The sequence below is a fragment of the Verrucomicrobiia bacterium genome (genome assembly GCA_035577545.1).
Lineage (GTDB): Bacteria > Verrucomicrobiota > Verrucomicrobiia > Palsa-1439 > Palsa-1439 > Palsa-1439.
Window position 1 is genome coordinate 1 of sequence record DATLVI010000021.1, and the last position, 47,276, is coordinate 47,276.

Here is a 47,276-nt window from a genome sequence, read left to right on the forward strand (position 1 = left end):
GGTTATCAAGCTGGTCAACCTCATGCTCGTCCAGGCCATCAAAGACCGCGCCAGCGATATTCACATCGAGCCGTTCGAGAAACAACTACGGCTCCGCTACCGCGTGGACGGAGTGCTCTACGACTCGGCCGCGCCGCCCAAGGGCCTGCAGCCGGCCATCTCCTCGCGCATCAAGATCATGGCGAACCTCGATATCGCCGAACGCCGCCTGCCCCAAGACGGTCGCTTTCGTATCAAACTCGCCGGCCGCGAAGTCGACCTGCGTGTTTCGATCCTGCCGACGATTCATGGCGAAAAGATCGTCATGCGTGTGCTCGACAAGGGCAACCTGAACATGAACCTCGAAAGTTTGGGACTTGCGCCCGACGAATTGCAGAAGTTCAAAAACGCCATCGATGCGCCGCATGGAATGATCTTGATGACGGGCCCGACGGGTTCGGGCAAAACGTCCACACTCTATGCCGTGCTCACGCAATTGAACACGAGTGATGTGAACATCGTGACCGTTGAGGACCCTGTCGAATACCAGATGCTCGGCGTCAACCAGGTGCAAGTGAAAACCGAGGTCGGGCTGACGTTTGCGGGCGGCTTGCGCTCGATCCTGCGTCAGGACCCCGATATCGTCATGGTCGGCGAAATCCGCGACTCTGAAACCGCGGACATCGCAGTGAAAGCCGCATTGACGGGTCACTTGGTACTCTCTACGCTGCATACCAACGACGCGCCCGGCGCGATCGCCCGTATGGTGGACATGGGCATCGAGCCATTCCTCGTCAGCTCATCCGTGTTGATGGTGTGCGCGCAACGTCTCCTCCGCAAGATCTGCCCCCACTGCAAGGAGGCGTTCAAGGTCCCGGCGGACGTGATCACGCGACTCAGCTTGAGCCAGGAAGAGGCCTCGGCCAACACGTACTACCGCGGCCGGGGCTGCTCGCGCTGCAAAGACACGGGGTTTCTCGGGCGCATGGCGATCCTGGAAGTGCTGGGTGTCACCAACGCGATTCGCGAGCTAATCCTGCACAACACCAGCGCCAAAGCCCTCAAAGAACTGGCATTGAAGGAAGGCCTGAAAACCCTGCGCATGTCAGGCCTTGAAAAGGCCAAGGCCGGCCTCACCTCCCTCGACGAGGTACTGCGTGTTTCGGGCAGTGAACTCTAAAGTCTTCAACGAGCCTCCGGCTGCCCACTTCCAACTCGCAAACCTGAGATTTTGACTCTTGTGATAACGGCTTTGTCTTATTCTACCGTACGGACTTGTTCGTGGCATACCGGCTGCTCAATAGCTCCTCGCAAATCGTTTGGAAAACACTGAGGGAAGAAAAAACATGAGATTGCCGTTTTTTCGCAGTTCTAGGGTCGAGCCGACCAAAGCCGTCGCTGTTCCACCGTCCCCAACGGCACGTCCGAACCTGCATTTGGCTGAGACGCAGTTAATTACATCTGCCGATGCCGAGCCCACATCTGGATCGTCGGGGGATAATCGTCTGGGCCGTGAGTCACGCACGCCGGCGTCAAACGGGCAGACGATTCCGGTTGCTCTTCATACGATTTCCCAACAGTTGCCCGCGGGCTTCCTCTCCCCGTCGGCGTCAGAATCCCAGGCACGTATCACGATCAACATTCCCGTGGATTGGGTGCTCCCCCAGCTGGCGACCGGCAGGGTCACGATCGCGCTGGCGGACTTGCTGACCCTGTTACCGGACAACGCTGTGCGACGCCCGCTTCCCAACGGGAACAGTCAATACGCAGTCGTACTACCGCTCGCGGAAGTGGTGAGTGCGTTGCCTGCCGACTTGCTACAGCACCAGGAACAAACGGCGCTCGATATCGACGCACCGGAGTTTACGCAATTCCCGAAACTTTTTGATGATTCGGATAAAGACATCATTCCCCAAGAGACTGCCAAGATGCAAGAAACCGTTGCGGTCGTACAACCGAAAGCACCGGAACCAGTCCCTGTGCCGAGGTCATTCGAAACCAGTTTCCCCGAGCCGGCCAAAGAAATGGCGCCGCCCTCTCGTCCCCTGGCGGCAGTCATGGCAAAACCCATTCCTTCGGTGAATGAACCTCGGCCCGAAGTTGCCGCGCCTTCGGCGCCGTCCAGCGACAATCAGATCACCGTCAGTCTGCGAAGCCTGGTCGCCGTCATGCCGGATCAGTTTTTCATCTGTCCGCGCACCGACCTGTGGCGGCGCATCGATCTGGATTCGCGGATTGCGCTGCCATCCGACCTGGTGTTGCCGCAACTGAAGATTGCGCGCGTCCGCCTGCCTCTCGGCGTTGCCGTGGGCCTGATGCCACGCGGCATTCTGGCTTCACCGTTGCCCCAAATCTCCGATGAGACGATCCCGATCGCGCTGCAGGAGATCGTCGCGCAATTGCCCCCCAATCTTTTCGTCAGTCAGTCAAACTCGTCGGAGTTGGAGGAGATCGATTTCAGCGACAGCGAGATCCCCACTCCTTTTGCAGAAAAATCCTTTACGTCCGCACCCGTCGAAGTCCGTGCTCCCGAGCCGGTACAACCGGAGTCCGAGCCCGCGACGAGCGCGACGGAACCCACAACCGAACCAATCGAGATCCCCTCCGACACGCTTGTGGAAGAGGAAGTGTCGATCTTTGCGGAGAAATCCGCCGTCACTGAGCCAATACAATCTGCGCCCGTGAGCGCCCCAGGCGTTCCGGAGCCGACATCCGAATCAATCGAGATCCCGTCCAGTACCTTTGCCGACGAGGAGCTTTCCATCTTTGCGGAGAAATCCGCCGTCACAGAGCCAACAGCCGTCGAACCCGCGTTCCAGTCGGAACCGGATATCGAGACGCCGGTTGCGCCAGTGGAAGCCGCGGCCGAAGTACCCGCACCTGTGGAACAACAGCCTTTCGAGTCAATCGCGGAAGACGCACCAGTGTTCACGGAACAACCCTCGGCTATCGTCGCAACACCCGAGCCGACGGAGCCAATTGCCGCGTCGACCGAACCGGTGAGCATTACCCCGGTCGCGGAGACAGTTGCTCCAGTTGTCAGCCCGTCCCCCATATTTGCGGAGACGTCGGAACCTGTTACCGAGACTCCCGCGCCTGTTGCGGAAGCGCCGACCCCCGTTGTCGAGACGACGGCGCCAGCAACGCCCGAAATCGTGCACGAGGTACAGGCAGCAGAGCCAACCGCACCGGCACCGAGCGCAGCTCCGGCCCCGAATTCATTCCTGGCACACCTCAATTCCCGCACCGTGGAAGAATTGGCCCGGATCGAAGGCGTTGGTCCTGTCGTTGCACAGCGAATTGTCGAATCCCGCAATGCGCGCGGCGGGTTCCAATCATTGGAAGATTTGCATGGAATTCCCGGCGTCACCCGCAAGGTATTTGGCATCCTGGCCGGCACCGCGCGGCGCGGGCTCAACCGTCTGCTGGGAGTCGAGCACAACGAAGAGCTCACGCTGCAGGAAGTGGTTCGGCTCACGAGCCAGCTTGAAGGTGTCGCGGGTTGCATTCTTGCGATGTCGGATGGTGTGTTTGTAACAGGCCAATTGCCGCCGCACCTGGACCAGGAAACCATCAGCGTTTTTGCCCCGGAATTGTTCAACAAGGTGGGTACGTACACGAAAGAATTGCGCGTGGGAGAGGTTACCCGTCTGTCCGTATTCACCGACCAGCAACCGCTCAGTATTTTCCGCGCGGGCGATATTTTCCTCGTAATTCTCCACGATAACCGTCACTTCAGCAAAGCGCTGTTGCGCCGTTGTGAGCGCATCAGCCAGGAACTTGCCCCGCTGTGTCGTCAGCGGGCCGCTGTGTAAGGAGCCCCCAGACATGTCGATCATCAATTACGTTAACAAAGAAATCCAATTCAAGATCGTCTACTACGGTCCCGCGTTGTGCGGCAAGACAACCAACCTGACCTATATCCACAGCCAGGTGGCCGAAGCGCACAAAGGCGAGCTCGTTTCGCTGGCGACCGCGGCGGACCGCACGCTATTCTTCGATTTCCTGCCGCTCAACGCCGTCGTCGTCAAGGGCTTCAAGACCAAATTCCAGCTCTACACGGTGCCGGGCCAGGTGATCTACAACGCCACGCGCCAGCTCGTCCTGCGCAGCGTCGATGGCGTCGTGTTCGTCGCGGATTCACAATGGGACAAGATGGAAGAGAACATCGAGAGCTTCAAAAACCTCGAAGAGAACCTCGTGCGCCAGGGCACGAGCCTCGACCAAGTCCCTTACGTGGTCCAATATAACAAGCGCGACGTCGGGAGCCCCGCGCCGGTGCATTACCTCGATTTCGTTCTCAACAACCGCAAGGTTCGCGTGCCGAGTTTCGTCGGTATTGCAACCTCCGGTCAGGGCGTGTTCGCCACGCTCAACGCCATCTCGCGGCTTCTGTTGCAGAAGTTCGCGCGCGAGAATGAGACGGCCGCGAACAAACAACAACAGCGCAGCGCAACGCCGGCGACGACGGCCCTTTCGGGAATCGCCGCCGCGGCGGCCCGCCGCTGATCCAACGACAAACAACCGGGTGATCGCTAGCGACTGATATGCACGCAATGCCAATCCTGACGATTGAATCGGCGGAGAGCCTGCTGAAGGCGCTGGAAGACTTTCTCGACAAATCCGACGCATCGTTCGCGCTAATCATTGAAAGAGGCGGTTCCATCCTCAGCCAGCACGGAAAAATCCCCCCGACCGTCGACCCGACGATTCTCTCGGCGCTGGCTGCGGGCAGTTTCGCGGCAACGCGCGAAGTGGCACTGCGTGTCGGGGAGACCGAGTTCTCCGCGTTGCACCAACAAGGCCGGCAATCGCACGTCCTCATGTCCGCGATCAATGACGACGCGATGCTGATGACGGTCTTCGGCCCGAAGACGACGCTCGGCCTGGTGCGCTTCTACTCCGTCAGCGCAGTCAAGCAAATCGCCGCTGTGTTGCGCCAGGCCTGCGAGCAACCGCAAATCCCCATCGATCTCGGCAGCGAAGCGACAGACGATTCGCGCGACGTTTTCGAAGAACCCTCGCGACATGCCTAAGGCCCTCGACTGCCACTGGCTGACACATCCAGACATCTCGAACCGTTCCGCATCCTGCTAAGAGTCAGGCCTCGATCCCTTTCAATGTTTTCATGAGCCGGAACCGACGAGACACCGTCGCCGTCTGCGGTAAACGAACCCGTTTCTCGATGAAAACGACCCTACAGACCCCCTTAAAATGGGTTCGTTCTGGAAAACGAACCCATTTGCAAACGCCGCTGCAAACAACGTAAGCTTCTGCAAATCAAACAGAACCATTGAATTTGACCTCCAAATAAAATGGGTTCGTTTCGCAGAAACACGTATGGCCCCTCTCCTTTCCCCTCGGAACGTGGGAGCGACGTTACCATCGCGGCGCCTGTTACTGCTCTTTGGCTCGTCTTCAGGCTTTGGCAACGAAGGCTATCTTCCTGGTGAACTTCCGTTCCATTCAATGATTCTCAAAGAACACACCAAATCCTACCATTATCGGAATACGATGTCCAGAAGAAAGCCCGGTGTAGCTGCCGCCGTCCCGGCGGCGGTCTGGCATCCCCCGGTTGTGCGACTGTCTCCTGACCGCGCACACCGCCCGACCGAAGGTCTCCACAAGCCGGCCCGGTAAGCCGCACCGCCCGTTTACCCCAAAGTATTTCAGTGCTTCCCGCCCTTCAAATTATCCTGTAATCTCCCTGGCCATGGCGCGACGGATACGAATTAACGTGGCGATTGGCGCTCTCGTTTGGCTCTCTCTTCTGTCGCCAGTATTTCTTGGATGTAGCCCTCCGTCCAAGCCCGAGTTTATCCCTATTACAAATGGATTCGGTTATATTCACTACAAGGGTGGGATTGACTTAGCACCTTCTGCCGATCTGGCCTACAAATGTTCTGACGGCAAAGTGATCATTCTGTGCTGGTTAAGAGAGACCCCGTTTATCAAGGGTGACATGGCGATACTCATCGGCGCTGAGAAGCAGGCGGACAGGAGCGAGCGAAGCCACGTTGGGAGCCTCATCGCCGTGAAAGCGCCAGGACCGGCGGTCGACGTCACTGAAGATGTTGTGAGAATGGGGGCCAAGCAGCAGAATAAAGACGCCGACAAATTGCTGCAAAGTTACGGGTTCCCAAAACTGGTTCAGAGAGGTAGTGACGCTGACAAGCTGATAGAAGGATACCGATTGCCGCCGTTGCCTAAGACGGGAGACGAATTCGTAGTTGTCATCGGTGTGGTTGATCCAGGGAACAGGAATACGATCGTCATTCCACTGAATTGGACCCAAATTGCAAATCTCATCAACGCACACCTTCATAAATGACGTAGTTGACGAGGGAAGAGGCATCGGAAGAATCTAGTGAACGTGGCATGGGCATTTCAAACTTACTTGCGAAGAAATATCCGCGCTGCTGCCGAAGTAGGAGATTGCTACCTGAAGGAATCCGAGGTCACCTTTTGGAACTGGCAATCAGAGATTACTTAACGAGTCGCGACGGAGGGATGAAACCAAGGAAACTGTTCAGGATTCCAAATATAATCGGGCTGGCGATGAACAGCAGGATTGGGAACATCAAATATGGTGTGATGTCCAGGTGTTTCGGGGTCGATGGGAAGCAGACTGTGAAATAATAGGCGATGGAAAGCACAAGGATGATCAACGAGGTGACCCGAATGGAAGCAAGACGCGCCACCGATGACTGCGAGCGTCGCATGAGCTTGCAGGCCACAGCCAATCCCCGTAGGGCGAAACAACCCAAGCCATCAATATGAAGAAGAAAACACAAATGGATTGGGGTCAGGTCTCATTATCAAACAATTCGGTCTCGAGGTTATCAACCACACGCCGCCTGCCCGGAAAGGGGGCAGTCCTGCATAATCACATTTTTCCAGTCATCGTTCCTTGCGCAGGCAGGTCGCGACCGAGGCGACCACTAGCGCTTTTGCCATCGGCTGCGATAGACTTCCCTCCCAGCCGCCACAAACTTCCGTTCAAAGTCAGTCGACGCCTCCTCTGGCAATGACGCTGGCTGGCTTTGAATGAACCCGCCGTCCTTCTCAAACTCGCGTTGGATCCACTCGAAGTACTCCTGATGGTCCGTGGCACAGTTAACGGCGCCGCCGACTGCCAGCGTGCGGCGTACATCCGCAAGGAATGGCGCGCAAATAAGTCGGCGTCCGTGATGCCTCCGCTTCGGCCATGGATCGGGAAACAAAACATGATACGTCGAAACCGAATGATCGGGGATGAGCTTTGAAATCAGGTAGGTTGATTCAATGCGCAGGAGGCGCAGGTTCTGCAAGCCGGCGCACACCGCTTTGCGGTCCACCCGCCGCAAGCGCCGCAGTAACCGATCCACACCCACAAAATTCCGCTGCGGCTGCGTGCACGCCGCCCAAAACAAAAACGCTCCTTTGCCGCAGCCCAAGTCGATCTCGACGGGCAGTTCCGCGGCAAACACCCTTCTCCAATCCAACGGCTCAAACCAATTGGCAGGGGTGTGAATCACGGATGAGTCCGCAGAGGACATCGGTCTTTCTGCGCCGCAGGTTAATTCAGTAGATGGCATCGTTCACCCAGTGTATGGGTCGAATTCGCTTGTGGCAAGAGGCTGCTTCAGGCCGGGTGCGATTCGCTCATCAACCGAGCCCGTTCTCAATAATCGGGTAGGCCACCGCGGTCAGATGGGAATTGATCGCCTTCAGGTTGGTCAGCACATCAAGATGGACGGCACTCGTCTCGAATGACTCCTTCAGGCCCTCGTGCAAGCGATGGAAATGGCGATTACGCAGGTCGCGTTCCAGTTCATTAATATGATGCTTGTGCCGCAACAACTGGACAGCCAGCACCTTGTCCTGGCTGGCGAACGCCGAGATCGCGATCTCAAAATTCTCCAGCACCTTCTGGAAATACCCTTCCAACTCCACCCGCCCCTCCGTGGAGAAGTCCACGTGCAGCGTGATCTTCTTCTCCGCCAACTCGACCAGGTTCTTGTCGATGATGTCGCCGATGTTTTCCAGTTCCGTCGCAAACGTCAGCAACGCAATTTCCCGCCGTGACTCCGCAGTGTTGAGGGCTTGTTCCGACAGCCGCGTGATGTAGGCTTTGATCGCGTTGTTGAGAAGATCAACCTTGTCGTCTTCCTTCCGAACCTCCTCGCACAACGTTTCGTTCCCCTCCTGGAAGCAGCGATGCACGTTCCGCAACATCTCGCGCACGATGTCCGCCATACGCAGGATTTCACGCGTCGCCTGCCCCAACGCCAGCGCCGGACTTTCCAGCGATGACTCGTCAAGATACCGAGGCCCAAATTCTCCTGTGGCTTCGGCGCGTGCGGGCACCAGTTTTTCCAGGAGCGGGGCGACGGCGGGCACGAGCGGCAGAAAGGCGAGCGCAAGGGCCACGTTGAATAACGTATGTGCATTCGCCACAAGTTGGGTGTCGCCTGACGGACTTAATGGCTGTAGCACGCGAATCAACCATGGCAGCAACGGCAGGCATATCGCCACGCCGGCCAGCTTGAACAGCAAATTGCCGATCGCCATGCGCCGGGTCTCGGTACGGGCATAACCCGCAATCAGCGCGGTCACCGCAATCCCGATGTTCGCGCCGAGGACCATCACCACGGCCGCGTCCAAGGGAAGTACCTGCTGCGCACACAAGGCGATCGCGATGCCAATGACCGTGGTTGAACTTTGCAGCCCGACTTGCAGCGCGAGCGCGAACGCCATCAACCCCAGTGGATGATTCTCCAGCACTCGGAGCATTTCGCGTATCTCCGCGCTGTCCTTCCAGGGAGCGACCGCCAGGGACAACATCTCGATCGCCAACAGCAGGAACCCGATTCCCAGAAGCGCCTGACCCGCGCCGCGGGCGGTTTGACGATGGCTAAAGAGATAAAGCGACGCACCCACCGCGATGAAGACGGAGTTGTAGATGTAGAACTTAAAAGCCAGCAGTTGGACGGTGATCGTGAAGCCGATATTGGCTCCCAACATCAACGCCAGCATTTGCTGTAGCGCCACATAACCCGCATTGACGGCTTCCACCGCCAGCAATGCTACCGCCGTACTACTCGGTGCCAGGATCGACACCAGAAATCCCGCCAGCACCGCGCGGACCCTTCCCTGCGTGGCGCCTCGCAGCAGTTCCCGAAACTTCGCGCCGAACACCCGGTCAGAACCTGTCCGCAAACTGCGGATGCCAAGAAGCATCAACGCGATTCCTGCGAGAAAATTGAAGAAGCTCAGCAAGTTCGATGGCCTCCTTCGTGGCCGCACATCAAAAAAAACTGGTGGCTAGGGTCAGAATCGAACTGACGACACCTGCATTTTCAGTGCAGTGCTCTACCAGCTGAGCTACCTAGCCACCTGTTGAAACTGAGGAACTTCCAACGATACACCCGAATCAGCAAAAGGCACTGTCGTAAGATTTGCAGTCACTTCGGCGTCCAATCTGGCCACCGCCCGCTGCTTATGCTCAGGCCCTAGGTGTGCGTATCGCATCGTCATTGTGATTGTCCTGTGTCCTGCCAATTCTTGCACGGTGCGAATGTCCACGCCAGCCATAACTAATCGGCTGATATACGTGTGCCGCAGGGAGTGAAATACAACGTCCTTGCCCAGTCCCGCAAGTTTTTTCGCACTTTCAAACGACTTGCGCCACTGTTGCGGGCCGAACACTAGCCCGTCCGCCCTGTTTTCCGCCCCGTCCTTGTACTCCCGCAATGCCTGCGCCAGCCGCTTAGTCATCGGATTGCATCGCGGGTCCCCGTTCTTGGTGTAGTAACTGGCAACCGAAAGCGTGCCGCGTCCAAAGTCTACGGCCTGCCAGCGCAATGAGCGTAGCTCACCCGCCCGAAAGCCGGTGTCCACGCCTGCCAGCACCAGAGTCTTCAATCGCCGGTCGCAGTGCCTCAGCAACTCGGTCTCTTCTTCGCGCGTCAACCACCGCACCCGAGCGTTATTCTCGCGGTAAAACCGCACCTGCCGCACCGGATTGTCCACCGTCCAATCCCATTTGATTGCCATGTTGAAAAGGTTTTTTAGGCACGCCAATTCGCGGTTTGTCGTTGCGTCCGCATAACCCGCCGCCTTGCGCTGCGCCTTGTATTGCTCAACGCCAAAGGGACTGATCTCGTCAAGCCGCTTTGAGCCGAACACGCCACACAACGCTTGCAACGCATACGTCATCCGCTCCGCCGACCGCACCTTGTGATTCTGCCGGTAGTAGTTGCGGTACTCCTCGACAGCATCGGTGAACTGCCCCTTCTCCGCGTCGTAACGTCCGAACAAGGGCGCTTTGATTGGCCGCTCTACCAATCTACCCTCCAGCGCCTCAACCCGTTTCTTTTCGGCAACTTCGCGCGCAATCGCCTTGCTCACGTCGCCAATGCTGCCCTGAAACCGTTTGCCCTTCACCGTAAATTGGTAATACCAACTGTCGCCGCGTTTGTAGATATGTTTCATGCCTCGCCTCGCTTTAGTTATGGCTGGACGGTCCGATCTTGCACGCCTTCACCCGCTCCGACAGTACGCACAACAACCGCACAGTCTGCGGACCAGGCGGGCGGACATTTTGTTCCAAGTGGCTGACGTGCATTTTGGTCACGCCCAACCAGTCAGCCAATTGCGCTTGCGTCAGTCCCGCCGCCTCGCGCACGCGCTTAATCTTCTGTGCTGTCCAACCTTTCATTGGAGAGAAGTATATCACAGACATATCTCGTGTCAATCCTCAATTCGCCTGCGTGTTCACCGTGCCATTGTGCAATCGTCTCGCCACCGCTTCATTCACGTCCACGCCTTCCAGCCCGTGCATATAAGCATCCAACTCCACCGCGTCAAACACCAACTTGCGCCCCAGCCGTCGAAATGGAATCTGACGCCGCGCCACTGCCGCATAGACCGCCCCCTCTGTCATGCAGAGATAGGCTGCCGCGCCTCTCACGTCCAAGTAGCGCCTCTCGGTGGTTGTGGCGGTCGCTTGCATCATGCTGGTGCGAAGGTTTTCTCGTGAATCACGGGAGCGAGATTAGCACGCGAAAAGCTGGAATCGCGGAGCCAGCGGAAAGCACCTATTGCAGGAAACGTCTCCGTTTTTCCGCGTTTGGCTTTGATTGCGAAAACTTTCTGATTTTGTGCTGGACACGTTTTCGGATGTTTCCCCGCGTCACCTGTCGGCAGCGATCTTCCCCAGCGTGAAGCCCTACGAGCTTGCCACTGGCGGAGCGCGTGCGGTGCAACGTGGAGCGCAGCCCGCGAGCAAGACGTTGACGGCACGCAGCGAGCCGTACAATGGCACAGCGGCACACGCACCGTGGTTGACCAACGGTGTTCCATCGGTTGACCAACGGTATGCCATCGGAAACTCAGCGGAAATTTGTTGGCAATTCCGGCGCATATTTCTGCGCGATCCAGCGCACAACAATCTAAGCCCGGCTTAGAGGTCGGGCGTCGCTTGTAAAATGCGCCAAGTAAGGCGCACGCCCAGTGCAGTAGATGACGGTGCCATTCCACTGCCAGGCTTGGCGCGAAATATACAGCGGGTAGCGAAATGGGGTTCCGTTTCATGTGCGCACCCCGGCAAATTCGCGAAGGCGATCCCACCGCGCGCTTGTCTCTCTGCAATTCCATCCTGTTACACTCGTAACGCTCCTGGAGAGCCAAATACTCTGTTACACTTGGAACAACCCTTGAGCGCCAAGCCATTGCACGGCTAAAAACCGCGTTATTACAAACTTCACAAAGCTTACGTTGCATTACACTTTTTCCATCAAGAGCCCGTTTTCGCATTGCCGGGTTGGATGATCTAGCTAGTTTGTCGGTCTCAAAATGCTGTTTTTCAGCGTCCGCCTTTTCCAATGGTTTAAGAGAATGGTTCACCCTCAACATCGCTTTCCGGTCGTTGCGGGTATCACACAAAATCGTGATGGGTTTGGAAGTCATAGTTCTAACTCGTGAAAGTGTCCGTGAAGATCAGTACACAACCACTCCCGCACAGAGAGACGGACCTTCACGGGCATATAGAAATATGCCCCGTGAAAGTGTCTCTCTTGTTCTCTGGCCGAAGAGACTTTCACCCCCCCGTTTTTGCCGTGAAAGTGTCCGTGAAAGTGTCTCATGGCCTACATTCAGGTTGCGGTCGTTGGCTGTACGATTTGGCTGAATTGGTGCCCGGTCGCGGGGTCAGCCACTCAAACACCCTGCCGTCCTCGCGAAGTTCCGCCAACAGGTTGCGGCAGCGATTCTGGCCGATACCCTTATCACCCGCGAGATTCAGCAGCTTTGCCATGCCAATGCTGCTGTCATCGGGGATCAACTTCAGGAGGTCGTCTTTACCCGGTCGCGGCGTCTTGCCCTGTGTCGTCAAATCATCTTCGCTCGCCAGTTCCCAGCAGATACCGGGCGAGCCGTGTTTGACGTGGAATGAGTAGCGGGGTTCACCTTTGTGATCCATCAGACCGGCCCGTTTGCCACGTTTGGGGAGCACGATCTGAAAGACATCATGCGAGCCTATGCTGCGGATGACTACTACAGCCCGCGCCCAGTTCGCCAATTCCGCCGTGCCGGAACCGAGGTATGCATAGTCACCAGCTTGCCAGTCGGGTTTTTCTCTCCCCGTCTTGGGCTTGTTCGTGTGGTGTACCAGAATCAGGCCGCATCCGTTCGCTTGTAGAATGGGGTTTAGACCATTCCGCAAAAACTGAGACATGCGCTCTTGGTCAGAGACATTGCACCCGCAATAAGCGAAAAGCGGGTCAATGATAACGAGGTCGGGTTTGCACTTGGCAACGAGCCCGGTAAGCAAAACGATAAACTCCTGACCAGTGGCGACGGACTCACAGACAACTAGAATTGCCTTGCACACGGCAACCCGATATTCCTCACCAAGATTCAGCCCTCGAAAAATCCCGTCGCGCATTTCGGCCATATCACCGTCGTCGTTCTCAGCCTGGATGATTAACACCTGCAAATTGCCGACTGGGTTAATATCAAAGAACGGACGGCCTAGCGCCCATTCGATTGCCGCCTGCATCACTGAAGAAGATTTCCCGATTCCGGTAGGCCCGCACCACAACACTGAACCGCCACGGCACAACCAACGCTTTCCCGCGAGGGTTTTGGAAGCTTCGCCTTCGTTGGCGGTGAACTGGTCTAGAGTACGGACTGTGACTTCGTGCTGCCCCCCTGACCATTCCGCATCAATACAATACTCTGGCTCGTAGTGTTTGCGAAAATCCCGCCAGCCCCGGCCTTCGCATCCATTGTGCTTACACTGAAAGCCAAGCTTGCCGCCCAGCGACTCAAAAACGGCAACTTCGCCGTGGTCGCCGTGGTTTTCATCAAATGGACATTGCGCGAGCAAGTGCGCTGTCCTGCCATCCGCGAGCGGCTTCTTTCCGCTGACGGCAATGCTGTGTTTCGTCAAGAAATCCGCCAAGCTGAATTGACCGTTGCGCCCCGGCGATGTTGGTGTGCTTGCGGCTGGGGTGCTGGTGACAGGGTGACTTGCAACAAATGCGTCCAGTTGCGACTGGCTGACAGTCGTTATAGGTACCGGGATACTTCTGATACGCGATAGCCGATGTGGACGGTCTGGCAATGAATCACCCTTGCGAGCAAGCGTCCCGTACAACTTCACGATCCGCGAGGGGTTGAAAACACCCTTGTCAACCTTGCAGTGATCGTTGTCGAACCTCGAAGACAGCGCCCGCAGTACCCTCTGGACACGTCCGCCATCATTAGACGGTAGAGCAACGCGGTAGAGCAAGTGCCAGCCGTTCCCTGAATCCGCAACGACAGGCTCCGGCCAACCCAGCCCGCGAAGGTAGTCTCGAATGTCCCGCGCCAGAATTGCCGCCTGCTTCTTTTCGTCGTCAGTGGACGAAATCCCCTTTGGACGGAACGGATCAATGTCGATCAGCAACCAATGACGACAGACAATGTGTATGTCGCCTGTCGCCTCTCCGCTTTTTGCGGCTTTGAGACGATTCTTACAACGGGCCAGCAAGTCGGGCACAACCGGATTTAGTGTGAGATAGATCCCGGTCGCAGATGTGACTTGCGACAACGCATCAACGGCACTTTTTGCGTTGTCAAAGTACCCGCTCACAGTTCGCGGGTAGCTTTGGCCGCCCAAGCGAGCGTCTAAGGCTCGAATTTCAAACACACGCCCGCTCTCGACTATCGCGGCGATACCCTTGGAGGTTTCGCCGGGGTTGAATAGGTCAAGGTTGCGACGTTGCGCGGGGTCGGTGGTCATTGCCGTGCCGCGTCCACCGCTCGTCGCGCCCGCTCGACTCTAATTTTATCTACCTGCTCTCCTGTGAACAACCGCGCGCCACCTATGGTGCGGATCGGTTCAATTCGCAAGTCTGCTGCCACGCGCTTCACCGTAGACGCGCTGCACCCCAAATCCCGCCCAGCTTCCGCCGGACTAAAAACGCTCGCTGCGCATTGGCTCATGCTTCACCTTGTTCAACTTGCGGCAAAATTTTTTCGGCCCGGCTGCAATCTGCCGCTATTACCCCAGAGCCGCGCTACCACAACGGTGACGCGAGAGTGATATTCGCAGAAGACAACTGCCCGGTCGTGGACATTGATAGCGACGCCAACCATGTCCACGTAGCGAAGAATAGGCGCGAGACGGGGAGAGGATTTTGCTAAGGTGCGGGTTTAATTTTGGTGATTCCCAAGCGCTGCAAGAGCTTTCGTAGCGTCTCATGGCTAGGCGGCGCTGTAAACGCGCCCTGCTCTTTCAGGAACTTGAAAATCTCAACATGTGGGTGCGGCGTGTGGCGATACGATTCAATGGTTGGGATGTTCTTCAAGAGTTTGTCGTACACCTTGCGGTGCGAAGTCGGTGCAATCGGGCCGTACTCATCCCCGGCACGTTCTCTCTTTCTACCTGCTTCGTGTTGTTCTACTCCGAAGATAAAACCGCGCAGGTACTCTCTAACATCGGGCAGCAAACGATTCCAAAGAACATGCTCCAAATCCGGCAAGATACCCGGTGTGACAAGCGCTGTGTTTTTTATCACCCGTTCTAGTGAGGCGTTTTTTGGCATCTTAGGATCGGCGCGTACCCTGCGGCTCTGCTCGATTTCAAGAGCGTACACAAGGCCGCATTGCGCTCCTCGTCTAAAGGCCGGTTTTCTTTTATTCAAACCGGGTAGGTACATTTTTACCCGTGCGGTCCAAACCTTGCCAACCCACTGCGGTTGCTGCTGAACCCAAGACGGCTTCACTGGCGTTTCCGTCACGCTACCTATAGTGAGACTCTTTGCTTTTCCTGCCACGCTCACACGCATAACACTTCAGCCGCACCGAAAGCAATTGCGCTCTATGGCACGGGGCGTACAATACGCAGCAAAGAGGAGAAACACTACATACTGACCGAAAACAACTGACCAACTATTTCGCGTAGCTACGGCTACGGTCTCGGTAGAAAACCGCTAATTTTCATTGTGCAGAGACCAGCCCGGCGCGCGCCCACCAAGGGCGCGGCTTGGCGTATCTCTCTGCACGGGCGCTTAGCGGTGCCTCTACTGGGGGTGCGTTGAGTTCGCGCCCCCTTTTTGCCCGTCCAACGACTTTTGGTGACGCGATGAAACGGCTCTGGATTCCTCAGACTGTCGCAATCTGCATGTTGCTGGTGGCGCTATTCCCTGGCAACCCCTACGGATACTACGTCCTGCTTCGGTGGGTGTGCTGTGGCGTGTTTGCGTTCGCCACCGTGCGCGCCGCCGCGCGCAACCAACAAGGGTGGGGCTGGATTCTCGGGATCACGGCTGCCATCTACAACCCCATAGTCCGCGTCCATCTCACGCGGACAATGTGGCCTGTCGTCAACGTCGTCGCCATTGCCATTGCGCTCGCGTCAATCTTCACCCTCAAAGCGGAGAAACACGGCCAGCCGACACCAAAACCACCGCCGCCCGAGAAGGAAGGGAAATGAGCGGAGACAACCGAACCCCAAACAAAGATCCCGGCCATTTCTGGGCGTTTGTTGACAGAGTAGTCTGTGGCTTTATCTCAATTTGTAGAGCGTTACGCAAGAACTGGGGACGCTTTCTGCAATGGATCGGCAAGCGGTGGGGAATAGATGCAGAACGTGTTCTCGGAAAACTCGCCGTTCGTACTGGCTTGGTGCTCGTCTTTGTGCTGTGCGTAGTTGTACTGTATTCGGGTGTGGGCAAATCACTTCTCTTCGTCCGTTCCAAACTGAATACGATTACCGATGAGAACACGCCTGACGATGTTGGAGACTTTTACGATGTCCTATTGAGTGCCGCGATTGTTGGAGTTGTGTTTTTTGCTTTCAATAAGCAGCGACAAAGGATCGACAGGCAACAAACGGAAATCCACTCCATTGGACAAAAGATTCAAGCCCTTACAGACGCTCTCGACGAACCGCGCCTAGCTTCCGAGTTGCCTCGCTTTCTTAAGCCTGACTTTGAGTTTTGGTTTTTACCTACGCCTGACGACCAGATAGCAGCATACCGCCTAGTGACCAAATTGAAGCCGGATGATCCGAAGGCTTACTGCAACCTCGCCTTGGCCTGCGGGCGTCACGGCAAGCACGACGATGCGGTCGCCGCCTGCAAAAAAGCAATCGCGCTGAAACCGAATGACCCAATGCTTTGGTTCAGCCTAGGCTTGGTTTACAGGCATCAGAGCAAGCACCACGACGCTATGGCAGCCTACCGTCAAGTATTCAAGGTGCAGCCGGATTTCCTAGCGGCTTGGTACTTGAACGCCGGCCAATATCCCAAAGCGGACCGAAACTACGATGCCATCGACGCTGTCGAACTCAATCCGAGCTGGGTGAACCTCGCCTTGACCTCCGAGTATCAGGATAACGCGATCGCAGCCTATCGACAAGAAATCAAGCTCCAACCGGATGACCCCTACGCTTGGCATGGCCTCGGCTGGACGTATTTTGCGCAGGGCAAATACAGTGAGTCAATCGGAGCTAGCCGCCAAGCAGTCACACTGAAACCGCATCTTTCAGAGGCTTGGTTCATCCTCGGCTTGGCGTATGGAAGACAGGGTGACCAGCCGGAGGCTCTCGACGCTCTCGACCATCTCCGGAAGCTCGATCCTACACAAGCCGACAAGTTGGCTGGCCTTCTTTCGAGTAAATGAATCTGGTAGTGTAGACAGCATGAAACGGAAAATTCGCATCCTCATCGGCAACAGCCAAAAGGCTCTATGAGACGTTCACCACCACAACATAAGGAGTAACCAATGAAGAATTGTATCATTGCGCTGGCCGGACTGATTCTGGTCGGCTGGTTGGCGACTACGCTGGCCGACCCCCAACCCGGCAAAGGCCAGTGGCAAGGCAGTATCGGCTACAGCTTCCAGTGCTACACCTGCGAATCCGGGGAGTTTGATTGCATCGCGGCCAGCCCGGTCTGGCTTCAGGTAGTGCACGATGGGAGCGCGCACATTCAGGAGTTTAACCCGGCAGCCATATCGACCGTCACCGGCTTACGCTACCAGGGCCATCTGATCTTGACGGTGTTGGCTAAGGAGAACGGGATAGACGCCAGTATGCAGGCCACATGGAGACGCGAGGACGGCTTTATGTTGAGGGTCAGTGAACGGTGGACGTGCGCCCTGGATGGCACAGTGTTGACGGATACCCAATCCGTAAATTGCCGGTAGGCAAAGCACCGGCGCGGTGCTCAAGGAGAAGCGAGTCGGGTTCCCGGTGGGACAGCGGTAGGCGTTCTTAATGCAATGATTGATGAGAGGAAACATGTTCCTCCACACGCGGGTTTACTCAGGAGTACCTTTTTGCCCCACCCCACCCTGCCCCCGTGCTGTCGTGAGAATGGATTTTCGTTCAATGGCTGTGTTGCATCGCGCGGCGCGGCTGCCCGCTCACAACTACGGTGCGGGCAAGATCGTGTGAAGATTTTGCTGTCGTAACTTTTGCAGTAACTCCGCAGTGGAAAGCGGTAGAAGGCAGTCGAATGCAGTCAACTCAACTCTGAGCACAATTCGCTCACCTGCCGCGCATTACCCTGTTTTTCTGGCTTCCACGTCAATGGGCTTGGTTGAATTTTCAGTGCAGTGCTCTACCAACTGAGCTACCTAGCCACCCGAATGGCCTGCGTGAAATGGCCCTTATGTCTATCGTACGCGCAGCGGAGTGTCAAGGTCACGGGTCACTGGACGGCCTCAGACTTACACGCCAGGGCTGGGCCCGTTCACGGGCTCAGCCTTTGCGCTACCGGCGGTCGGCTGCAGCAGTGCGCCCACTTCCTCTTGCACGTGCGCCAGTTGATCCAGCCGCAGATGTGGATCGGGCAGGGTAAACGACTCGCCCGTGCGCGAGTGCTCGTAGACGAGCAAATCATTGCCATCTTTCTCGTGAACCGTGTCGCGGTGCTTGAGAATCCGTTTCCGCTCCAACATCACCGCCAGGATGTAGCGCGCCGCCGCATGTGACGGATCCGTCGATTCGACCAATTTTCTCAACAGTGTTTCCGCTGTTTCCTTCTGGATCGCCTCGGGTGGAGGTGGCGGCGGCAGTTTGTATTCACCCTGCCAATACGAAACCACGCCATCCCGCGACGCGCTCGCGAAGCAAATGCCGCACAGGTCGCGCCGTGCGTAGCCGGTTGCATCGACGCTCAAAAGCGTATGATACGCCTCTTTGTCCGCAAACGGCCTCTGACAGGCCGTGCAGGCGTCCGCGCGAGATTGAATGTCCCATTCGGTCATTTTAGTTGCGAAATCCGGGCGCGATTATAAGATGCAGCGGATTGTTTGTCACGTTTTGCATGGACTTCTCGATGAGAAAGATTTTGTGTCTCGCCTTGTTCGCCGCGCTCGCCTCCGGCTGCGGTCGTAAATCCACCGGCGAAGATGCGTTCGCAAAAGGGACCGCCTATTACAAGGAGAACAAATTCGATAAGGCCGTCCCCTACTTCGAGCAGGCGCTGACCTCCATGCAGACCAATGCTCTCGCGTTGAATTTCCTCGGCGTCTGCCGCCTTAAGGAAGGCGAAACGGCGGCGGGTCTGGCAAATCTGCAGGATGCCGTGAGGGTTGATACCAATTACGTTCCGGCGCGCTACAACCTCGCCCTCGCGCAACTCGAACAGGGGCAGGCTGACGATGCCGTGAAGAACCTTCGTCAAGTGGCGCAGAGCGGTTCCGCGCCCCCGGACGCCCACTACCAGCTCGGCCTTGCCTACATGCGTGTGTCCGCGTGGGGGCAGGCCGAGGAGTCCTTCAAGCACCACTTGCAATCCAATCCAAATTCCGCCGACACGCTCAACTGCCTTGGCATCGTCACCGCCCGTAAGCATGAGTTCCCTGTATCCAAACAGTACTTCGAACGGGCCATCGCCGCCGATTCAAAATTCGCCACGGCATACTTGAACCTCGCGTCTCTCGAAAATCACCAACTTGGCCAGAAAAAAGAGGCCCTTGCGCACTACGAAACATATCTCGGTCTGCTCCCCAAGTCAGAGCAGCGCGAGGACGTTCGTCTTGCCATGGTACAAATCAATCAGGAATTGGCTGTCGCAGCGAAGCCACCGGCGCATGCGACCGAATTACCAGCGAAGCCGGCCAAGCCTCCGGAATCGCCTGCCCTCCTTGTTGCCGAAGTCGCTCCGGCTCCCAAGCCCGCCGCTCCGCCAACCGAGACCCCGCCGCCGAAACCGGTGGTTCTGGCCCCGACGCCATCCATCACCGCGCCAGCGGTTTCATCACCACCTCCACCGCCTGTGCCGGTTAAAAAAGTGCGCACGCCCGTTACCAGCAAGGTGCTCAAGCCTGGCAACCGCACAAAAGCGACGGCTTACTACAACGAAGGTGTAAAATACCAACAGAGCCAACCCGCGACGGCGATTGCCGATTACGCCAGGGCTATTGCCGCCGACCCAACGTTCTTTAAGCCGTACTACAACCTCGGTATCGCCTACGCCACGGCCGGTCAGCCCGAGCGGGCGATGGAGAATTACGAACTGGCCCTCATCGCCGACCCGAACTCTGCGGACGCACGCTTCAACTATGCGATCCTGTTGCAGGAACAGGGCTACACCGACGACGCCATCACGCAATTCGAAAGGATCCTCGCGGGAAATCCCGGCGACGCGTCCGCCCACCTGTCGCTCGGCGGTCTCTACGCCCACGACCGCGCCACCTATGCGAAGGCGCGCGACCACTACCAGACATTTCTGAAACTCTCGCCGAATTCCCCGCTGGCTCGTGACATCCGCCGCTGGCTCGACCAGAATCATTGAGAGGCAACGCTTCGCTCACGTCGCCCGGGTTTGCTGGTAGTACCACTGAAGCTGCGCTACGCCGCTGTCCTCATCAAGGTTTTCCTCGCGAACAGCTTCTTCACCGCGCGCCGGCGGCACCACTTCCTTGAGCTTCCACTGACCATCGAGCCGTCCGAAGGTCCAGTATTCCATAAATGGCGTGACGTATTCGTCCTGACTGACAGAGATCCCGCCCCGCTTGATTATTTTTTGCGCGTGCGCGCTGATCCGCACGGTGTATTCATCTCGTGAATTATCCGCGAAGTTGCGCACGAGAATGAGTTCCGCTTTTCGCACGCACAAATTGCGATACTCGATGCCCAGCCCGGCCGTCCGCTGTTTGGCGATCTGCTGGCGTAAATCCACGGCCACCGCGGGAAACAATTCGTCATCCTTTACCGATGTCGGGTCGCCCGCTTCACGCGCTAGCATCACGTCCGTAAATACCTGCCGCGCCCGCTCCAGCATCGTCTGCCGGTCCCATAACTTGTCCGTTTGCACCAGGAAGTTCAGCAACCGTTCGATGCGCGTGGCCTTCGTTTCCACGGGTTTTTCCAACCATGGACCCGCAGGACCTTCCTGTCCCGCCGTCTTGCCGTACACCTGCGCAACCCCCTTGTCGGTGAACTGCTCGAAGACATTCTCTTCCTTGAGCTTGTCCGACTCGCGGGTCTGCTCAATCTCGCGCAGTAACCACGCACCGTCTTGCCGTTGAAATGTCCAAAACTCCTGGAACTGTGCCGGCTCGTCGTCCCCGCGCAGGACATGGTTGTCACGATCATCCACATAATAATCCCTCGCGCGTGCCGTAATGAGCACCGTAAACTCGCGCTGGTTTTCTTCGTGCGTGTAGCGAACATTCACAATGTCCACCCGCTGGACCTGCAGGCCTTCTATGAGGTTGATTTCATGATGGCGACACAAACCCTGCAATTGCGCGCAGTGCGCGGTATATAAATCCGGCATCAGCAGCGGCTGCATCGGCCCGTACTCCCGGGCCTGCCAGCATTCCTGCAGCTTCACAAAAACTTCGGTCGCCCTTTGTTGGAGAGCGTCTTCCTTGAAGTTGGAATCGACCTTCGCAATGAACTCCAGCAACTTGCTCGTCTTCGCGGCCTTTTGCGCAACCGCACTCGGACTGTACACGTAATCAAGGTCTTCATCCTCTCTCCCTTGAGAGGCGTGTTGGATGATTACAATCACCACGAAAACACCCACGACAATAAGAAAAATTGTCGGATCGCCACCCGAACCGCCTCCGGACCCTCCGTGATAACCGCCAAAACCCCCGCCTCCAAATCCGCCCCCTCCGCCGCCTTTGTTGTGGACGGCCACGCTATTCGCGAAAAACGTGTTGGGTGCGTCGGTCTGCAAATTGTACACACGGGTGTGTGAGCGCACGCGGACAATGCTAATGATCTTTTGTGCGCTCAAGCCGTGTCCATCATAGGCGTACACGCTGTCCCCCACATTCAACGCCTCTAACGTTTTGAAAGTCCCCTCGCCCACGTAAAACGGATGTTCCACCGTGACACGCAAGAGAGTGCGTTCTGTCGTCACTTCAAGGTACTCATCCACTTCGTGCGTCAGGATGTTGCGGACAGTGGTGCGGACGACTTGTCCGTCTGGCGTGAATGCGAGAAGCTTATCACCAATCCGGATTTCATGAATCGGTGCTTCCGTGCCATCCGCGCGCAAAATTGGCGTATCCGGCAGGAAGCAGCCTTTGTTGTGAACTATGAACCCGCCCGCGATGTAAGTGCCGCTGGGGCTAACCAACAGATTGTACGCGGGATGTGATGCGCTAACCCGCCGGGCCTTCGGAAACACCCGATCGGCCATCCGGAAAATCCCGGGCGCGATTTGAAAAGGATGCTCGGCCGTGACGTGCACCCCATTGTCAATCTCGAGATACTCCTCGGGTTGGACGCGGATGATCGCCTCCACTCGTCCACCGATTACGGCATCGCCAACACGCAGAGTTTCGATGGGAACAGGACCGTTGGGAGTGAGGACGGGCGTGCCTTCCTCGAAACACCCGCCGCCACCGCGCGCCCAAACTGGGGCAGCAGCCAGGCAGAAGGCAAAGGCAATGGCCGTGAGTGTTTTCATGACGAGACGCTTTCGGCCCCGCCGTTATCCGTGCAATGCGGCGATCACGCCTGCCAAGACGGCCGCGCCAATGACAATACTCATGCCGATAATGCTTGCCGCCGCAATTCGCCCGAAGTATTGCGCCACGGCCAGGTTGCCCCGCGCAATCTCTTTCTCCTCATCGATGTTCGGCGTCATGCGCTCGATCAACCGGGGCAGCACTAGCGAAGAAGCCAGCACCAACGCCATACCGGCGACGCCACCGACAAATGAGAAGACCACGGCCCAACCGATGTTCTGTGCAACTTCACTCATGGCAAGATCTCCTTCAGTTAATTACGGCTTGTGTTGTCGCCGGCTTCCGCCGGCAGGCCTCACCGAAACGTCTGGGCCAACGCAATCGCTTTGAGCATGGCCTTGGACTTGTTGACGGTTTCCTGGAACTCATACTTCGGGTCACTGTCCGCCACGATGCCACCGCCAGCCTGGACATAAGCGACCCCATCTTTCAGCAGTGCCGTCCGCAAGGTGATGCAACTATCGACGTTGCCGTTGAAACTGAAGTAGCCCACCGCGCCCGCGTACGGCCCGCGTTGCGTTTGTTCCTGCTCGCCGATGATCTGCATCGCACGAATCTTCGGCGCGCCACTGACCGTCCCCGCCGGGAACGTCGCGCGCATCAGGTCGTATGAGGACCGGCCCTTTTGCAGCTTCCCTTCCACGCCGCTGACGATATGCATCACGTGCGAGTATTTCTCGATCACCATGAATTCGGGCACACGCACGCTGCCAAAGTCGCACACGCGTCCGATATCGTTGCGCGCCAGGTCCACGAGCATCAGGTGCTCGGCGCGTTCTTTTTCATCCGCCAATAAATCCTTCGCCAAACGCTCGTCTTCCTCGGGCGTTTTCCCGCGCCAGCGCGTGCCGGCGATGGGGCGAATCTCCACTTTGCCGTCTTCGCAGCGCACGTGCACTTCCGGCGACGCGCCCACAAGCTGGAAGTCTCCGAAATCGAGCAGGAACATGTAGGGCGATGGATTGACGGACCGCAGGGCCCGATAGACATCGAGGGCCGTGGACTTCACAGGCGTTTGGAACCGTTGGGCCAGCACCACCTGGATAATGTCCCCTGCTTTGATGTATTCCTGCGCCTGCGCCACCATCCCGGCATAACGCTCCGTTGTCATATTTGACTCGACCGGGACGTCAGGAGCATCCTTTCGGAATTCCAACGGCGGCGAGGCCAGGGGTTGCGCCAGTTGCGCCAAGAGCCGATCAATCTGTGAGCAGGCGCGCGTGTAGGCGTGCGCGGCGTCGCCTTCCACGTGCGCGTTGGCGACGATCTTAATGGTCTGGCTGACACGGTCGAAAATCAGGATCGTGTCAGTAATCATAAAACAGAGCGTCGGCGTGCCAAGGTCGTCACGCAACGGACGCGGGACACTCGGCTCAATCTGGTGGATGTATTCGTAGCCGATGAACCCAACCGCGCCACCGGTGAACCGTGGCAATCCCGGCAGAGTGACGGGTTTGTACCGGGACATTTCCAATTCCACGGCGCGCAACGCATCATCGCCACTGCGCTGGGCAACGCGGATGACCGTGCTCGGGTTCGTGCCGATGAACGAATACCGCCCGATACGCTCCCCGCCCTCCACAGACTCCAATAGGAACGACGGCCCCGTCTTGAGCAACTTTTGATAGGCCGATACGGGCGTCTCCGCGTCGGCAATAATCTCGCGATACACGGGAATCAAATTCCCGCGCTTCGCGTATTCCAGGAACTCAGCTTTCGACGGAGTAAACATGCTCTTGCTTGTCGCGGACAGCTCGTTAAGCGCGTGCTATTTCTTCGCGTACACCTTCTCGGGATCAACGAGCCGCGGTTCGGTCACCTTGATTTCACCGTTGACGATGCTGCGAAAGAAACACGATTGGTACCCTTCGTGACAAGCCGCACCGCTTTGCTCAACTTGAATCAGCAGCGCGTCCTTATCGCAATCGAAGGCAACGTCCTTCACCTTTTGTGTGTGACCACTTGTGGCGCCCTTGTGCCACAATTCCTTCCGCGAACGACTCCAGAAAACCGTCTCGCCGATCTCCAGTGTCTTTCCCAGCGATTCCTTGTTCATCCACGCCACCATCAAGACCCGTCCCGTGCCGTGCTCCTGCACGATGGCGGGAATGAGACCGTTCGCGTCGTACTTCAGTTCATCGAGGATTTTCATAATCGCACACAAATACCCTTCTCTTGCAAAAACTGCTTCACATCACTGACCGTGTATTCGCCGAAATGGAAGACCGAAGCAGCCAACACCGCATCCGCCTTTCCTTCCACCAACACCTCAGCCATGTGATCGAGCTTGCCCGCGCCGCCGCTGGCGATGACCGGAATGCGCACCGCTTCGCTGATCGCTCGGGTCAACACCACATCGTACCCCGCCTTTGTCCCATCGGCGTCCATGCTGGTCAACAGGATTTCACCAGCGCCGAACACCTCCACGCGTCGCGCCCACTCCACCGCATCGAGGCCGGTCGGATTGCGGCCGCCATGCGTGTACACTTCCCAATGCCCTTCGCTGGCGCGCTTGGCGTCGATGGCGACGACAATACACTGCGAGCCAAACCGATCCGCACCGGCGCGCACCACATCGGGGTTCTGTACCGCTGCGGTGTTCAGGCTGGTTTTGTCCGCGCCCGCCTTGAGCATTGCGCGAATATCGTCGACAGTGCGAATTCCGCCGCCAACCGTCAACGGCATGAAGCACTCGCTGGCGGTCCGTTCCACCACCTCGATCATCGTCGCGCGGTTCTCGGAACTCGCCGTGATATCGAGGAACACCAGTTCATCTGCGCGCTGGCGATCATATTCCTTCGCGCACTCGACCGGATCGCCGGCATCGCGCAGGTTCAGGAACTTCGTCCCCTTCACCACGCGTCCGCGGTCCACGTCGAGACACGGTATGATGCGTTTCGCCAGCATGAGGCGGGAACAGTACACCAAGCGGAAGGCAGAATCCAGAAAACAGCGTCAGGGACTCAAGCTTGCGACGGTCGGCGAAGAATAAGATATCCGTTCTCATTATTACCGAACACAGCGACCGGATTGTACTTCGACAAGTATAAGTCCAAGGGGCATCCATTATCCCAATCCAGTTGTTTATAGTCTGCGATTCGCATCCCAACATAGTTGCAGAACGGCTCGACCGTGAAGTCCTTCGGAATGTCACTTTCAAAAACCCACCATTCATCACAGTATTCATCATGAGAAACGGGCCAGGACTCAATAAATTGAGGTGTAATCGTCGGCGTTATCGCAAAGCCATCGACCGACATCCAAGCATGACTCATCGTTCCTGAATCAAAAGAAGTGTTCACGGCCACTCGATTCAGCAGGGTGCCAGCAATAGATTGTGCGATGTCTCGACACGAGACATCGCCCAGGTCCTTAAACTCATAGGTCATAATTGTAAGTCCTCACTTCACCTTGAGTTTCGAGATATCGAAAGCCGCCTTGGGAAACTTCGGATTCATCTGTTCGAGGGTCTCGACGATGATCTGGGAGACCGCTAGGTTGCGGAACCATTTCTTGTTCGATGGAATGACAAACCAAGGGATCGCCGAGGTGCTGCAGCGGCTTAAGGCAGCCTCGTAGGCTTTCACATAGTCGCCCCAACGTTCGCGCTCCTTGAGATCCGCGGGACTGATCTTCCAGTTCCGGGTCGAATCTTCAAGACGCGCTTCCAATCGCTCTTTCTGCTCCTCCTTGCTGATGTGCAGGAAGAACTTCAGGATTGTCACCCCGTTTTCAGTCAGCAGCTTCTCAAACGCATTGATCTGGTCGTACCGCGCTGACCAGACGGATTTTGGCACAAGTTGATGCACGCGAACCACCAATACGTCCTCATAATGCGAGCGGTTGAAGATACCGATTTCGCCGTGGGCGGGCGCGGCCTTGTGGATGCGCCAGAGAAAATCATGACCGGCCTCCTCGGCGGACGGCACCTTGAACGAGGTCACACGGCAACCTTGCGGATTCAGCCCGGACATCACATGCCGAACGGTCCCGTCTTTGCCACCGGCGTCCATCCCCTGCAAGATGATCAACAAGGCGCGCCGGCTCTCGGCGTACAGTCGATACTGCAAGTCCTCCATGCGAGAGATGTTCTTCTCGAGGCGGGCATGGGTTTTGTCACCCTTCTCGAACCCCGCGGTGTCATCCGGATCGAACTCGCCCAGTTTCAACCGCGTGTGCGGCCTCACCGTGAACCGTTTGCCAAGCTTCATATATTCCACCTCTCTCGCAGTGCTCTCATCCCTCCACCTCGCCGACAATTTCTTCGACGATATCTTCGATGGTGAGAATGCCGACGTGTTTACCTTCGGGGTTGATGACGATGCTGATGGGACGGCGACCGGCACGCAGAACCGGAAGGACACGGTTGACGCGTTCCGTGGAGAGCACGAACTGCGGTTTTTGCATGAGTTGCCCGGCGGTTTTGCCGCCGCCACCGGCATTGTCAAAAAGGACTTCGTAGACGTTTACCACGCCAATAATCCGATCGCCCTCGCCAACGGGGAAGCGAGCGAAACCAGTGCGCTCGGAAATCGCGAAAAGCTCCGTCACCGGCGTATCACGAACCACGGTGATGGCCCGCGGGAGTGGCAACATGATGTCGTAAACCGTCTTATACGGGAAATCGAAAACGCCGTCGATCATCTCGCGTTCCTCCTTGCTAAGCGCGCCGCCCGCCTCGCCCTCCTTGGCCAGATGCTTCAATTCCTCGCGGGTGACGAAGAAACTTTTCGGGGCTTCCGCGCCGCCGCTGAGGCGCACGACCGCGCGCATCACGAACCCGAGCAACGCCACGAGCGGGGCAAACAACCACGCCGTCGCATTCAGCGCGTCGGCGACGCTCATACAAAGACGATGCGAATAATGGCGAAAGAGTGTTTTGGGGACAATCTCACCGATCACCAGCAGGAACGCCGAGGCGACGATCGTCGCGGCGAAGTTGAGACCGAAGTTATCCATGTGAAAGAGGCGCGTCGCGAGCACCGAGGCGTAAACGCCGACCAGCACGTTGGCGAGGTTTGTTCCGAACAACGTCGTGCCCAGCAGACGCTCGGTGTTTTCGACGAACCCGTTGAGAATGATCGCACGGCGGCTCTTGCGCTCGACCTCGTGGCGCAGGCGCACGCGGTTCAGCGAAATCAGCCCTGTTTCAGCGCCCGCAAAAAACGCCGACCCAAGGATGCCCAGGATAATGATCACGACATAGTTGAAAGCGTCCATCTCAGCGTTCCTCAGCCTCCAACAGAACTTCACCGACGCGGTTCTTCAGGACTTTGCGCGCGGTGACACGAACGTTCTCGAAATGGACTTGCTCCCCTTCTTTCGGCAACGCCCCGAGTTGCGCGATGACCCAACCGGCGATGGTCTCGACGTCGGGCGCCCGCAGGGCCAGCCCGCACTGTTCGTTGACGAGTTCCAGCCGCGCCTTGCCGTTGATGAGGTAGCGGTGCTCATCGAGCTTCTGCAGCATGATCTCGCTCTTGTCAAACTCGTCTTCGATTTCGCCGACGATCTCCTCAAGAACATCCTCCAGCGTGACCATCCCCTGCGTCCCGCCGTACTCGTCAACCACAATGGCTACCGGGTGCTCCTGTTTGCGAAAGTTTTTCAACAACTTTGCGACCGACATCGTCTCCGGCACGAAATTCGGCAGCTCCACGACTTCATCGAGACCGCGCAAGGGATTGACGAGGAAGTCCTTGACCTTCAAGATACCTTCAACGGTGTCGGGCGTTTCGTGGATAATCGGCACGCGGCGGTGCTTGATGCGGCGCAAGGCCCCGACCATCTCGTCCTGGCTGAATGCATCCTCCACACACTGCATGTCCACGCGCGGGGTCATGATTTCTTTCACCTGCATCTTTTCCAGCGCGAGGATTTTATTGACCATATGGCGCTCTTCCTTGCGAACGACACCGGCGCGTTCGCTGGCGCTGAGCAACGTGCGGTACTCGTCTTCCGTCGGCGCAGTCGAGCGCACCTTCTGCGCTGAAAAGTACGGTAGCCGCTCGATACGCTGGACAATCCACGCAGACACCCCCTCGGTCGTGCGGCGGAGTTGGGAAGTCGAGACGACGGTCCATCGAATGGGCCGCGCGAGGTGGACTGCGAAGAACTCAGCGCTGCGAATCACCAGGGTCTTCGGCGTAACTTCGCCGCAAAGCAGGATCAGGATCGTCATGATCGGTACGGCAACCGCTTCCGCGTGATGCGGGACGAGCGTCTGCAAGATCGAGTAACCGAGGATGGCGGCGGCGACGTTGGCGACGGTGTTCCCGAAAAGAATCGTCGAAAGCAATCGATGCGGCTGATCGAGAAGTTCACTGATGATCTGGCCCTGGGCGGGATGCTCCTGCCGCAAACGGCGCAATTGCAGTTTGCTCAACGAGAACAGGGCGATCTCGGTCCCGGAGAAAAACGCCGACAGGACCAGGAGACCTCCCAGGGCAAGCAACTCAAGAATCAGGGTAATTGTCAGCATGCGCGCCGGCGCAAGTCTATGAAACTTCCGCGGGCGGCGTCAATCGCACGACCGAACCCCTGTTTTCGGGCGAAACGCCCGCCGTCACTTCGTCGGGGCTTGTACGGGCGCGGTTTCGACGACGGGCGCGGGCGGCGGCTCCGGTACGAGAATCTCAACCTTCGCCGCTTTGCGCAGACTGGCGACCTGATCGTGCGTGACATCGTTGCCCTTGCGCTGCTTTAAATACTGCCCGAGTTCGTCCTTCACCTGATCGAAGGCGATGGTCTGCGCGGGTTTGCGATCCGTCACCAGCAGAACATGATAACCATATTGCGTCGTGATGACGTCGCTGACTTCGTTTGTCTTCAGTGAAAAGGCGGCCGTGTCGAATTCCGGCACCATCTGGCCGCGCCCGAAAAACCCAAGATCGCCGCCATTCCTGGCGCTGCCAGGATCCTCGGAGAATTTCCTGGCCACATCCGCGAACTTCTCGCCGCTCTTGACCAGCGCGCGCACGCTGTCGATCTGCGTGCGCTTCTCTTTTTTCACTTCGTCGGTTGCCTCGGGCGCGCAACGGATGAGAATGTGACTGGCGCGGACCGTTTCCGGTTGTTTGAACTGGTCGGGATTCTTATCGTAAAAAGCCCGGATCTCCTCGGGTGTGATCTTGACTTCTTTGTCAACAGCGCTGTCAATCGCCCCGCGGATGATGACGTTGTCGCGAACCCGCTTCGCATACTCGTCGGTCGTGATGCCGGTGTCCGCGAGCGTTTTCTTGAATTGCTCCTCGCCCCCCACCTGCGTCGTTACCTGGGCGATCTGCTCTTCCACCTTCTTGTCGATGTCCGCGGGAATATGCTTGTTACCTTCCTCCCGCAGAAGCTCGCGGCCAATCAACTCATCCAAAATATCGCGCTCCACCATCGCGCCCTGCCCCGGCGGAATCGGCCGACCACGCCGAGACATCTGGAACATAAACGCCTGCACCGCCGCATCCAGTTCTTTGCGCCTGATCTCCGCGCCATTGACCCGCGCCACCACCTCGTCCGGCTTTGGTGCAGTCGCCACGACGGCCGTAGCGGGAGCATTGGTCCCAACAGCCGCCTTCGGCTTGTCCGCAGCGAACATCCGGCAAGCGAGGGTCACGGCAATAACAAAAGTAGCGCAAACAACACGGATCTTCATGAATTCCTTCTGGGTGATGTGGTTCCTTCTCAAGGCTAAAGTGCGGGGGACGCTACCACGCGCCCCGGACCGCGTCAAGCAGCATTGAACCACTCCTCCATCGTCTCCTTCCTCCTCGCGCGCCACTATTTGTTGTGGTTTCGTCCACCCAACAAGAAAAGGACTTCTCCGGGTATTAACGGTAAGTATCGTAAATTGATATTTTTGTCTGGACATGGCGCTGGGAGATGGGTATGGTCGGTACAGTTCTTTGAAAATGGACGATCCGCCGTCGCTCTTCGAGCTATGGCGGACAAGACGGCGCGACTGCGCCGCTGGACGCGGCTTGAAGCGGAAAGTCAGCAAGGCCAAGGGCGGAGTTGTGCCCTTGAAGAGCCGTCCGTCTTCGCTAGGGCTACGACGCGATAAGCCTTGTGGAAAGGTGAGGGTTTGCAAAACATGGTTTTTACGAAACGAACCCAAATTGAAAACGTGGACTTTTGAGCGCATCCATAGGAATGATAGTGAGTTAGAACTTCCGAGAGCGGATTTTTATTTGGGTTCGTTCTGGAAAACGAACCCAATTTGAGGCCACAAGAGAGCGCCTATTGAGCCGCGGAGGGCCAGATATTGGGCCTGTTTATGGGATTAATCCGCGCTTGGCAAGCGCGGCTACAACGGCCGCGTCCAAAAATGTCCGCCGCCTAGCGACGAAAATAGCCAGCGGAATTCAAATACGCGAGGTTGCGTGGGGTAATCGGCTGTTCCGCACGGGCAAAGAGCGCCTCGATGGCTTCGTGCGCCACCAGATCGATCTGCTCATCAGTCGCGCCCGCTTTCACGGCCATGGTCACCAATTCCTCGTACCGCCACGTCGACCCTTCGAGAATCGCGCCCTTGAGCGCTAGCAGCGCCACGGTGAGGGGTGTCATGGGTCGGTTGGCTCGTGCAGTCTTCATCCAATAATGAGAAATAGCAATGTCCGCGCCAAGTTCCTCCGCCAGAGAGAAAAACAGCTTCCGCATTGTGGAATGCCAGTCCCAATCTCCCAATTCCCCTCACCCTTTCCCTTTCCACCTCAGTGCGTAATCCTGATCCCACCGGGCAGAACTGCGGAGGACGGCGGCTGGTTGGACTGCTGACCCAAAATTTGCTGAAAACGTGGGTGTTGACGGCAATTGTTCAGGCGTGGGTCGCGTCGGACCATGTCCAGAAGGTGATGGCCCGCGTCGTCCAGCGCAAGCGCGCGTGCCAGTGCCGCCACCGCTGCGTCGCAATTCTGTTGCGCGCTTTCCACCACGCAGAGACTATACCAGGCACCCTGGCTCTGCGGATAACGCTGTGCCATGACCGTCAGCAGGTCAATGGCGCGATCCGGCCGTCCGAGCGCAAGGTACCGCTGCGCGATTTGCAGGAAAATCTCGGCCGGCAGACTCGGGCGCGCGACCAGGGAGGTAACGAGTTCGTCGATGGAGTCCGTTCGCTGGTGCCGGGCGTAGGAATCGATGAGCAACAACGCCAGTGGCAGGTCGTCCGGCTGCGCCGCGTACTGCTGTTCCAGTTCGCGCTGCTCGCCCATCTGGCGCTTCAACTCGTCTACGATTCGGATCGCTTCCCGAATCCGCAAGTTGTACGGGTCATGCCTTTGGTACTCCTCCAGAACGGCCACGGCGTCATCAAAGCGCCCGGACTCCACGTAGAGCTGGGTGAGATGGAAGTTTCCATCGGGGCCGGCGGGACAGAGGGTAATGGCCTGCTTGTACGCATACTCCGCTTCCGCGGCCATGTGGCGGAACGCATAGAGACTGCCGATGGCCGTGCGAAGCTTGGAGAATGTTTCTTCCGCCACGTCGTCGCGGTTGAAACGCGGGTCGCGGTGCAGGTCCTCAAACAGCGCGTCCCAGTAAGCACGGTCGCGCGCCACCATGGCGGGGGTGATTTCTGGAAGCGGATCGCGGTTGATCTTCAGGATGATTCCATACGGTTCCAGGAACGGGTACAACCAGGGGATGGCGTAACTCTCCTCGATGTAAAGTGCATGCCGGTCCTTGTTGTGATCGAAAATCTCACGGATGACGTAACCGTTGACGGCCATAATACTGGCCAGCCCTTGCACGCTGACGCGGCCCCCTTCAACCTTCACGTCCTCTCCCGGCAGCTGTCGGCGCGTGCGAAGCTCTTCGAGGTATTGCTGCAACGCCGCCTGGAAATCGCTTTCTCCCGGCACCCAGATGGGCGTCTGCGGGTAGGCTTTCTCGCGGCCCAAACGTTGCCATGCGAGATCGAACACCGCCCGCTGCCAACCGTGACGATCCTGCAATGTCTCGGGATTCTTCGGGTCCGGCCGGCCGGCGCCATAATGGTCACGGACGGAATGCAGGTAGGTCCGCTCCGCGAGTGCATTCTGCGTGACAATATAAACGTCGCGACGATCGAACGTACTGCTCTCTGGATACTTCGCCAGTTGGGTCCTTGCGCGCGGGGGCACCTGGCTCTCGACGTAGATCATGTACGTCGGCACAAAGCGGCCCGGATCCGTGCCCCCAAACAGAATGGCGCCCTTCTCCATCTCGGGATAGCCGCCCCCCGGCTTGAACATACGATACCCAAATTGATAACCAAAATCATGGCCGCGCTCCTCGTTGTCCGCCCAGTTTGTCACGACCGACACCACTGGCAGGGCGCACACGAGAACCGCTATCGGCAGCGCGGCTCCCCGCATCCATGGCTTCTCGGAGAGGAGGTATCCCGCCCCAAGAATCAACCCGTAACCGATCCAGAGGGCGTACACGCAGTGGCACGGCAGGAAGAACACGCGATCGGCAAACTGTTTTTGCCTTTCAAATGTTGGATTGGAAAAAAAGATATATTCCAACCCCAGGAAAAGGAAAGCGATCAACAGGAACACCAACCAGTCCCGGTCCTCACGGGCGAGATCCCGATAGAAAAACAACGCCACGAGGGCAACCAGCGCATACACGATGTTGAACTGGGTCTTGAGGTCGTCGAAGAACATGTTGATCTGGCCCCAGAACTGCAACGCGGTGCGCTCGGCGTGGATTTTTTCGAATTGGCCGCCTGCGAAGTGGCGGACAAATCCCGCGACCGTGCGCGTATAACCCCAATTCATCGGCGGATCCGTCGCGGACGACAACGGCAGATACGCGTACAGCGCCAATCCAAGAATCACCGCCGCATACGTCGCGATGACCTGCCGCCACATCAACAGCAACCCGGACCCTTCTTTCCACAGCAGATACAACCACACTCCCGCGCCCACACCATGGGCCAGAATCCACGCCGCGGAGAAACCACCTTGGTGAAACAAGCTGCCGGGAGTTACGATCATCTTCAGGATCCCGAGCATGATCACCGCCAGGATGGGTGCGAGCAAGTCCCGCCCAAGCTTGCGGTCCGCCAGCCACACGAACGACGGCAAAGCCACAGTCAGCAGCACCAGCGTCTGGTGGTTCGTCAGGCTCACGCCCCACACGAACGCCGCCAGGTAAAGCCTCCCCCGCCGCTCCGTCTCGAAGCTCCAGCGATACAGCAGCGACAGCGTCACCATCAGGAAGAACGCGTTCAACGCGTACACCGCCGTGATCACTGACTGCGACCACATCACGGGTGAAAACGCCAGGATCAGCGCCGCTGACACAGCACTCGCGAGGATGATTCGTCCCAGCGCGCGTTCATCCGCTACCTGCTGCAAGAAACCACACCGCGACGCCATCACGCGCCCGCTCTTCGAGATCAGCAGGGCCGCGAACCCGACGGCCAGCGCGCCAAAGAACGCGGACATCAGGTTCATGCGCCAGGCAATACTGCCGAACGGAAGAATCCACTGCCAAATCCACGCGAGGATCGTCCACACCGGGTAACCCGGCGGATGCGGCACACCCAGATTGTGCGCCGCGGTCAGAAACCCGCCGGACTCTCCCAGCGTCACGCTTGGCGCCAATGTGTACCAATAACTCGCGAACGCCACGGTACTGGCGACCATGAACGCGGCCTTGTCGCCTACGCTGAAAAATGCCGTCGACTCGCACGAAGTCCCGTGAGCGGATCCCGTCGTCCCGGTCGGCTCTGGGGAATCACTCATGGTTGTGAGGCTTGGCGCATGCGCGAGGGGACTGGACCATCGTCACGCGTCGGTCTTCAACGTGGCGCGTGGCTTGCGTCGAAATCCGTGCGCGAATGCCAGCGACCACACCATCCACAGCGCCTCGCGCACGATGTGGCCGGACATCTTGGATTGGCCCGCGGAGCGGTCGGCGAACGTGATCGGAATCTCACGGATCCGGAAACCCTTCATCCATGCTTTGTGTGTCATCTCAATCTGGAAGGCGTAGCCGTTGCTCCGCACTTCATCGAGTTCAAGCGTCTCCAGCACCTTTCGGCGAAAGCATTTGAAGCCCCCGGTTGGGTCGTAGACGGGCAAACCCGTGATAATTCTGACATAATAAGAAGCCCCCTTGCTCAAAACGAGGCGCGAGAGCGGCCAGTTCACCACGCGCACGCCGTCGATGTAGCGCGAGCCGAGCACTAGGTCGGCTTCCTGGATCGCCTTCAACATGTTCGGGATCTCGCGCGGGTCGTGGGAAAAATCCGCGTCCATTTCGATGAGGTAGGCGTACCCGCGCGACAAGCCCCATTTGAACCCGGCAATGTACGCCGTGCCCAACCCCAGCTTCCCGGCCCGGCTCAACAGGTGCACACGCGGCTCGGCCTGTGCCATCTCGGTCACAATCGCCGCGGTACCGTCGGGCGAGTTATCATCCACCACCAGTATTTCGAGGTTCGGGACCTGCGACAACACCAACTCGACGATCGAGCGGATGTTCTCCCTCTCGTTGTACGTCGGAATGATGACCAATGCTCGTTCGTCCTGCGCCACGCTATTTCGCCTCCTTCACAAACCGCGGATTCGCCAGCACCAGATACGCGCCCTGATGAAACACCGCCGGCCAGTTCTCTTGTTGCGCCTGCTGGATCACTTCCCGTACGCCCCGTAGGCCGATGGTATACACCGCATCGATGCCCACTGGCAACTGCCCGGTTCGCCCGTCGGGCAGCGTCCGCTGCTCCACTCCGTACTCCAGCACGAGGAACTTCGCCTCCTCCAGCCGACAATCGAACCAGTAAAGTTCCTGCGGAATGTGCGTCGGCACCGGCATGTCATTGTCCACCCCTTTGTAGCGCGCACAAAAAGTCAACATGCTGCGGCGGTCGCATCGCGCCAGCCAGTAGATCTGCTTGGGCACAATCACAAAATCATCTTTCGCCGTGTGTGCGTTGACGTATGCCATGGCCGCCTCGGCGTCCGTCGCGGACTGCTGAGTCCACATGTCGATGCGGGTATGGAAATGGCTCCACGCACCGGCTGCCGACTGCAGACCGAAGCCGGCCAGCACGATACAGGCGACTCCCATTGCCGTCGCTTCCTTTGATTTTCCCGCAACCCGTTTCACCAACTCCCCGGCCCACGTCAGTACTCCGGCAAAACCCACCGCCATCAACGGCAGGAAGATCGTCGCGGGATAAAAGAACAAAGGCACATTGTTGAGCTTCTTGAACACGCCGTACATCAACACCAACAGCCAAAACGGCACCCACAACCGCAGTCGCCAATCACGCGTCGGGAGAAACACAAAACCAATCGCCGCCACGGTCAACCACCAATCATGTCCTGACCACGGCATCGGTGGCCCTTGTGTCGGCGTCTTGAAACTGAGCGTCCACACGTTCTCAATGAATCGCCCAATCTCGCCTCCGAAGGTCGGACGCGCCTCGTTGCTCGCAACGCTGGTCAACCGCCCCACCTGCGTCATCAGTTGTCCCCACCCGTGCGCCGCGCTATACCACAAGACAAACAGGCCCGCGTACGCGCACGCCAGCGCCCCGGCCACGATCACGTCCCGCCACGCGCGCGACGATTTCCATTCGCGCCAGTTCACCACGGCCACCGTGGCGACCACCGCCCCGACCAACGGGTATGTGAAATAATTCGTCGCCGTTGCCAACGAACAGAATACTCCCGCCCACGCCGCGTCATGCAGGCGTTTCTCCTGGACATAGCGAATCAAAAAACCGACCGCCGCCAAAGCCAGGACACCAGACATCGGATGGGAGCGCACCCAGCGGAAATTTATGTTGGCCTCGGAGTAAACCAGGAATGCGGCCGCGCAAAGAAAACCAAAGTTCTTGTCGCGAAGCCGCGTGCCGATCCAAAACAGCAGCGCCCCCGCCACCAGCGCCGTCACCGCGCCCAGCGCGCGGGCCACGACAATGTCGTTGCCGAACATACGCAGCAATGCGCCGTTCACCATCATGTAGAGTGGCGGGTACGGGTACGGGAAAATAAAATCGTCCACGATGGGCCCAATCCGCGGCGTTCCGTGGATAAACGTCCAGGATTTCTCCATCCACTCGCCCTCGTCGCCGTACCAGTTTGGGTTCGTCCGCAGGTTCGGGAGAAAAAGCAGCGCCCATAACGCCACCAACACAAAAGCGGTGTTACGCTCCCCCTTCGTCTTGAATGGCAACTTCATGGCCGGTTGATGAGATAAACGCGCATCGGACCAAAATTGGTGCTTGGGCCGCCAAAGTTAACGCGACTGGCATCGAAACTCGTCCGGTTGTCGTCCACAACAAGCACGACGGCATTGGTGGCCAGTACATCTCCGTGACCGCTTAGCATCGCTAGAAAGGGCAAATCTTGCTGCGCCAGTTCCGTTCGCTGCCAATGGTCCATCTGCAATAGCCGGTTTTCTTTGACAAGCTTCTCGGTGTCAGTCTGCGCCGCCACAAATCTCGCCGCCGCCTCCTTAAAGCCAAGTCCGGACCCATACGTGCCCTGCGCCCCTCCATAACGGCTCAGATACGCATCCACGTCCAGCGTGAAAAGAATGTTGCCCGCCAGAAACACCGCCGCAACACCCATCAGGATTTTCGCCGGTACCGCGCGTGGACTCAGCGCCCCAAAAATCAGAAAGAACACGGGGTACATAATCACGTAGTACGACAAATACGTCCAGAGCCCTGCCACGAGGTATACGGCCAGCGGCACAATAAACCAGAGCGCCAAAATCCATGCCCGTTTCGACTCTTCATCCGCTGTCACGTCGCGACGCAGCAAAGTCTTCCCCGACTTCACTGCCACCACGCAGAACCACGCCAATGCCGCGAGAAATGCCAGCCGCTGCAATCCCGGCAACCACGCGCCGAACGTCAGCGTCGAGTCGAAATACTGGTTTTGCCCCGTGCCCTTGCCGACCCAAATACGAGTGGGATCAAATTCCTTGCTGGTGCTCAACCCCAGCACGTCCTCGATCTCCCCGGCGTTCATGATCGCCAGCGCATGCTGCCACGCTTCAGACGGTCGTCGCGGAAACGGATAACCGCTTTGCGGGCTGATTGTCATTCCCAGCGGAAGCTGGCTCCAGCGGCTGCTGCTGCGCTCTTCCGACATCCGCTTCCATTCCGCCCAGCCGTTCTTCTGTTGCGCCATCACGTAGGGCACGGCCAACACCGCCGCCAACGCAACGCCGGCGACCGCCAGCCGCCAATCGATCTTCGGCCGCAAGAGCAGCAGAATTGCCACCACTGTCGCCGTCAAGGCGAACCCGCTGTAGTGAATTTGGATCACGCACAGCGGCAGACACAACACCCAAAATACCGCTTTCGGTTTTTTCCCGAGAATGAGCGCGTGCATCGCCCAGATGGTCGCAGTGGCAAAGACCGGCACGAAATCCTGCGCCCAAATCTTCCGGGAATAAATGACCGCCCACGGCGCGGTGGCGAACAATGCCGACGCCACCAGGCCTGCCAACGAACCGTAATATTTTCGCCCGATCCACCAGGTCGCGACCACCGCGGCCAGCCCCAGGCCGGCAATCAGGCAACACACCCCCGCAATGCTCGAGGTAATGAAAAACATCGGGATTAACAGCCAGATGAACAGCGGTGGATTCGAGACACCCACGCTCGACATCAAGCCCGACGTCGGCAGTTTGCCGCCCCGCACGAACTCCAACGCCCGATTCGCCGCGAAGGCCTCGTCCCCTTTGAACTCCAGTAGTTCCAGGTGTTGAAATCTCAGCCACGCGCCAACCGCGACAATCGCCGCGAGGATCAGCCACTCCGCCTTGGGGGAAAGCGGAATGTCGGACTTTGGGAGCGGCGCGCTCAACGCGTTCTCGCCTTCAGCGCCCAACCGATTTTTTGGGCCCGGTTGATTCGAAACAGCTCGAGCCAGATGTTGATCGCGCGGCGCAAATTGTAGGGGATGCGCGTGTCGGGATCGTGCACCCATTGCACTGCGACCTCCGCGATTCGGTACCCTTCCCGCGTCGCCACCGCCAGCATCTCCATATCGAAGATCGCCGAGTCCGATGTGACCTGCGGGAAAACTTTCTGCGCCACTTCACGCCTCATGGCCTTGAAACCGCATTGGGTATCGTACAGGCCGCGGATACAAAGGATCCTCGTGCCGACCCCGAAAAGCCTCCCGGCCAGGGCGCGATACCAAACTTGGGGTTGTTCCACCAGCGCGCCGGGCACCGCTCGCGAGCCGATTGCGATATCGAAACCCTCGCGCTCCAGTTTCGGAAGCAGTTTCTCGACCTCTGTGATCGGCGTGCTTTGGTCCGCATCGGTGAAGAGAGCGAATTCGCCGCGGGCGTCGAGCATGCCCGCTCTCACCGCCCCGCCTTTACCGCGATTCGGGTTGAGGTCAATCAGTCGCAGCATCGGGAATCCGTTCGACAGTTCACGCGCTACCTGCGCCGTGTCGTCCCGGCTGCCGTCGTTAACAACAATGATCTCGAACGGCTGCCCCTTCGATTGCAGAAACTTGACAATGCCGGGCACGAAACGTTTGAGCCGCTCCTGTTCGTTGTAAGCGGGAATCACGACCGACAGGTAGGGGCGCGCTTCCATCAGCGGTTCAGGTTGCTTTCCTCAGTGCGCCCATTTCGCGCAACTTCGCCAGCGCTTCCGCCGCGTAATCCTTCTCCAGGTTCTGCCGGCGAATCCATTCGACATAATCGCGCACGCTGTCGCGCGGGGACTTGGTCGGTTGCCAGCCGAGACGCTGGAGTTTGGAAATATCCGAGACGCTGTGGCGCGTATCGCCGACCCGGTATTCGCCGCTGATGTTTGGTTCTAGGTTCACACCCAGGGTTTCGGCGACAATGCCCGCGAACTCGACAACGGTGTACCCACGGCCACCGCCAACATTAAACACCTCATAGTTTGCCGCGTCGCTTTCTAGGACGAGCAGGTTGGCGCGAGCGACATCGCCCACGTTCACGTAATCCCGCAGCTGCTGACCGTCTTCGAACACCGACGGGCGTTGCCTCTTCATCATCTGCAATGTGAAGATGCGCAGCACGCCCGAGTAGGCGTTGCGAAACGATTGGTGTGGCCCCTGTACGATCGAGTAACGCAGCGCGACGCTGGGAATGCCATAGTTGCGGCCCAGCGCGACCGCCATCAACTCCTGCGAGTATTTCGCGATCGAGTACTGGTTCTTTGGTCCCGCATGCGTCTCCAGCAGTGTCAACGATTGGATCGGCCCGCCGCACTTTGGACAAACAGGTTCCCACAGACCCTTTGCCAGTCGCTGCGGTTCGCGTCCGTCAGGAAACACCTCTCCATCTTTCGTGCACTGATAGCGCCCCTCGCCGTAAACAAACTGGCTGCTGGCAACCACAACTTTCCGCACCGGCAATTTCTCGGCAACGATTAGTTCATACAAGAGCGCAGTCCCAACCGAGTTGACATGGAAGAACTGCGAGAAATTCGGCAACAAATCCTGGTACGCGGCGAGATGAATGACGACGTCGACTCCGCGCAGTGCTCTGGCCCAGTCTTCGCGGTTGCGCACGTCGCCGGCCACGCGCTCGACGTCGCCCGACAACCAATCGGGCCACATGCCGTCGCCGATGTGCACCGGTGGCGTAAGATTATCCAGTACACGAACCTTGTAGCCAGCGTGCAGGAGTTCGACCGCTGTGTGCGATCCAATAAAACCCGCCCCGCCTGTGATCAGCGCCAGACCTTTACCCATGCGCTTACCGGGAATGTGTTTCCTTCAGTTTTTCGTACAGGTAACCCGTGATGATGTGGTCGAGAATCATGTGAACGTCTTCCACGGGACCGTATCCATCCGAGGGAACGACGAAGGATATGTCCGCCAGCTTCGCCAGCTTGCCGCCGCCGAATCCAGTCAGGCCGATCACTTTCACGCCAATCTGTTTCGCCGCTTCGACAGCAGCGAGAATATTGGGCGAGTTGCCAGAGGCGGAGATCGCAACGAGCAGATCGCCCCGCTCCGCCAGGTTCTTCAACGGTTCGCTGAAAATGTGATTGTAATCCGTGTCATTCGCCCATGCGGTCATCAGCGAGACGTTGTCGGTCAGCGCGATGACGCGCAACCGCGGCCACGGGGCATCCCCTTTATGGCCCAACGTGCCCTTGCACAGATCGTTCATCATGTGCGACGCCGTCGCCGCGCTGCCACCGTTGCCGATCACAAAGACCTGCTGCCGGTTGTTCTGCGCCAGCTCGATGGCCTGGATGATTTCGTCAACCGGTTCCAGCGGTATGCGATCCAGCACGTCTTTCAATCCCTTGATGTAATCTTTCGCGAATTCGCCTGCCTTTTTCATCATTCAATACCTTTGCATATTCACAACAATCCGACTGCCGCCACGCTCCAATCGAAAGGGCATCTCGCGGAGGTTGGCCAGCGCGTGCCGCACTGCCTGCCGTTTATCACTGGGCACGCATAAGAGAAAAAAACCGCCACCACCCGCGCCGGAAATCTTGCCACCCAGTGCCCCGGCCTTCACGGCCCGTTCATAAACCTCATCCAGGTCCGTGCTGCTGACGCCTTGCGCGAGCTTCCGTTTGGCTTCCCAACCTTGGTGAAGGATCGCGCCCAACCCATCGATGTCGGACGCCTCAATCAATTGCCGCACCTGCCGCGCTTGTTCCGCCATTTGCTGCAGCACCTCGACCTTGCCGCCAATGTTGGATTTCTGCTGCGAAAGAATGCTCGAGGCCTGCCGCGTTTTGCCTGTGTAGAACAGCATCAGCATATTGTCGAGGTCTTCGAGCACCGTGCGGGTTGTCTTTACCGACGTGACCTTCACCGCGCGGCCCGGGCCAAATTCAAAACAGCGCAGGCCGCCGTATGCCGCAATGTACTGGTCCTGCACACCGATGGGCTTGCCCAAAATGCCAATCTCGATCTCGCAGGCCTCACTCGCCAATTGCTCGATCGTGGGTGTGGCGCCGACGTGATGATATAGCGCATTAAGCACCCCCACCGTGACGCTGCTCGATGATCCCAGCCCTGATCCTTCCGCGGGAATGTCGGAGAGAAAGGAAATCTCAATCCCCTTCTGCACCCCGACCTTGCGCATGGCTTCGCGCACCAGTTCGTGCTCGATCTGGTCCACTGACTCTACGATTTCCTTCTTCGTCCAATTGACGTAGATCTTGTCGTCGAACCGTTCCTTGGCGATGCAATACACGTACTTGTCGATGGCCGTGCTGACCACGCACCCGCCGTGCTGTTCAAAGAAGTCGGGGAAATCCGTCCCGCCGCCGGCCAGCGAGATTCGCAATGGTGTCTGCGTGATGATCAATTCAACACTCCCTGTTCGAAATCGTGCTGCGCTTTCGCCAACCGCTCGGGCGTGCCCACGTCCTGGATGTACGCCTCGGGCTTCATCGCGTACACCGGCCGTCCTTCGGCCAGTAACCTCGGAAACACGTCCTTTCCAAAATCGTAAAATTGCCCCGCCGGAATCATTTCCAGCACGGATGGTTCGATGACGAAAATACCAGCGCTGATTAGGTTTGTCGAAACCTGTTTCGGGTCGGGCTTTTCGACAAATCGCAGCACCCGGCCGTTCGAATCCGTCTCGACCACCCCACCCGTCCACGGCTCAGGCGACGCAAACAACGCCACCGTTGCCAGCGCCTGGCGTGCTCGATGAAACTCAATCAGGGGCGCGAATTCGACCTGCACCAGGTTGTCGCCGTAAAACACAAGGAACGTCCCATCAAGCAGTTCACGTTCCATCTTCTTTACCGCGCCGGCGGTACCCAACAGCTCCGGCTCGCGCGAGTAGATGATTCTTACGCCGAACCGACTGCCATCCCCAAAGTAACTGGTGATCTTCTCGGGAAGGTAGTGCAAGTTGACGATCAGTTCGCGGACACCCTGCCGCTTGAACAGCCCCAAGTGATGCTCCAGCAAGGGCTTGCCACCCACCGGCACCATCACCTTGGGGAGGTCCAGGCCGAGCGAGCGCAGTCGCGTGCCCAGTCCCGCGGCCAGGATAAAGGCCTTCATACCCGCTCGCGCTGCGGCGGTGGAGGCGGAGAATCATCGGCGCCGGCGCTGCGCTCGCGCAGATAGCGGGACAATACCGCCCACGCCTTTTGCATCGCCTTCGCGCGATGGCTGATGCGGTTCTTCACTTCCGGCGAAAGTTCCGCGAAGGTCTTCGTCTGGCCATCGGCGATGAAGAGCGGATCGTATCCGAATCCGCCGCCACCGCGCTCCGCTTCGAGGATTGTCCCATTACAGATGCCTTCTACGCACTCGCACAACCCGTTCTCGTCGGCGATCGCCACCACGCAACGAAATCGTGCCGTCCGCTTGTCATACGGTACGCCTTCGAGCCGCTGGAGCAATTTCTTGTTGTTCTCGTGATACGTCGCGTCCTCGCCGGCGAACCGTGCGGACCTCACGCCGGGCTCGCCCTTCAATGCGTCCACTTCCAGCCCCGTATCATCGGCCAGCGTCAACTTCTTCGCCACCCGTGCCGTCTCGACCGCCTTCTTGATCGCGTTATCGCGGATCGTTGCGCCGTCCTCCACGATTTCCGGCAGCCCGCGAATGCTCGATGCCGGGACGGCCTCCAACGGCAGGTCCTTCAGCAAAGCCGCTAGCTCTTTCAATTTGTGTTTGTTGCGCGAGGCGACAAGTAGTTGCATGGCCGCGCATTATACCGCTCCTCCGCCAAAAATGAAGGATAGAGTGTATTCCGCTGCCGCACGCTGTTTGTGGACCGAGCCTGGCGATTCCGCTTGTCCGTTCCCGAAGGTGCGGCGTATCCTGCGCGCTCTCATATGAGCCAGCTTCTGATCCTTTATCTCGTCTCTCTGCTGATGGATATGAGCGTGGCGGGCGTGGTATTCGCCATCGGCCGACGCGCGGCGGAGTTGGGCGCGAGCGCGGCGCAGCTTGGTTGGCTCGGTGCAGTGTGGATTGGCGTCTATGCTATGCTGGCGCTGGTGACGGGCCGATACTCCGACCGTGTCGGACGCCGCCAATTGGCGCTCGTCGGCTGCCTCATTGCAGGAAGCATGGCGTTCGCGTGTTCGCTGACAACCCAGATCGGCTTGCTCCTGTTGTTCAGTGCCTTCTTCGGCATCGGCCTGGCGTGCTTCTGGCCGTCGATCATCGCCTGGCTCGGGGAAGGACTCAGCGGACACAAACTCGCGGTCCGCCTGACCACTTTCGGAGTGGCGTGGAACCTTGGCCTTCTGCTCGGGTTTCTGCTTTCCGGCATTCTCTTTAAGCACGGGCCGAAACTGGCATTCTATGCGTCCGCAGGGTCAATCTATCTGATTGCGGTCCTACTGCTCCTCCCCACCAGGCAATCGGAAGGCAACAATGAATTCACTGCCGCAGACCCGGCTCCGCACATCCCCAGAGGTCGCGGTTTTCGCAAGACGGCATGGTTGGCGAATTTTGCGACAAATTTCGCGCTGGCCGGCACCACGGCGTTGTTCCCGCAGCTCGCGATGCATCTCGGTATCAGCGCGGATGTGCATGGCGCGCTACTCGCCGCCGGTCGCGGTGCGGCACTCGCGGCGTTCGTAGCGCTGCAACTCCTTGTGTTCTGGCGGACGCGGCTCTGGCCGCTGTGGGTGGCGCAATTGGGCTGCGCGGCGAGCCTCGTGTGGATCGCGCTCGCGCATGCTACGTGGATGTTCGCCGCGGCGTGGATCGTCGGCGGCGTCGTGTCCGGCTACTCGTACCAGGCGAGCATTTACTTCACGCTCGAAGAGATGACCGAAAAAGGCAAAGGCAGCGGGTTCCACGAGGCCATCATCGGAAGCGGAATGTTCGTCGGTCCGGTGCTGGCGGGTTGGGTCGGGAGCCACCACTCACTGCGCGCGCCTTATTTCTTTTGCGCAGCCGTGCTCGTCGTGCTGATCGTCGTTCAGATGGCGCTGGTGTGGACGCGCCGACACTCCGCCGCTACCGCTTGATTTGCACCGGCTGACCGCTCGCGGCGCTCTCGTAAATCGCGTCGAGCAACTCCATCACGATCAGCCCTTCCTCGGCGGTGGCGATATGCGGTTTGTCCTGCAGGATGCTGTCGATGAAATGGTGAAACTGGGTGGGCACGTCAGGGCCGGGCGGATGATGCAGTTTCATATCGTAATGCGCGCCGTCGCGTTCGAGGAAAAGTTCCGCCTCGAACTTGTACCCTTCCCCGACATTCCGATGCACCGCGCCGCCAACCGTTCCCAACAGCCGCGTCTCCATGAGCTCCTGCTCGGCGATATACGCCGCCCACGAAGCCTCCAACTCCAGCGTCGCGCCATTCTGAAATTTGACCAGCGCCACTCCGAGGTCCTCAACATCGAACGTTGCGCCTTTTTCCTTCGCGATGCGCGAGCCTATCGCGTTGTAGGTGCTTGCCAGCACCCACACGGGTTTCGGGTAACCCATTAACCACAATGCCAGGTCCAGCCGATGCACGCCAAGATCGATGATCGGCCCGCCGCCCGCCAGCGCTTTCTGTCCGAACCAGCCGCCAAAACCCGGAATCCCGCGCCGGCGATGCCAGATCGTGCGGGCAAAGTAAATATCGCCCAGCGCGCCCGCGTCGACCTGCGCTTTCAGCGCCCAGGACGGCGTGGAGAAGCGGTAGGAAAAATTGATCATCAGCCGTTTCCCCGCGCGCTGCGCCGCGTCCCGCATCGCGCGCGCTTCCGCGGTGTTCATCGCCATCGGCTTCTCGCAGAGCACATGGCAACCGGCCTCCAGGGCCGCGATCGTGAGCGGTTTGTGAAACTTGTTCGGCGTGCACACGCTCACGATGTCGAGCTTCTCTTGCGCAAGCATCTCCGCTGCGTCGCGATAACGGTGCGCAATCTTGTACTCGTCGCCCGACGCTTTCAGGCGCGTCTCGTCAAGGTCGGCGATGGCGACGACCTCCGCGTTCGAGTGCGATTGATAACCGCGAATGTGGCTCCGCCCAATGCCCAGGCCGATGATGCCGATGCGAAGTTTGTTCACTGCCGCACTCCCGCGCGGCCAAACTGCACCGCCTTCTTCTTGATCGGCTCCAGCGCGGGCGAATTCGGCGCCTTGTCGGTCGCCATCGTTACGCGGCGACGTGCCCAGCGGCAGGCGTTTCCAATCACCCGAATCACATTGGCATCGTGGTACGTCGGATACGTCTCGTGTCCGGGACGAAAATAGAAGACGCGGCCGTTACCGCGGTCCCAACAACAACCGCTGCGGAACACCTCACCGCCCTCGAACCACGAAACAAAAATGAGCTTATCCGGTTCGGGAATATCGAAACGCTCACCGTACATTTCCTCGTAGGGCAATTCAAAATATTCGCCCAGGCCTTCCGTGATGGGATGACCCGGCGCCAGGTTCCAGAAACGTTCCTTCTCGTCGGCCTCGCGCCACTTCAGGGAGCAATTCGTCCCCATCAATGCGCGAAAAATCTTCGAATAATGGCCGGAATGCAGCACGATCAATCCCATCCCCGCTAGCACCTGCTGCTGCACGCGCTTCACCACGTCGTCCTTCACGTCCCCATGCGCGACGTGCCCCCACCAAACGAGCACATCGGTCTCTTTCAGCACGGTCTCCGTCAGCCCATGCTCCGGTTCGTCGAGGGTCGCCGTGCGGCAAACCAAATCCTTCGCGCTCGCCAGCCCCTTGGCAATCGTCACGTGCATGCCATCGGGATAAACCTTCTTCACCGCCTCGTTCTTGCGCTCGTGGCGGAATTCATTCCAAATCGTAACGCGAACTTTCGTACTCATCGTGCGCTTCACTCGTGCCGCTTGACGATGATCGTGGCGTTGTGGCCGCCGAACCCCAGCGAATTATTCAGGCAGACATCGACCTTCATCTGCCGGGCCTTGTTGGGCACGTAGTCGAGATCGCATTCCGGATCGGGATTCTCGTAGTTGATGGTCGGCGGAACGATGCCATCACGAATCGCCAGCGCGCAGGCCGCCGTTTCAACCGCACCCGCCGCGCCGAGCAGATGGCCGGTCATGGACTTGGTGGAACTGACCGCCAGCTTCTTCGCGTGTGCGCCGAAGACCTTTTTGATCGCCTGCGTTTCGCACTTGTCACCAACGGGCGTCGAGGTGCCGTGGGCATTGATGTAATCAACCTGTTCAGGGTTGAGCCCGGCGTGCCCCAGGGCCATCGCCATGGAACGCGCGGCCCCTTCGCCCTCAGGTGCGGGCGCGCTCATGTGGTAGGCGTCACCCGTGATGCCGTAGCCGGCGACCTCACAATAGATCTTCGCGTGCCGTTTGCGGGCGTGTTCGAGCGATTCGAGAATGCACACACCCGCCCCTTCCCCCATCACAAAACCATCGCGCTGGGCGTCGAACGGTCGGCTGGCGCGCTCGGGTTCACTGTTGCGGGTGCTCATGGCTTTCATGGCGCAGAAACCCGCGTACCCCATTTGCGTGACTGCGGCCTCGCTGCCGCCGGCGATCATGATATCGGCATCATTATGAACAATCGCCCGCGCCGCCTCCCCCAACGCATGCGTCGCGGTGGCACACGCGGAAACAACGGCGAGGTTCGGCCCCTTCGCGCCGAGCAACATCGACACATACCCGCTGGCCATGTTGACGATGAGCATCGGGATCATGAACGGCGAGACGCGGCCCGGGCCTTTGCGGATGAGGTTCCCCACCTGCTCTTCAATGGTTTCCATGCCGCCAATGCCGGAGCCGATGAGCACACCCACGCGGTTGGCGTCCTCCTTGGCCATCTCGATGCCCGCATCCACGACCGCCTTCTTGGCGGCCCCAACGGCGTACTGCACGAACCGATCGGTGCGCCGCGTCTCCTTGAGAGGCATGAAGTCTTCCGGCTTAAAGTCGCGCACTTCGC

General features: G+C 58.4%; 44 protein-coding genes and 1 tRNA gene. 11 read left to right on the forward strand and 34 right to left on the reverse strand.

Features of this window, described 5'->3' with window-relative positions:
• From VNL17_06620 to VNL17_06640, 5 genes are all read left to right on the forward strand, one after another.
• A partial coding sequence (locus VNL17_06620; GenBank protein HXI83748.1) for a GspE/PulE family protein occupies positions 1–1,159 on the forward strand: 1,159 nt, incomplete at its 5' end.
• 166 nt (positions 1,160–1,325) lie between these two features.
• A complete protein-coding gene (locus VNL17_06625; GenBank protein HXI83749.1) occupies positions 1,326–3,794 on the forward strand; it encodes a helix-hairpin-helix domain-containing protein in 2,469 nt (822 codons plus the stop codon).
• A 13-nt stretch (positions 3,795–3,807) separates the two neighbouring features.
• The gene (locus VNL17_06630; GenBank protein ID HXI83750.1) at positions 3,808–4,488 is read left to right on the forward strand and encodes a gliding-motility protein MglA; all 681 of its coding nucleotides are present in this window, start codon (positions 3,808–3,810) and stop codon (positions 4,486–4,488) included.
• Between the two features lie 38 nt (positions 4,489–4,526).
• Complete coding sequence (locus tag VNL17_06635) at positions 4,527–5,015, forward strand: roadblock/LC7 domain-containing protein (GenBank protein ID HXI83751.1); 489 nt, start codon at positions 4,527–4,529, stop codon at positions 5,013–5,015.
• 701 nt (positions 5,016–5,716) lie between these two features.
• A complete protein-coding gene (locus tag VNL17_06640) occupies positions 5,717–6,310 on the forward strand; it encodes a hypothetical protein (GenBank protein ID HXI83752.1) in 594 nt (197 codons plus the stop codon).
• 154 nt (positions 6,311–6,464) lie between these two features.
• Here VNL17_06640 and VNL17_06645 read toward each other — a convergent pair whose 3' ends face one another.
• The 7 genes from VNL17_06645 to VNL17_06675 all read right to left on the reverse strand — a co-directional run bounded on the left by VNL17_06645 (position 6,465) and on the right by VNL17_06675 (position 10,978).
• Complete coding sequence (locus VNL17_06645) at positions 6,465–6,701, reverse strand: hypothetical protein (GenBank protein HXI83753.1); 237 nt, start codon at positions 6,699–6,701, stop codon at positions 6,465–6,467.
• Between the two features lie 219 nt (positions 6,702–6,920).
• Positions 6,921–7,496 (reverse strand): tRNA (guanosine(46)-N7)-methyltransferase TrmB, encoded by a 576-nt coding sequence (trmB, locus tag VNL17_06650; GenBank protein HXI83754.1) that lies wholly within the window; start codon positions 7,494–7,496, stop codon positions 6,921–6,923.
• Positions 7,497–7,626: 130 nt separating this feature from the next.
• Positions 7,627–9,240, reverse strand: a complete 1,614-nt coding sequence (locus VNL17_06655; protein ID HXI83755.1) for a Na/Pi cotransporter family protein — start codon at positions 9,238–9,240, stop codon at positions 7,627–7,629.
• 39 nt (positions 9,241–9,279) lie between these two features.
• Positions 9,280–9,355, reverse strand: a tRNA-Phe gene (locus VNL17_06660).
• A complete protein-coding gene (locus VNL17_06665) occupies positions 9,346–10,455 on the reverse strand; it encodes a site-specific integrase (protein ID HXI83756.1) in 1,110 nt (369 codons plus the stop codon). The genes VNL17_06660 and VNL17_06665 overlap by 10 nt, the downstream gene beginning before the upstream one ends.
• 13 nt (positions 10,456–10,468) lie before the next feature.
• A complete protein-coding gene (locus VNL17_06670; protein ID HXI83757.1) occupies positions 10,469–10,681 on the reverse strand; it encodes a helix-turn-helix transcriptional regulator in 213 nt (70 codons plus the stop codon).
• A gap of 39 nt (positions 10,682–10,720) precedes the next feature.
• Positions 10,721–10,978 carry a helix-turn-helix domain-containing protein gene (locus VNL17_06675; protein HXI83758.1) on the reverse strand — a complete coding sequence of 86 codons (258 nt, stop codon included), beginning with the start codon at positions 10,976–10,978 and terminating at the stop codon, positions 10,721–10,723.
• 145 nt (positions 10,979–11,123) lie between these two features.
• Between VNL17_06675 and VNL17_06680 the strand changes: the two genes are divergently transcribed.
• A complete protein-coding gene (locus VNL17_06680; GenBank protein HXI83759.1) occupies positions 11,124–11,429 on the forward strand; it encodes a hypothetical protein in 306 nt (101 codons plus the stop codon).
• A 674-nt stretch (positions 11,430–12,103) separates the two neighbouring features.
• Here the strand turns inward: VNL17_06680 and VNL17_06685 are convergent.
• Both VNL17_06685 and VNL17_06690 read right to left on the reverse strand, forming a co-directional pair.
• Positions 12,104–14,005 (reverse strand): AAA family ATPase, encoded by a 1,902-nt coding sequence (locus VNL17_06685; protein HXI83760.1) that lies wholly within the window; start codon positions 14,003–14,005, stop codon positions 12,104–12,106.
• 643 nt (positions 14,006–14,648) lie between these two features.
• Positions 14,649–15,284: a hypothetical protein gene (locus VNL17_06690; protein HXI83761.1), complete on the reverse strand. Its 636-nt coding sequence runs from the start codon at positions 15,282–15,284 to the stop codon at positions 14,649–14,651.
• 308 nt (positions 15,285–15,592) lie between these two features.
• Here VNL17_06690 and VNL17_06695 point away from each other — a divergent pair, with 308 nt between their 5' ends.
• The 3 genes from VNL17_06695 (at position 15,593) to VNL17_06705 (ending at position 17,658) form a co-directional block, all read left to right on the forward strand.
• The gene (locus VNL17_06695; GenBank protein ID HXI83762.1) at positions 15,593–15,943 is read left to right on the forward strand and encodes a DUF6804 family protein; all 351 of its coding nucleotides are present in this window, start codon (positions 15,593–15,595) and stop codon (positions 15,941–15,943) included.
• Positions 15,940–17,133 carry a tetratricopeptide repeat protein gene (locus VNL17_06700; GenBank protein HXI83763.1) on the forward strand — a complete coding sequence of 398 codons (1,194 nt, stop codon included), beginning with the start codon at positions 15,940–15,942 and terminating at the stop codon, positions 17,131–17,133. Before VNL17_06695 ends, VNL17_06700 begins: the two co-directional genes overlap by 4 nt.
• A 102-nt stretch (positions 17,134–17,235) precedes the next feature.
• On the forward strand, positions 17,236–17,658 hold the full coding sequence (locus VNL17_06705; GenBank protein ID HXI83764.1) for a hypothetical protein: 423 nt from the start codon (positions 17,236–17,238) through the stop codon (positions 17,656–17,658).
• A 525-nt stretch (positions 17,659–18,183) separates the two neighbouring features.
• Here the strand turns inward: VNL17_06705 and VNL17_06710 are convergent.
• A complete protein-coding gene (locus tag VNL17_06710) occupies positions 18,184–18,723 on the reverse strand; it encodes a hypothetical protein (GenBank protein HXI83765.1) in 540 nt (179 codons plus the stop codon).
• Between the two features lie 71 nt (positions 18,724–18,794).
• Between VNL17_06710 and VNL17_06715 the strand changes: the two genes are divergently transcribed.
• Complete coding sequence (locus VNL17_06715) at positions 18,795–20,255, forward strand: tetratricopeptide repeat protein (GenBank protein ID HXI83766.1); 1,461 nt, start codon at positions 18,795–18,797, stop codon at positions 20,253–20,255.
• 15 nt (positions 20,256–20,270) lie between these two features.
• Here VNL17_06715 and VNL17_06720 read toward each other — a convergent pair whose 3' ends face one another.
• The 21 genes from VNL17_06720 to rdgB all read right to left on the reverse strand — a co-directional run bounded on the left by VNL17_06720 (position 20,271) and on the right by rdgB (position 43,093).
• Positions 20,271–22,388 (reverse strand): TIM44-like domain-containing protein, encoded by a 2,118-nt coding sequence (locus VNL17_06720; protein HXI83767.1) that lies wholly within the window; start codon positions 22,386–22,388, stop codon positions 20,271–20,273.
• Positions 22,389–22,412: 24 nt separating this feature from the next.
• A complete protein-coding gene (locus tag VNL17_06725; protein HXI83768.1) occupies positions 22,413–22,685 on the reverse strand; it encodes a hypothetical protein in 273 nt (90 codons plus the stop codon).
• 59 nt (positions 22,686–22,744) lie between these two features.
• Positions 22,745–24,181 carry an anthranilate synthase component I gene (gene trpE, locus VNL17_06730; GenBank protein ID HXI83769.1) on the reverse strand — a complete coding sequence of 479 codons (1,437 nt, stop codon included), beginning with the start codon at positions 24,179–24,181 and terminating at the stop codon, positions 22,745–22,747.
• A 36-nt stretch (positions 24,182–24,217) separates the two neighbouring features.
• Positions 24,218–24,601 (reverse strand): phosphoribosyl-AMP cyclohydrolase, encoded by a 384-nt coding sequence (hisI, locus tag VNL17_06735; GenBank protein ID HXI83770.1) that lies wholly within the window; start codon positions 24,599–24,601, stop codon positions 24,218–24,220.
• Positions 24,598–25,356, reverse strand: a complete 759-nt coding sequence (gene hisF / locus VNL17_06740) for an imidazole glycerol phosphate synthase subunit HisF (GenBank protein ID HXI83771.1) — start codon at positions 25,354–25,356, stop codon at positions 24,598–24,600. The genes hisI and hisF overlap by 4 nt, the downstream gene beginning before the upstream one ends.
• Positions 25,357–25,412: 56 nt before the next feature.
• Complete coding sequence (locus VNL17_06745) at positions 25,413–25,838, reverse strand: hypothetical protein (GenBank protein HXI83772.1); 426 nt, start codon at positions 25,836–25,838, stop codon at positions 25,413–25,415.
• A 12-nt stretch (positions 25,839–25,850) separates the two neighbouring features.
• A complete protein-coding gene (locus VNL17_06750) occupies positions 25,851–26,660 on the reverse strand; it encodes a polyphosphate kinase 2 family protein (GenBank protein ID HXI83773.1) in 810 nt (269 codons plus the stop codon).
• Between the two features lie 25 nt (positions 26,661–26,685).
• A complete protein-coding gene (locus VNL17_06755; GenBank protein ID HXI83774.1) occupies positions 26,686–27,669 on the reverse strand; it encodes a hemolysin family protein in 984 nt (327 codons plus the stop codon).
• A gap of 1 nt (position 27,670) precedes the next feature.
• On the reverse strand, positions 27,671–28,930 hold the full coding sequence (locus VNL17_06760; protein ID HXI83775.1) for a hemolysin family protein: 1,260 nt from the start codon (positions 28,928–28,930) through the stop codon (positions 27,671–27,673).
• An 84-nt stretch (positions 28,931–29,014) separates the two neighbouring features.
• Entirely contained in the window at positions 29,015–30,097 is a 1,083-nt protein-coding gene (locus VNL17_06765; GenBank protein HXI83776.1) for a peptidylprolyl isomerase, read from the reverse strand.
• Positions 30,098–30,780: 683 nt separating this feature from the next.
• Positions 30,781–31,035, reverse strand: a complete 255-nt coding sequence (locus tag VNL17_06770) for a hypothetical protein (protein ID HXI83777.1) — start codon at positions 31,033–31,035, stop codon at positions 30,781–30,783.
• Positions 31,036–31,154: 119 nt separating this feature from the next.
• The gene (locus VNL17_06775; GenBank protein HXI83778.1) at positions 31,155–34,178 is read right to left on the reverse strand and encodes a DUF2723 domain-containing protein; all 3,024 of its coding nucleotides are present in this window, start codon (positions 34,176–34,178) and stop codon (positions 31,155–31,157) included.
• Positions 34,179–34,220: 42 nt separating this feature from the next.
• Positions 34,221–34,973 (reverse strand): polyprenol monophosphomannose synthase, encoded by a 753-nt coding sequence (locus VNL17_06780; protein HXI83779.1) that lies wholly within the window; start codon positions 34,971–34,973, stop codon positions 34,221–34,223.
• Position 34,974: 1 nt separating this feature from the next.
• Complete coding sequence (locus VNL17_06785) at positions 34,975–36,627, reverse strand: glycosyltransferase family 39 protein (protein ID HXI83780.1); 1,653 nt, start codon at positions 36,625–36,627, stop codon at positions 34,975–34,977.
• Entirely contained in the window at positions 36,624–38,267 is a 1,644-nt protein-coding gene (locus VNL17_06790) for a hypothetical protein (GenBank protein HXI83781.1), read from the reverse strand. The genes VNL17_06785 and VNL17_06790 overlap by 4 nt, the downstream gene beginning before the upstream one ends.
• Positions 38,264–39,016 carry a dolichyl-phosphate beta-glucosyltransferase gene (locus VNL17_06795; protein HXI83782.1) on the reverse strand — a complete coding sequence of 251 codons (753 nt, stop codon included), beginning with the start codon at positions 39,014–39,016 and terminating at the stop codon, positions 38,264–38,266. Before VNL17_06795 ends, VNL17_06790 begins: the two co-directional genes overlap by 4 nt.
• 7 nt (positions 39,017–39,023) lie before the next feature.
• Positions 39,024–40,148 carry an NAD-dependent epimerase/dehydratase family protein gene (locus VNL17_06800; GenBank protein ID HXI83783.1) on the reverse strand — a complete coding sequence of 375 codons (1,125 nt, stop codon included), beginning with the start codon at positions 40,146–40,148 and terminating at the stop codon, positions 39,024–39,026.
• 4 nt (positions 40,149–40,152) lie between these two features.
• Positions 40,153–40,752, reverse strand: a complete 600-nt coding sequence (locus tag VNL17_06805) for an SIS domain-containing protein (protein HXI83784.1) — start codon at positions 40,750–40,752, stop codon at positions 40,153–40,155.
• The gene (locus tag VNL17_06810; GenBank protein HXI83785.1) at positions 40,753–41,733 is read right to left on the reverse strand and encodes a GHMP kinase; all 981 of its coding nucleotides are present in this window, start codon (positions 41,731–41,733) and stop codon (positions 40,753–40,755) included.
• Positions 41,730–42,446 (reverse strand): nucleotidyltransferase family protein, encoded by a 717-nt coding sequence (locus tag VNL17_06815; protein ID HXI83786.1) that lies wholly within the window; start codon positions 42,444–42,446, stop codon positions 41,730–41,732. The genes VNL17_06810 and VNL17_06815 overlap by 4 nt, the downstream gene beginning before the upstream one ends.
• Positions 42,443–43,093: an RdgB/HAM1 family non-canonical purine NTP pyrophosphatase gene (gene rdgB, locus VNL17_06820; protein ID HXI83787.1), complete on the reverse strand. Its 651-nt coding sequence runs from the start codon at positions 43,091–43,093 to the stop codon at positions 42,443–42,445. The genes VNL17_06815 and rdgB overlap by 4 nt, the downstream gene beginning before the upstream one ends.
• Positions 43,094–43,228: 135 nt before the next feature.
• Between rdgB and VNL17_06825 the strand changes: the two genes are divergently transcribed.
• Positions 43,229–44,377 carry an MFS transporter gene (locus tag VNL17_06825; GenBank protein HXI83788.1) on the forward strand — a complete coding sequence of 383 codons (1,149 nt, stop codon included), beginning with the start codon at positions 43,229–43,231 and terminating at the stop codon, positions 44,375–44,377.
• Here VNL17_06825 and VNL17_06830 read toward each other — a convergent pair.
• The 3 genes from VNL17_06830 to fabF all read right to left on the reverse strand — a co-directional run.
• Positions 44,367–45,413: a Gfo/Idh/MocA family oxidoreductase gene (locus tag VNL17_06830; protein ID HXI83789.1), complete on the reverse strand. Its 1,047-nt coding sequence runs from the start codon at positions 45,411–45,413 to the stop codon at positions 44,367–44,369. The two genes, VNL17_06825 and VNL17_06830, sit on opposite strands and share 11 nt — an antisense overlap.
• Complete coding sequence (locus VNL17_06835) at positions 45,410–46,180, reverse strand: ThuA domain-containing protein (protein HXI83790.1); 771 nt, start codon at positions 46,178–46,180, stop codon at positions 45,410–45,412. Before VNL17_06835 ends, VNL17_06830 begins: the two co-directional genes overlap by 4 nt.
• A gap of 8 nt (positions 46,181–46,188) precedes the next feature.
• The coding region (gene fabF, locus VNL17_06840) for a beta-ketoacyl-ACP synthase II (GenBank protein ID HXI83791.1) at positions 46,189–47,276 on the reverse strand (1,088 nt) is incomplete at its 5' end.

What these genes read in the sequence shown, in the direction of transcription:
- VNL17_06815 (HXI83786.1), bottom strand. Translation starts at nt 42,446, where the DNA reads ATGAAGGCCTTTATCCTGGCCGCGGGACTGGGCACGCGACTGCGCTCG.
- VNL17_06625 (HXI83749.1), top strand. Translation starts at nt 1,326, where the DNA reads ATGAGATTGCCGTTTTTTCGCAGTTCTAGGGTCGAGCCGACCAAAGCC.
- VNL17_06745 (HXI83772.1), bottom strand. Translation starts at nt 25,838, where the DNA reads ATGACCTATGAGTTTAAGGACCTGGGCGATGTCTCGTGTCGAGACATC.
- VNL17_06720 (HXI83767.1), bottom strand. Translation starts at nt 22,388, where the DNA reads ATGAAAACACTCACGGCCATTGCCTTTGCCTTCTGCCTGGCTGCTGCC.
- VNL17_06665 (HXI83756.1), bottom strand. Translation starts at nt 10,455, where the DNA reads ATGAAACATATCTACAAACGCGGCGACAGTTGGTATTACCAATTTACG.
- VNL17_06635 (HXI83751.1), top strand. Translation starts at nt 4,527, where the DNA reads ATGCACGCAATGCCAATCCTGACGATTGAATCGGCGGAGAGCCTGCTG.
- VNL17_06675 (HXI83758.1), bottom strand. Translation starts at nt 10,978, where the DNA reads ATGATGCAAGCGACCGCCACAACCACCGAGAGGCGCTACTTGGACGTG.
- VNL17_06765 (HXI83776.1), bottom strand. Translation starts at nt 30,097, where the DNA reads ATGAAGATCCGTGTTGTTTGCGCTACTTTTGTTATTGCCGTGACCCTC.
- VNL17_06795 (HXI83782.1), bottom strand. Translation starts at nt 39,016, where the DNA reads ATGGAAGCGCGCCCCTACCTGTCGGTCGTGATTCCCGCTTACAACGAA.
- hisI (HXI83770.1), bottom strand. Translation starts at nt 24,601, where the DNA reads ATGAAAATCCTCGATGAACTGAAGTACGACGCGAACGGTCTCATTCCC.
- VNL17_06800 (HXI83783.1), bottom strand. Translation starts at nt 40,148, where the DNA reads ATGGGTAAAGGTCTGGCGCTGATCACAGGCGGGGCGGGTTTTATTGGA.
- VNL17_06750 (HXI83773.1), bottom strand. Translation starts at nt 26,660, where the DNA reads ATGAAGCTTGGCAAACGGTTCACGGTGAGGCCGCACACGCGGTTGAAA.
- VNL17_06835 (HXI83790.1), bottom strand. Translation starts at nt 46,180, where the DNA reads ATGAGTACGAAAGTTCGCGTTACGATTTGGAATGAATTCCGCCACGAG.
- VNL17_06760 (HXI83775.1), bottom strand. Translation starts at nt 28,930, where the DNA reads ATGCTGACAATTACCCTGATTCTTGAGTTGCTTGCCCTGGGAGGTCTC.
- VNL17_06715 (HXI83766.1), top strand. Translation starts at nt 18,795, where the DNA reads ATGAGAAAGATTTTGTGTCTCGCCTTGTTCGCCGCGCTCGCCTCCGGC.
- trpE (HXI83769.1), bottom strand. Translation starts at nt 24,181, where the DNA reads ATGTTTACTCCGTCGAAAGCTGAGTTCCTGGAATACGCGAAGCGCGGG.
- VNL17_06670 (HXI83757.1), bottom strand. Translation starts at nt 10,681, where the DNA reads ATGAAAGGTTGGACAGCACAGAAGATTAAGCGCGTGCGCGAGGCGGCG.
- VNL17_06770 (HXI83777.1), bottom strand. Translation starts at nt 31,035, where the DNA reads ATGAAGACTGCACGAGCCAACCGACCCATGACACCCCTCACCGTGGCG.
- VNL17_06755 (HXI83774.1), bottom strand. Translation starts at nt 27,669, where the DNA reads ATGGACGCTTTCAACTATGTCGTGATCATTATCCTGGGCATCCTTGGG.
- VNL17_06725 (HXI83768.1), bottom strand. Translation starts at nt 22,685, where the DNA reads ATGAGTGAAGTTGCACAGAACATCGGTTGGGCCGTGGTCTTCTCATTT.
- VNL17_06825 (HXI83788.1), top strand. Translation starts at nt 43,229, where the DNA reads ATGAGCCAGCTTCTGATCCTTTATCTCGTCTCTCTGCTGATGGATATG.
- VNL17_06705 (HXI83764.1), top strand. Translation starts at nt 17,236, where the DNA reads ATGAAGAATTGTATCATTGCGCTGGCCGGACTGATTCTGGTCGGCTGG.
- VNL17_06785 (HXI83780.1), bottom strand. Translation starts at nt 36,627, where the DNA reads ATGAAGTTGCCATTCAAGACGAAGGGGGAGCGTAACACCGCTTTTGTG.
- hisF (HXI83771.1), bottom strand. Translation starts at nt 25,356, where the DNA reads ATGCTGGCGAAACGCATCATACCGTGTCTCGACGTGGACCGCGGACGC.
- VNL17_06695 (HXI83762.1), top strand. Translation starts at nt 15,593, where the DNA reads ATGAAACGGCTCTGGATTCCTCAGACTGTCGCAATCTGCATGTTGCTG.
- VNL17_06805 (HXI83784.1), bottom strand. Translation starts at nt 40,752, where the DNA reads ATGATGAAAAAGGCAGGCGAATTCGCGAAAGATTACATCAAGGGATTG.
- VNL17_06775 (HXI83778.1), bottom strand. Translation starts at nt 34,178, where the DNA reads ATGAGTGATTCCCCAGAGCCGACCGGGACGACGGGATCCGCTCACGGG.
- VNL17_06710 (HXI83765.1), bottom strand. Translation starts at nt 18,723, where the DNA reads ATGACCGAATGGGACATTCAATCTCGCGCGGACGCCTGCACGGCCTGT.
- rdgB (HXI83787.1), bottom strand. Translation starts at nt 43,093, where the DNA reads ATGCAACTACTTGTCGCCTCGCGCAACAAACACAAATTGAAAGAGCTA.
- VNL17_06630 (HXI83750.1), top strand. Translation starts at nt 3,808, where the DNA reads ATGTCGATCATCAATTACGTTAACAAAGAAATCCAATTCAAGATCGTC.
- VNL17_06645 (HXI83753.1), bottom strand. Translation starts at nt 6,701, where the DNA reads ATGCGACGCTCGCAGTCATCGGTGGCGCGTCTTGCTTCCATTCGGGTC.
- VNL17_06700 (HXI83763.1), top strand. Translation starts at nt 15,940, where the DNA reads ATGAGCGGAGACAACCGAACCCCAAACAAAGATCCCGGCCATTTCTGG.